This window comes from Polaribacter pectinis (genome assembly GCF_014352875.1).
Taxonomy (GTDB): Bacteria; Bacteroidota; Bacteroidia; order Flavobacteriales; family Flavobacteriaceae; genus Polaribacter; species Polaribacter pectinis.
This window is the reverse complement of record NZ_CP060695.1, coordinates 1,572,843-1,630,513: the sequence shown is the minus strand read 5'-3', so window position 1 is coordinate 1,630,513 and position 57,671 is coordinate 1,572,843. Positions and strand designations below refer to the sequence as shown.

The 57,671-nt window shown below is 28.8% G+C and carries 50 protein-coding genes (2 of these 50 cut by a window edge); 38 read left to right on the top strand and 12 right to left on the bottom strand.

The genetic code is table 11. From position 1 onward, the window contains the following. Window positions 1–1,621 carry the 3' portion of an endopeptidase La gene (lon, locus tag H9W90_RS07370; protein ID WP_187483792.1) on the top strand. Its footprint begins 851 nt before the window's first position, so only the last 1,621 of its 2,472 coding nucleotides appear in the window; its start codon lies beyond the left edge, outside the window; the stop codon is at window positions 1,619–1,621. 342 nt (window positions 1,622–1,963) lie between these two features. Here lon and H9W90_RS07365 read toward each other — a convergent pair whose 3' ends face one another. Further along, window positions 1,964–4,426: a T9SS type A sorting domain-containing protein gene (locus H9W90_RS07365; protein ID WP_187483791.1), complete on the bottom strand. Its 2,463-nt coding sequence runs from the start codon at window positions 4,424–4,426 to the stop codon at window positions 1,964–1,966. Between the two features lie 321 nt (window positions 4,427–4,747). Here H9W90_RS07365 and priA point away from each other — a divergent pair, with 321 nt between their 5' ends. From priA to ald, 6 genes are all read left to right on the top strand, one after another. Then, on the top strand, window positions 4,748–7,192 hold the full coding sequence (gene priA / locus H9W90_RS07360) for a replication restart helicase PriA (protein WP_187483954.1): 2,445 nt from the start codon (window positions 4,748–4,750) through the stop codon (window positions 7,190–7,192). A gap of 154 nt (window positions 7,193–7,346) precedes the next feature. Continuing rightward, entirely contained in the window at window positions 7,347–8,819 is a 1,473-nt protein-coding gene (gene mqo / locus H9W90_RS07355; protein ID WP_187483790.1) for a malate dehydrogenase (quinone), read from the top strand. Window positions 8,820–9,034: 215 nt separating this feature from the next. Beyond that, window positions 9,035–9,592, top strand: a complete 558-nt coding sequence (locus tag H9W90_RS07350; protein ID WP_187483789.1) for an RNA polymerase sigma factor — start codon at window positions 9,035–9,037, stop codon at window positions 9,590–9,592. Further along, on the top strand, window positions 9,579–10,379 hold the full coding sequence (locus H9W90_RS07345) for a hypothetical protein (RefSeq protein ID WP_187484015.1): 801 nt from the start codon (window positions 9,579–9,581) through the stop codon (window positions 10,377–10,379). Before H9W90_RS07350 ends, H9W90_RS07345 begins: the two co-directional genes overlap by 14 nt. Before the next feature lie 142 nt (window positions 10,380–10,521). After that, window positions 10,522–11,625, top strand: a complete 1,104-nt coding sequence (locus H9W90_RS07340) for a hypothetical protein (RefSeq protein ID WP_187483788.1) — start codon at window positions 10,522–10,524, stop codon at window positions 11,623–11,625. A gap of 218 nt (window positions 11,626–11,843) precedes the next feature. Beyond that, on the top strand, window positions 11,844–12,944 hold the full coding sequence (gene ald, locus H9W90_RS07335; protein WP_187483787.1) for an alanine dehydrogenase: 1,101 nt from the start codon (window positions 11,844–11,846) through the stop codon (window positions 12,942–12,944). Here the strand turns inward: ald and H9W90_RS07330 are convergent. Beyond that, on the bottom strand, window positions 12,941–13,828 hold the full coding sequence (locus tag H9W90_RS07330; RefSeq protein WP_187483786.1) for a sterol desaturase family protein: 888 nt from the start codon (window positions 13,826–13,828) through the stop codon (window positions 12,941–12,943). The genes ald and H9W90_RS07330 overlap by 4 nt on opposite strands. Window positions 13,829–13,953: 125 nt before the next feature. On the opposite strand from H9W90_RS07330, the gene rpsF reads away from it, so the two are divergent. The 12 genes from rpsF (at window position 13,954) to H9W90_RS07270 (ending at window position 23,686) form a co-directional block, all read left to right on the top strand. After that, window positions 13,954–14,295, top strand: coding sequence for a 30S ribosomal protein S6 (rpsF, locus tag H9W90_RS07325; protein WP_187483785.1), 342 nt, complete (start codon window positions 13,954–13,956; stop codon window positions 14,293–14,295). A 3-nt stretch (window positions 14,296–14,298) separates the two neighbouring features. Beyond that, window positions 14,299–14,595: a 30S ribosomal protein S18 gene (gene rpsR / locus H9W90_RS07320; protein ID WP_088353379.1), complete on the top strand. Its 297-nt coding sequence runs from the start codon at window positions 14,299–14,301 to the stop codon at window positions 14,593–14,595. Window positions 14,596–14,609: 14 nt separating this feature from the next. Next, window positions 14,610–15,056 (top strand): 50S ribosomal protein L9, encoded by a 447-nt coding sequence (rplI, locus tag H9W90_RS07315; protein WP_187483784.1) that lies wholly within the window; start codon window positions 14,610–14,612, stop codon window positions 15,054–15,056. Window positions 15,057–15,124: 68 nt separating this feature from the next. Further along, entirely contained in the window at window positions 15,125–15,592 is a 468-nt protein-coding gene (locus H9W90_RS07310; RefSeq protein ID WP_187483783.1) for a DUF6495 family protein, read from the top strand. Window positions 15,593–15,734: 142 nt separating this feature from the next. Continuing rightward, window positions 15,735–16,148: a response regulator gene (locus H9W90_RS07305; RefSeq protein WP_187483782.1), complete on the top strand. Its 414-nt coding sequence runs from the start codon at window positions 15,735–15,737 to the stop codon at window positions 16,146–16,148. Between the two features lies 1 nt (window position 16,149). Then, on the top strand, window positions 16,150–16,689 hold the full coding sequence (locus H9W90_RS07300; protein WP_187483781.1) for a heme NO-binding domain-containing protein: 540 nt from the start codon (window positions 16,150–16,152) through the stop codon (window positions 16,687–16,689). Beyond that, the gene (locus H9W90_RS07295; RefSeq protein ID WP_187483780.1) at window positions 16,689–17,903 is read left to right on the top strand and encodes a sensor histidine kinase; all 1,215 of its coding nucleotides are present in this window, start codon (window positions 16,689–16,691) and stop codon (window positions 17,901–17,903) included. The genes H9W90_RS07300 and H9W90_RS07295 overlap by 1 nt, the downstream gene beginning before the upstream one ends. 3 nt (window positions 17,904–17,906) lie before the next feature. Then, a complete protein-coding gene (locus tag H9W90_RS07290; RefSeq protein ID WP_187483779.1) occupies window positions 17,907–19,046 on the top strand; it encodes an FIST signal transduction protein in 1,140 nt (379 codons plus the stop codon). Next, window positions 19,046–20,095 carry a sensor histidine kinase gene (locus H9W90_RS07285; protein WP_187483778.1) on the top strand — a complete coding sequence of 350 codons (1,050 nt, stop codon included), beginning with the start codon at window positions 19,046–19,048 and terminating at the stop codon, window positions 20,093–20,095. The genes H9W90_RS07290 and H9W90_RS07285 overlap by 1 nt, the downstream gene beginning before the upstream one ends. 2 nt (window positions 20,096–20,097) lie before the next feature. Then, window positions 20,098–20,415 carry an Hpt domain-containing protein gene (locus H9W90_RS07280; RefSeq protein ID WP_187483777.1) on the top strand — a complete coding sequence of 106 codons (318 nt, stop codon included), beginning with the start codon at window positions 20,098–20,100 and terminating at the stop codon, window positions 20,413–20,415. Between the two features lie 5 nt (window positions 20,416–20,420). Beyond that, a complete protein-coding gene (locus tag H9W90_RS07275) occupies window positions 20,421–21,137 on the top strand; it encodes a LytR/AlgR family response regulator transcription factor (RefSeq protein WP_187483776.1) in 717 nt (238 codons plus the stop codon). 107 nt (window positions 21,138–21,244) lie between these two features. Continuing rightward, window positions 21,245–23,686, top strand: coding sequence for a DUF4114 domain-containing protein (locus H9W90_RS07270; protein WP_187483775.1), 2,442 nt, complete (start codon window positions 21,245–21,247; stop codon window positions 23,684–23,686). Between the two features lie 274 nt (window positions 23,687–23,960). Here the strand turns inward: H9W90_RS07270 and H9W90_RS07265 are convergent, their stop codons facing one another. Next, entirely contained in the window at window positions 23,961–26,030 is a 2,070-nt protein-coding gene (locus H9W90_RS07265) for a tetratricopeptide repeat protein (protein WP_187483774.1), read from the bottom strand. Window positions 26,031–26,217: 187 nt separating this feature from the next. Between H9W90_RS07265 and H9W90_RS07260 the strand changes: the two genes are divergently transcribed. The 3 genes from H9W90_RS07260 to H9W90_RS07250 all read left to right on the top strand — a co-directional run bounded on the left by H9W90_RS07260 (window position 26,218) and on the right by H9W90_RS07250 (window position 29,281). Then, the gene (locus H9W90_RS07260) at window positions 26,218–26,496 is read left to right on the top strand and encodes a hypothetical protein (RefSeq protein ID WP_187483773.1); all 279 of its coding nucleotides are present in this window, start codon (window positions 26,218–26,220) and stop codon (window positions 26,494–26,496) included. A 25-nt stretch (window positions 26,497–26,521) separates the two neighbouring features. Beyond that, on the top strand, window positions 26,522–27,778 hold the full coding sequence (locus H9W90_RS07255; RefSeq protein ID WP_187483772.1) for an oligosaccharide flippase family protein: 1,257 nt from the start codon (window positions 26,522–26,524) through the stop codon (window positions 27,776–27,778). Between the two features lie 285 nt (window positions 27,779–28,063). Next, window positions 28,064–29,281, top strand: a complete 1,218-nt coding sequence (locus tag H9W90_RS07250) for a glycosyltransferase (protein ID WP_187483771.1) — start codon at window positions 28,064–28,066, stop codon at window positions 29,279–29,281. 99 nt (window positions 29,282–29,380) lie between these two features. Here H9W90_RS07250 and H9W90_RS07245 read toward each other — a convergent pair whose 3' ends face one another. From H9W90_RS07245 to H9W90_RS07235, 3 genes are read right to left on the bottom strand one after another with little or no spacing between them, the layout of a single operon-like run. Continuing rightward, window positions 29,381–30,895 carry a cellulase family glycosylhydrolase gene (locus tag H9W90_RS07245; protein WP_187483770.1) on the bottom strand — a complete coding sequence of 505 codons (1,515 nt, stop codon included), beginning with the start codon at window positions 30,893–30,895 and terminating at the stop codon, window positions 29,381–29,383. Next, window positions 30,889–32,106 (bottom strand): hypothetical protein, encoded by a 1,218-nt coding sequence (locus tag H9W90_RS07240; protein WP_187483769.1) that lies wholly within the window; start codon window positions 32,104–32,106, stop codon window positions 30,889–30,891. Before H9W90_RS07240 ends, H9W90_RS07245 begins: the two co-directional genes overlap by 7 nt. Further along, a complete protein-coding gene (locus tag H9W90_RS07235; RefSeq protein WP_187483768.1) occupies window positions 32,106–35,195 on the bottom strand; it encodes a putative glycosyltransferase family protein in 3,090 nt (1,029 codons plus the stop codon). Before H9W90_RS07235 ends, H9W90_RS07240 begins: the two co-directional genes overlap by 1 nt. A gap of 182 nt (window positions 35,196–35,377) precedes the next feature. On the opposite strand from H9W90_RS07235, the gene H9W90_RS07230 reads away from it, so the two are divergent. From H9W90_RS07230 to manA, 3 genes are read left to right on the top strand one after another with little or no spacing between them, the layout of a single operon-like run. After that, a complete protein-coding gene (locus H9W90_RS07230; protein WP_187483767.1) occupies window positions 35,378–36,586 on the top strand; it encodes a response regulator in 1,209 nt (402 codons plus the stop codon). Window positions 36,587–36,595: 9 nt separating this feature from the next. Beyond that, complete coding sequence (locus H9W90_RS07225; RefSeq protein ID WP_187483766.1) at window positions 36,596–37,012, top strand: hypothetical protein; 417 nt, start codon at window positions 36,596–36,598, stop codon at window positions 37,010–37,012. Between the two features lie 7 nt (window positions 37,013–37,019). Then, window positions 37,020–38,243, top strand: coding sequence for a mannose-6-phosphate isomerase, class I (manA, locus tag H9W90_RS07220; protein WP_187483765.1), 1,224 nt, complete (start codon window positions 37,020–37,022; stop codon window positions 38,241–38,243). Here the strand turns inward: manA and H9W90_RS07215 are convergent. Beyond that, the gene (locus H9W90_RS07215) at window positions 38,240–38,929 is read right to left on the bottom strand and encodes an SIR2 family NAD-dependent protein deacylase (protein WP_187483764.1); all 690 of its coding nucleotides are present in this window, start codon (window positions 38,927–38,929) and stop codon (window positions 38,240–38,242) included. The genes manA and H9W90_RS07215 overlap by 4 nt on opposite strands. Before the next feature lie 60 nt (window positions 38,930–38,989). Here H9W90_RS07215 and H9W90_RS07210 point away from each other — a divergent pair, with 60 nt between their 5' ends. Together H9W90_RS07210 and H9W90_RS07205 are read left to right on the top strand one after the other, a co-directional pair. Continuing rightward, entirely contained in the window at window positions 38,990–39,661 is a 672-nt protein-coding gene (locus tag H9W90_RS07210) for a TrmH family RNA methyltransferase (RefSeq protein ID WP_187483763.1), read from the top strand. Further along, window positions 39,661–40,254, top strand: a complete 594-nt coding sequence (locus H9W90_RS07205; RefSeq protein WP_187483762.1) for a YdeI/OmpD-associated family protein — start codon at window positions 39,661–39,663, stop codon at window positions 40,252–40,254. The genes H9W90_RS07210 and H9W90_RS07205 overlap by 1 nt, the downstream gene beginning before the upstream one ends. Here the strand turns inward: H9W90_RS07205 and H9W90_RS07200 are convergent. The 4 genes from H9W90_RS07200 to porX all read right to left on the bottom strand — a co-directional run bounded on the left by H9W90_RS07200 (window position 40,251) and on the right by porX (window position 43,933). Continuing rightward, window positions 40,251–40,619, bottom strand: a complete 369-nt coding sequence (locus H9W90_RS07200) for a DUF4258 domain-containing protein (protein WP_187483761.1) — start codon at window positions 40,617–40,619, stop codon at window positions 40,251–40,253. The two genes, H9W90_RS07205 and H9W90_RS07200, sit on opposite strands and share 4 nt — an antisense overlap. A 48-nt stretch (window positions 40,620–40,667) precedes the next feature. Next, a complete protein-coding gene (locus tag H9W90_RS07195; RefSeq protein ID WP_187483760.1) occupies window positions 40,668–41,864 on the bottom strand; it encodes an alanine dehydrogenase in 1,197 nt (398 codons plus the stop codon). A 7-nt stretch (window positions 41,865–41,871) separates the two neighbouring features. Further along, complete coding sequence (gene tsaE / locus H9W90_RS07190) at window positions 41,872–42,279, bottom strand: tRNA (adenosine(37)-N6)-threonylcarbamoyltransferase complex ATPase subunit type 1 TsaE (RefSeq protein ID WP_187483759.1); 408 nt, start codon at window positions 42,277–42,279, stop codon at window positions 41,872–41,874. A 109-nt stretch (window positions 42,280–42,388) separates the two neighbouring features. Further along, window positions 42,389–43,933 (bottom strand): T9SS response regulator signal transducer PorX, encoded by a 1,545-nt coding sequence (gene porX / locus H9W90_RS07185; protein WP_187483758.1) that lies wholly within the window; start codon window positions 43,931–43,933, stop codon window positions 42,389–42,391. A gap of 146 nt (window positions 43,934–44,079) precedes the next feature. Here porX and H9W90_RS07180 point away from each other — a divergent pair, with 146 nt between their 5' ends. From H9W90_RS07180 to H9W90_RS07130, 11 genes are all read left to right on the top strand, one after another. Further along, window positions 44,080–45,354: an HD domain-containing protein gene (locus H9W90_RS07180; RefSeq protein ID WP_187483757.1), complete on the top strand. Its 1,275-nt coding sequence runs from the start codon at window positions 44,080–44,082 to the stop codon at window positions 45,352–45,354. A gap of 45 nt (window positions 45,355–45,399) precedes the next feature. Beyond that, entirely contained in the window at window positions 45,400–46,434 is a 1,035-nt protein-coding gene (gene lpxD / locus H9W90_RS07175) for a UDP-3-O-(3-hydroxymyristoyl)glucosamine N-acyltransferase (protein WP_187483756.1), read from the top strand. Next, window positions 46,435–47,826, top strand: coding sequence for a bifunctional UDP-3-O-[3-hydroxymyristoyl] N-acetylglucosamine deacetylase/3-hydroxyacyl-ACP dehydratase (locus tag H9W90_RS07170; protein ID WP_187483755.1), 1,392 nt, complete (start codon window positions 46,435–46,437; stop codon window positions 47,824–47,826). Window positions 47,827–47,829: 3 nt separating this feature from the next. Next, window positions 47,830–48,615, top strand: a complete 786-nt coding sequence (gene lpxA / locus H9W90_RS07165; protein ID WP_187483754.1) for an acyl-ACP--UDP-N-acetylglucosamine O-acyltransferase — start codon at window positions 47,830–47,832, stop codon at window positions 48,613–48,615. A gap of 31 nt (window positions 48,616–48,646) precedes the next feature. Further along, window positions 48,647–49,213: an elongation factor P gene (gene efp / locus H9W90_RS07160; protein WP_187483753.1), complete on the top strand. Its 567-nt coding sequence runs from the start codon at window positions 48,647–48,649 to the stop codon at window positions 49,211–49,213. 8 nt (window positions 49,214–49,221) lie between these two features. Continuing rightward, window positions 49,222–49,986, top strand: coding sequence for a class I SAM-dependent methyltransferase (locus tag H9W90_RS07155; RefSeq protein ID WP_187483752.1), 765 nt, complete (start codon window positions 49,222–49,224; stop codon window positions 49,984–49,986). A 6-nt stretch (window positions 49,987–49,992) separates the two neighbouring features. Continuing rightward, on the top strand, window positions 49,993–50,919 hold the full coding sequence (locus tag H9W90_RS07150) for a UDP-3-O-(3-hydroxymyristoyl)glucosamine N-acyltransferase (RefSeq protein ID WP_187483751.1): 927 nt from the start codon (window positions 49,993–49,995) through the stop codon (window positions 50,917–50,919). A gap of 61 nt (window positions 50,920–50,980) precedes the next feature. Continuing rightward, the gene (sucD, locus tag H9W90_RS07145) at window positions 50,981–51,853 is read left to right on the top strand and encodes a succinate--CoA ligase subunit alpha (RefSeq protein WP_187483750.1); all 873 of its coding nucleotides are present in this window, start codon (window positions 50,981–50,983) and stop codon (window positions 51,851–51,853) included. A 108-nt stretch (window positions 51,854–51,961) separates the two neighbouring features. Then, a complete protein-coding gene (fabG, locus tag H9W90_RS07140) occupies window positions 51,962–52,702 on the top strand; it encodes a 3-oxoacyl-[acyl-carrier-protein] reductase (protein WP_187483749.1) in 741 nt (246 codons plus the stop codon). A 115-nt stretch (window positions 52,703–52,817) separates the two neighbouring features. Beyond that, entirely contained in the window at window positions 52,818–54,845 is a 2,028-nt protein-coding gene (locus H9W90_RS07135; protein WP_254712540.1) for a VWA domain-containing protein, read from the top strand. Between the two features lie 85 nt (window positions 54,846–54,930). After that, window positions 54,931–55,761 carry a prohibitin family protein gene (locus H9W90_RS07130; protein ID WP_187483748.1) on the top strand — a complete coding sequence of 277 codons (831 nt, stop codon included), beginning with the start codon at window positions 54,931–54,933 and terminating at the stop codon, window positions 55,759–55,761. A gap of 85 nt (window positions 55,762–55,846) precedes the next feature. Here H9W90_RS07130 and H9W90_RS07125 read toward each other — a convergent pair whose 3' ends face one another. Further along, a protein-coding gene (locus H9W90_RS07125; protein WP_187483747.1) for an LTA synthase family protein crosses the window boundary here: on the bottom strand, window positions 55,847–57,671 show its 3' portion. The gene runs 32 nt beyond the window's last position; the window shows 1,825 of its 1,857 coding nt (coding positions 33–1,857); its start codon lies beyond the right edge, outside the window; it ends in the stop codon at window positions 55,847–55,849.

Here is a 57,671-nt window from a genome sequence, read left to right as displayed (position 1 = left end):
TGGTGTTTCTAACGACCAAGAATTAGAGGAAATGCGCAAGCAAGCAAAATCTAAAAAATGGACGAAAGAAGTAGCTACAACTTTCGAAAAAGAGTTGAATCGTTTAAAAAGAATGAACCCACAAGCTGCAGAATATGGTGTGCAAAGAAGTTATTTAGAATTGTTGCTAGAATTGCCTTGGGGAGAATATACAGTAGATAAATTCGACCTAAAGAGAGCAACAAAAATTTTAGATAGAGACCATTTTGGTTTAGAAAAAGTAAAAGAAAGAATTATTGAACACTTGGCAGTTTTAAAGTTGAGAAACGATATGAAATCGCCAATAATCTGTTTATACGGACCTCCAGGAGTTGGTAAAACTTCTCTAGGAAAATCGGTTGCAGAAGCATTAGGACGTAAATACGTTAGAATGTCTTTAGGTGGTTTAAGAGACGAAGCAGAAATTCGCGGACACAGAAAAACATACATTGGTGCAATGCCAGGACGTTTAATTCAGAATTTGAAAAAAGCGGGAAGTTCAAACCCAGTTTTTGTTTTAGATGAAATAGATAAGTTAGGGCAAAGTCATCAAGGAGATCCATCTTCTGCAATGTTAGAAGTGTTAGATCCAGAACAAAACGAAGCTTTTTATGACAATTATTTAGAAGTTGGGTACGATTTATCTAAAATCCTTTTCATTGCCACAGCAAATAATTTAGGACAAATTCCTTGGGCTTTGCGCGATAGAATGGAAATTATAAATGTTACTGGGTATACAATTGAAGAAAAAATTGAAATCGCAAAAAGACATTTATTACCAAAACAATTAAAAGAACACGGTTTAACAACCGAACATTTAAAGTTAGGTAAAAAACAAATCGAGCAAATTGTAGAAGGTTATACACGTGAATCTGGTGTTAGAGGTTTAGAAAAGAAAATAGCAAAAGTTGTGCGTTTTGCCGCAAAATCTATTGCTATGGAAGAAGAATATGACATTTCTTTATCATCAGAAAAAGTAGAAGAAGTTCTTGGAACACCAAGAAACAGAGACAAATACGAAAATAATGGCGTTGCAGGAGTTGTAACAGGATTGGCTTGGACACAAGTTGGTGGCGATATTTTATTTATAGAATCTATTTTATCAAAAGGAAAAGGAAACCTTTCTATAACTGGTAATTTAGGAACTGTAATGAAAGAATCTGCAACTATTGCTTTGCAATATATCAAGTCAAACGCAGAAGAATTTGGTATTAAACCAGAAATTATGGAGAAATACAACGTCCATATTCACGTTCCAGAAGGTGCAACACCAAAAGACGGCCCAAGTGCTGGTATTACCATGTTAACCTCTTTAGTTTCTTCGTATACACAACGCAAAGTAAAAAACAAATTAGCAATGACTGGCGAAATCACTTTACGTGGAAAAGTATTACCAGTTGGCGGAATTAAAGAAAAAATATTAGCTGCAAAAAGAGCCAATATTAAAGAAATAATTCTGTGTGAAGACAACAGAAAAGACATTTTAGAAATAAAAGAAAGTTACTTAAAAGGACTAACATTCCATTATGTTTCTGATATGAAACAAGTAATAGAAATCGCACTCACAAATCAAAAAGTGAAGAAAGCTAAAAAATTAGTCTAACAAATAAGCCTCCAATATATTTAATTGGAGGCTTATTTTTTTGAAGCTATTTCGCGCTTTCACTACTCGCTTTTTTTCTGAAAAAGAAAAAAGAGCTCAAACAAACCGTTCAATCACGGCTAAACTTGTTTGCTAGCTTTGTAGAGAATTTAAAATTCTAATTGCTTTTTAATTATGTGCTAAAAAGAGTTTTTTTAAATAATTCGCTAACGTTATTGTGTATGGTTTGTTGCTTGTTTTAAACACAAAATTTAGCAAACACAAACCAAAGAGAAAGCTTGCAAATATTTTCTTAAGTAAGCTTATACTATCAATTAATTTTATACGGTGTTGCCAATAGATTTATTTAATTATTAACTTTGTTGTGTATATAGATTGGTCTGATTTCGCAACAATAAAATACAATCCTTTTGGAATGAAACTCACATTTAATTTATCAATAGTAATCTTTTTATCATTGCGATACATTAATTTCCCTATTGAATTAAAAATTGATATGTTAGAAATATTTAAATTTTTATTCCAATAAATAAACTCAATACTTGGGTTTGGATATATTTTAAAATTTCTAGAATTTGTAAGATTAATATCTTCTAAAGATAAGGTAGATGAATTCATAAAGTATTTAACAGAATTTATAAAATAATAACTGGAAACAATATCTAGTTTGTTATCATTATTTAAATCACCTAAAACTGCATCCTTTGTTAAACTAAGAGCATCACCAAGACTTTCAATAGTCATTTGACTTTCAAATGAACCGTCTTTAAATAAATAATAAAGAATCCTTTCATCGTAAGGAGAATAATACTCATAAGAAGTCCCAACAATATCGAGAAAACCATCGTTGTCAATATCGCCTAATGTTATTGATTTTAAGCTTTGAGTATCAATTTTCGTAGGAGACGAAAAACCTTCAGAGTTGTTTTCTAACCAATTTAAATCTGAGTTTCCATAGCTATAGTTACCAGCTGCTATAATATCTATGTTTCCATCATTATCTAGGTCGCCAATATCGATTTTATTACATGCAATAGAAGATACAATATATTGATATGTGAAATTTCCATTTCCATCATTTTTTAACCAATGAATTTCAGAAACGTCACTTGCGCCAACAACAATATCTATATATCCATCTTTGTCTACATCTCCGCATTTGAAATTATAAGCTTTATATCCAGTTCCTCCAAAAGTGTAGATAGGTGTTATACTTTGAAAGTCAAAATTTCCATTATTTATAACTTTACTTATTGGTGTTTCACCATTTCTATGCGAAATTAAAATATCAAAATATCCATCATTATTTACATCACTAATTTCTATATCCTCTCCTTCTTCATCTATTACTTGGGTATGAATTGGAATGAAATTTTCGCCATTCATGTTTTTATAAATTTCTAAATTGCCACCAGTTATTCCAATTATATCTAACCATCCATCATTATTTAAATCTTTAACTTCAACATCTAATGTAAATAAATTGTTTATGTTTTGAGAAATTAAATATTGAGAAGAAAAAACATCGTTTCCATGATTTTTGTTCCATACAATAGATTTGAATGCAGATATAATATCATTATTTCCATCATTATCTAAATCTGCTATTTGAACTGCATTTGCAGCACTAAAATGAAAATTTATTATGTTTTCCTCATAAGAACTTGATGTGGGGCTTTTTTTGAAAACTGAAAGTTTTTGACCCCCGGATTCATTAGACTGATATGACGAAGTAATTATTTCTAATGAGTTATCATTATCGAGATCTTCAATTAAAAAATATTTAGGATTATTAACATTATTAGTAATCTGAATTATAGAAGAAAACGAACCGTTATTGTTTTTATACCAACCTATTTTATCATCTGAAGTAGTAGATACAATAATATCTTTTAGACCATCATGATCAAAATCTTTCACTAATAGATTGTATGGGTCTGATAAAGAACTGTCTATTATAGATTCAGAAGAAAAAGAATTTCCGTTTATGTTTAACAAATATTTTAAGTTATCATCATAATTAGATGAAAAAATGATATCATCATAAGAATCTCCGTTTACATCTAAAAAGTCAAAACCATAACCGTCATCTGCAGCTCCTGTTATAAACTGGGCAGAAGAGAAATTAACGCCATCTATATTTTTAGACCAATATATATTTCCATTTTCCTGTCCACCAATAACATCTAAATAACCGTTTTTATCTAAATCATATAGCTTAACTTTGTTAACTGCATAATTTGTATTTGAGATTATTACCTGTTCATTAAATACGGCTAAACTATTATTTAATAACAACGTTATTTTATCAACATCTTCAGATCCAACAATGAAATCATTATCACCATCATTATCTATATCTCCGACAACTAAACTTTTGGGTTTATTAATAACTGCAATAGCTCTTTCTCCATCAAAGTTATAATCACCTAAGTTTTTATACCATGAAATTTTACCTGAATTAGAATGTGTAACAGCAATATCAATTAAACCATCACTATCAACATCTTCACAATATATATCGAAATCAGAGTAGTAATTTGTATTTGGGTTTTGAATTAAAAGTTGCCTTTGAAAGTATTGAATATCACCATTAATATTTTTGTAAAACATTATAGTATTATCGTAATAGGATCCAACTATTATTTCTTTATATCCATCGTTATTTAGATCTGCTGCAGCTAATGCTGATATGTCTGAAGAATAATGTGTTAAATCTAAAAGTGTTTCTCCATTAGTAAAGTTAACTTGTGAGTAAAGATTACTAAAGATGAAAAATATTAGATAGCATGTTTTTTTTATCATAATTTTTTAATTTATTGCAAACGTTAACACGAATATGACGTCATTTTAATGACTTATATTCATAGTTAGCGAAGTTCGATTTTTTAAAGGAGAAAATCAAGAGGAAAACACCTGTCTTTTAAAATTTAAATTTATTCTTCCAAAACCAAAGAAACCCATTTTTTAGGTTGTTCTAACATAGGAAAATACCCACAATTTTCAATTCAATAAAAAAATATAATTTCCCTTTACTTTTCGAATGATTAGAAGTCATATTGTTTATAAATTTCTAATGAAAATGTAGTGAATTTTGCGTAGTTTTGGTTTCATACAAATACAACAATTATCCACTTTATAAACGTCATATTACCAATTCCATTACAGAAAACATTTACGTACTCTGTTACAGAAGAAGAAGCTAATTTCTTGCAAAAAGGAATGCGTGTTGCTGTTTCTTTTGGAAAAACGAAAATGTATACAGCATTGGTTTATGAAATTCATCAAACTGCACCAACTTTGTATGAAGCAAAGGAAATAAACCAGATTTTAGATGAAAAACCTTTGGTAAATGAGCAACAATTAAAACATTGGAGCTGGATTGCTAAATATTATATGTGTTCTTTAGGCGATGTTTACAGAGCATCTTTGCCATCTGCTTTTTTGTTAGAAAGTGAAACTATTGTTTATAAAAACGAAGCTTTTACAGACGAAACTATTTTAGAAGATGACGAGTTTCTCATTTTTGAAGCATTGCAACATCAATCGCAATTAACAATACACCAAGTTGCAGATATTTTAGGTAAGAAAAAAGTAATGCCCATTGTAAATGAATTGATTAAAAAATCAGCCATTTACATTAAAGAAGAAATTTACGAACAGTACAAACCAAAATTGGTAAAATATGTTCGTTTGCATGCAGATTATAGTTCAGATGAATCTTTAAATTCCTTGTTAGAAGAATTATCAAGAGCAAAAAAGCAAAGAGATGCTGTTTTAACTTTTTTTCAATTATCAACAACTAAAAAGCCGATAAAAGCAAAGGATTTAGAAGAGAAGGCAAATGTTTCTACATCAATCTTAAAATCATTGGTTGATAAAAATATCTTCGAATTTTATCACATTAAAACCGATAGAATTAGTTTTAAAGGAGATACAAACGATTTAAAAAAGCTAAACGAATTTCAAGAAATTGCGCTAAAAGAAATCAAAGAAACTTTTAAAGAAAAAGACGTTACACTTTTACACGGAATTACAAGTTCTGGTAAAACAGAAGTCTATACAAAATTGATGCAAGAAGTTTTAGACGAAGGAAAACAAGTTTTATTCTTATTGCCAGAAATTGCATTAACCACACAAATAATTACTCGTTTACAGGTTTATTTTGGGAATCAGATTTCTGTATTTCACTCCAAATATTCCATGAACGAAAGAGTAGAAGTGTGGAATAATGTATTGGAAAATAAATCGAAAGCACAAATTATTTTAGGCGCTCGTTCTTCAATTTTTTTGCCTTTTTCTAATTTAGGTTTAATAGTTGTAGATGAAGAACACGAAACTTCCTACAAACAATTCGAGCCTTCACCAAGATATAATGCACGTGATTCTGCCATTGTTTTATCAAACATTCACAAAGCGAAAATTTTATTAGGTTCTGCAACTCCGTCTTTGGAAAGCTATTTTAATGCAGAACAAAAAAAGTACGGTTTTGTGGAGTTAAACAGACGTCATGGAAATGTGCAATTACCAAAAATAGAATTGATTGACGTAAAAGATAAGCACAAGAAGAAGGAAATGAAAGGTCATTTTTCGGACAGAATGCTCAAATTAATTCAGGAAGCTTTAGATGAAAAAGAACAAGTAATTTTATTTCAAAATAGAAGAGGATTTTCGCCTGTTGTAGAATGTAAAACATGTGGGATTTCACCTCAATGCCCAAATTGTGATGTTTCTCTAACGTATCATAAATACAGAAACGAATTGCGTTGTCATTATTGCAATTACCAACGTGCAATGCCAAATTCTTGTGGTTCCTGTGGAAGCAATACTTTAGATACCAAAGGTTTTGGAACCGAACAAATAGAGTTAGAATTAAAAGAATTATTTCCCGATTTTAAAATCGGTAGAATGGATTTAGACACAACTCGTGGAAAATTCGGTTATCAGAAAATAATTGGCGCATTTGAAGCCAGAGAAATCGATATTTTGGTGGGAACACAAATGTTATCGAAAGGTTTAGATTTCGATAATGTTACTTTGGTGGGAATTCTAAATGCAGATTCTATGCTGAATTTCCCAGATTTTAGAGCACATGAAAGAGCGTATCAATTAATGGTGCAAGTTTCTGGAAGAGCAGGAAGAAGTAAAAAACAAGGAAATGTCGCCATTCAAACTTACAATCCTTACCATCAAATATTGCAACAAGTTTCTACGACAAATTATATGGAAATGTATAAAGAGCAGTTGCAAGAACGTTGGCAATATAAATATCCACCTTATTACAGATTGATAAAAATCACTTTAAAACATAAAGATTATAACAAAGTTGATACTGGAATCAATTGGCTTTTTAAAGCATTATATAATTCTTTTGGCGAACATGTTTTGGGCCCAACTGCACCTGCAGTTTCTAGAATTCGGAATCAATATATTAAGAATTTAGTAATTAAAATTCCGCCAAAACAAAATTTAGCAAATACAAAAGCGCAAGTAACCAAGATTAGAAATACGTTTGAAGCTGTAAAAGATTTTAGACCAATTCGTTTTATTGTAGATGTGGATGCGTATTAAGAAGCCCATCTTAATCTTCCTAAAGGGAAGAAACACTCTTGGGTAAGTTTAGTTGCGAACTCTATTTTATTTTTATCGGTGAAACTTTGTATTTTCTCTGTGAAACTCTGTAGAATAATTTTTTATAATATATTTATCAAATTAAAATTCATTTATGAAATTCAAAAAAGAATACGATTTAATCTGCGTTGGTGGTGGAATTATGAGCGCAACTTTGGCGTTAATTACCAAATTATTAGAACCAAAAACCAATATTTTAATTTTAGAAAGATTAGATAAAGTTGCTCAAGAAAGTTCTGCTGCTTGGAATAACGCAGGAACAGGTCATTCAGCTTTATGTGAATTGAATTATTGCCCAGAAAAAGATGGCGAAGTTTCTATTAAAAAAGCAGTTGATATTTGTACACAATATGAAGTTTCAAAACAATTTTGGTCTTATTTAACGGATAAAGGTTTGATTGAAAACCCGAATGAATTTATTGCTTCTGTAAAGCATCATAGTTGGGTTTTAGGAAAAGAAAATGCCGATTATTTAGAGGATAGATTCAATGAAATGAAAGACCATTTTATGTTCGATTCTATTGAGTTTACTAAAGAAATCAGTAAAATGAAAGAATGGTTTCCACTAATTGCAAACGATAGAACAGAAGATGAAATTATGGCTGCTTCCAGAATTAATCGTGGAACAGAAATGAATTATGGTGTCTTAACTGAAAAGTTATTCCATATTTTAAAAACAGAATTCGATACGCCAGTTCATTGTAATATGGAGGTAGAAGATATTGATCCAGATACAGATTTAGACTGGACTGTTGAAGTAACCAATTTAAAAACTAAAGAGAAACATCAATTAGAAGCAGAACATGTTTTTATTGGAGCAGGAGGAGGAAGTTTGTTGTTGTTACAGAAAGTAGAAATTGACGAAAAAGAAGGTTATGGAGGTTTTCCTGTAAGTGGAGAATGGTTGGTTTGCACGAATGAAGAAATTATAAAACAACACAATGCAAAAGTGTATTCGAAAGCAGGAATTGGAGATCCACCAATGTCTACACCACATTTAGACACACGTTATATAGATGGAAAAAGACAATTAATGTTTGGTCCTTTTGCAGGTTTTAGTCCGAAATTCTTAAAAGAAGGTTCTAATTTAGACTTGTTTAAATCGATTAAATATGACAATATCCCTTCTATGTTAGGTGCGTTTTGGCACAATTTACCGCTCACAAAATATTTGGTAGAACAAGTAATGATGGATAAAGAAGACAGAATGAATTCTCTACGAAAGTTCGTAAAAAATGCAAAAAGTGAAGACTGGGAAGTTATGTTGGCAGGACAAAGAGTTCAAATTATTAAAAAAGATGAATTTGAGGGAGGGAAATTACAATTCGGAACAGAAGTGATTTCTAGTAAAGACGGAAGTATAACTTGTTTGTTAGGTGCTTCTCCTGGTGCTTCCACAGCAACTTCAATAATGTTAAATGTTGTTGAAAAAGCATTTCCAGAATTGATGAATTCTAAAAAAGGAAAAGAGAAGTTAAAAGAAATTGTTCCTTTTTACAAAACAGAAGTTAACAAAGAATTGTTTGAGGTAGAGTTGGAGAAGAGTAGAAAAATCTTGAATTTATAAAAGCCCATCTTAATCTTCCCAAAGGGAAGAAACACTCTTGTGTTTAGCTTTGTGAAACTTTGTGTTTCCTTTGTTTAACTCTGTGGATTATTTTTTATTCACTTAGTTTGTCTTGCTGAAAGCATCTCCAAAAAAAACTTTTTTCCACAAAGCAACCTTTTTTAAAGTTTGGTAGTCTATATATTTGTAAGGCAATAAAAACGCAACCAAGAGGCTTGAAAATTATTAAACTGCATAACGAAAAGTCGCTCATTAAAAAAGCGACAGACAACAACAGAGAAGCGCAAAAACAATTGTTTGAGCAGCATTCGCCTAAAATGTTGGGAGTTTGCAGGCAATATGTAAAAGATTTACATCATGCAGAAGATTTAATGTTACAAGGTTTCTTAAAGGTTTTTACCAACTTACACAAGTTCAAACACGAAGGTAGTTTCGAAGGTTGGATTCGCAGAATAATGGTGAATACTTGCATTTCTTACCTCCGTAAAAAGAATATAGTCGATTTATCTGATGAAGATTATGTTTTTAATGATGCAGCTACAGAAAATTTAGAAAATACTTCTGTAGAAGACATTCAAAAACTGATAGATAAATTGCCAGAAGGTTACAAAATGGTATTTAATTTATACGCCATAGAAGGTTATAAACATCAGGAAATTGCAGCCAAATTAGGCATTTCTGAAAGTACATCGAAATCGCAATTATTTAAAGCACGTAAATTATTGCAACAAAATTATAAGATAATGAATAAAACAATTCATGAAAACAAATAAGTTAGACAATAACATAAAAAATAAGTTCGATAATAGAACTATAGAGCCATCAGCTTCTGCTTGGGAGCGTTTGTCTGTTCAATTAGACGAGCAACCAAAGCAAAAAAAGAAAGGTTGGTTTTTTTATATAGGAGCTGCAGCAAGTATTTTGTTATTGGTTTCAATAGGAATTCAATTATTTTCTGATAATTCTGAAGAAATCACTCCAAAAAATGAAGTTGTAATAGAGCAAATTGATAAGGTTTTAATTGATGAAAAATTAGATAAATTAAAAAATGAAATTCCTGTTGAAGAAGCCATTGTAAAAACGAATAAAGTAGAGGAGAAGCAAGAGGTTAAAAAAAATATTATTCCTAATAATATAAAGTCTAAAAGAGAAAATAGTATTAAAGAAATCATCAAAAAAAACAATACAATTATTGTTGCTAAAGTTGAAGAAAAGGATACAAATGTAATTTTAACAAAAGAAGAATTAGAATTTAAAAATACTTTAAAAAAAGACCCAAACAGTAGAATTAAAATAAATAGTGACGATTTGTTATTCGCGGTAACACATTCGCCACAAGAAGTAAAAAACTATTATGCAAAGTATAATATTAATAGAGATGACGTTTTAAAAACGATTCAGAATCAGCTGAAAGAATCGAATTTAAAAGTGAATCCCGAAACTATTCTTGCAGAAGTAGAAAGAACAATAGATGATGATGATTTTCAGAATAATTTTTTGAAATCTTTGAAAAGAAAAGTATCAGATATTGCCACAGCAATTGCCAGTAGAAATGATTAAAAACTTCAATAATTATTTGTCATTTTAAGTGGAATGTAATGGAGTCTAAAAATCTCAACAAAAAATTTTAATAGAGATTTCTCCGTAAAGTCGAAATGACAATAATTAAAACAATTTAAACAAAATTTTAAAAACATATAAAATGAAAAGAATACTACTAATATTAGTTTTGTTCAGTACAACTATTGTCCTATCTCAAGAAAAAACATTTGAGAAAGAAGTAAATAAAATTTCTAAAAGAATTGAGCGAATAACCAAGAATCAAAAAGATTCATTAAAGGTTAAAGTTATAGAAATTGATAAACGATTAGCTAAAGGAGAAATTTCAAAAACCACAGCAACAACTCTGAAAAAAGAAGTTGCTGCATATCATGCAAGAAGAATAGAAATATTAGTAGGAGAGCAAGAACGTTTGTTGCAATTATTAGTACAAGATAAAACGAACGGGAAAATAGCAAGTTCAGAAGAATTTGAAACTGATGATGATACCAACACATTTACAATTGGTAATAAAACTTTTCGTTTTAAAGTTGATGAAGAAAAGGAAAATGAAAGAGAACAAAAAAGAAAAGAAAGATGGAAAACTAAAAATAAAAAGAGTAGAAGTACAACATCTCAATTTGTATTTGCAATGGGAGTTAACAATGTTTTAAATGATAACGATTTAAGTTCATTAGATAATTCTGAATATCAATTCTGGCGATCTCGTTTTTACGAATTAGGTTTTACATGGAAAACTCGTTTTAGCAAAGAACCTTCTCAATTGTATTTTAAATACGGAGTTTCTTTTCTTTGGAATAATTTACGACTAGAAGACAATAGGATTCATGTTAAAAACGGAGATATAACAGAGATTCAGACTTTTAATAATCAATTGTCAGAAAGTAGATTACGTCATGTACAAATGAATTTTCCTCTGCATTTAGAGTGGGATTTATCTAAAAATAAAACCTACAAAGATGGATTTAAAAGAGATAGAACAAACGAATCTGTACGTTTAGGAGTTGGTGGTTTTGTTGGTTTTAAATTAGGAACAAGGCAGTATTTAGAATACAAAGACGCAAATAATGTAGATGTAAAAGAAGTTCAAAAAGACAACTTTAATATGAACACTATAAATTACGGAGTTAGTGCATATTTAGGATATAGATCTACAAGTTTTTATGTAAAATATGATTTGAATCCTTTGTTTCAAAATACAGAAACTAGAAATATTTCTATGGGAATTCGTCTAGATTTAGATTAATTTTAATCATAAAAGAACTTAATTTATAATAAAAGTCAGTCTTTAACGGCTGACTTTTATTAATTATACATTTTTTTATTTTTTTTGATAACAATAGTTCATTTTTTTAAGAAGAATTTATAAAGAATCCTAAAAATTAGATTTTCAATTTTTAGATGGTTTTTAGAATAAAAAAGGCTTTAAATTTACTTGCTTAAAATATCTAAATTTAAGCAAAAATGAAAGTAGGAATTCCTAAAGAAATTAAGAATAACGAAAGTAGAGTTGGTATGACACCTGCAGGTGTTTTCGAATTGACTAAAAAAAATCATACTGTTTTTGTGCAATCAACAGCAGGAGAAGGAAGTGGTTTTTTTGATAAAGATTATCAAGAAGTAGGCGCAACTATTTTACCAACAATAGAAGACGTATACAATCAAAGTGATATGATTGTAAAAGTAAAAGAACCAATTGCTTTAGAATATCCTCTTATTAGAGAAAATCAAATTGTATTTACGTATTTTCATTTTGCTTCAAGCGAACCTTTAACCAAAGCAATGATAGAAAGTAAATCTGTTTGTATCGCTTACGAAACAGTAGAAGATGCAGATGGTACTTTACCATTATTAACACCAATGTCAGAAGTTGCAGGAAGAATGGCAATTCAGCAAGGAGCTAAATATTTAGAGAAACCAATTAAAGGACGCGGAATTTTATTAGGTGGAGTTCCAGGAGTTGCTCCCGGAAAAGTTTTAGTTTTAGGAGCAGGAGTTGTTGGCGTACAAGCAGCAAAAATGGCTGCAGGTTTAGGAGCACATGTAACTATTATGGATATTAATATGAAACGTTTACGTTATGTAAATGATGTTTTACCAAACCATGTTACTACTGCTTTTTCTAGTGAATACAGTATAAGGCAATTAATAAAATCACACGATTTAATTATTGGTGGAGTTTTAGTAAAAGGAGGAAAAGCGCCAAAATTAATTAGAAAAGATATGCTTAAGGATATGCGTCCAGGAACTGTAATAGTTGATGTAGCCGTAGATCAAGGAGGATGTTTTGAAACCACAAAAGCAACAACGCACGAAGACCCAACTTACATTATAGATGATGTAGTTCACTACTGTGTAGCAAATATGCCAGGCGCAGTACCTTATACTTCTACCATAGCATTAACAAATGTAACTTTACCTTATATTTTAAATATTGCAAATAAAGGTTGGGAAGAAGCTTGTACTAAAGATGTAGCTCTGGCAAAAGGATTAAATATTATTAAAGGAAAAATAGTTTATAAAGAAATTAGCGAAGCATTTCAATTAGAGGCTTTTGAAGCTTAATTTTTATTTTCCCATATTTTTCTTAAATCTTTTGATGAAACTCCAGTGTTGTCATGTTTCCAACCTGGAGGTTTTATCAAGTATAAAAATCTGTTTTTTAAAGAAATTTTAGGAGTTAAAAAATCTTTAAACATAGCAAACCATTCAATAAATGCAATTTTTATAGGATTGTAAGTTTCTATATTTGCTACTAAACCATAGACTGGTTTTTCATTCTCTGGTTCAAAAGTGCCAAAAAGACGATCCCAAATAATAAAAATTCCTGCATGATTTCTGTCTAAATATTGCGGGTTTGTAGCATGATGTACTCTATGATGACTTGGTGTGTTAAAAATTGATTCGAACCATTTGGGCATTTTATCTATCATTTCTGTATGAATCCAATATTGATAAATTAAACTAATAGACATTTGTACCAAAACCATAACTGGGTGAAACCCTATTAAAATTAGAGGAAACCAAAAGATAAATGTATAAAAACTGCCAGACCAAGTTTGTCTTAAAGCAGTACTTAAATTGTACTTTTTAGAAGAATGATGTACTACATGGCTTGCCCAAAACAATCTACTTTCATGACTAATTCTATGAAACCAATAATAGCAAAAATCTTCAGCAAATAAAAGCAGTAACCAAGACCACCAAACAAAAGAAATTTCAAATACATGATAGAAATTATAGATTAAATAGAAAATACTTAAAATAACACCTTTTGTAAATAAACCTATAGCTACATTCCCTAAACCCATTAAAATGGAAGTTCCAGCATCTTTAAATTCATAATCTTCTAATTTAACTTTTACTGTTAAAATTACCTCAAGAATAACAGTTACAACAAAAAATGGAATTGCATAATGAATCAAGTTTGGTATTTCAGGTATTTGCATATCAATATATTAGTGATTTATTGTTAATCTAAAAGTAGATGAATTTTAATGTACAAAAGATGCTTCTAAATATAAAAAAGTTACTATATTTGCACCCTTAAAAATAAACAATAAATATTTAATTTATGAATCATTACGAAACTGTTTTCATTTTGAATCCCGTTTTATCTGATACTCAGATAAAGGAGACAGTACAAAAGTTCGAAGATTATTTAGTTTCCAAAGGAGCTGAAATGATCTCAAAAGAAGATTGGGGCTTAAAGAAATTAGCTTATCCAATTCAAAAGAAAAAAAGTGGTTTTTATCACTTATTAGAGTACAAAGTTGCTGGAGAAGAAATCTCTGCGTTTGAGTTAGAATTTAGAAGAGATGATAGCGTTATGCGTTACCTAACTGTTAAATTAGACAAACATGCTGCAGCTTGGGCTAAAGTTAGAACTGAACGTGTTAAATCTACAAAAAAATAAGAAATGGCTACAATAGAACAACAAGCAAAAGGTGGTAAATCTGCTGACGTTAGATATTTAACGCCTTTAGATATAGACACTAAAAAAGAAGCAAAATACTGTAGATTTAAGAAGAAAGGTATCAAGTATATCGATTATAAAGATGCAGATTTCTTAATGTATTTAGTAAACGAACAAGGTAAAATTTTACCAAGACGTTTAACAGGAACATCATTAAAATATCAACGTAAAGTAGCGCAGGCAATCAAAAGATGTCGTCATTTAGCGTTAATGCCTTATGTTGGAGATTTACTAAAATAATAAAGAGGTAGACAATGGAATTGATATTAAGACAAGACGTAGAAAATTTAGGATTTAAAGATGATATCGTAGACGTTAAAAACGGTTATGGAAGAAATTTTTTAATCCCTACAGGACAAGCAGTTTTAGCTACTTCATCTGCAAAGAAAGTTTTAGCAGAGAATTTAAAACAAAGAGCTTATAAAGAAGCTAAATTAATTGAAGATGCTAATGCAATAGCAGAAACAATTAAAGGATATGAAATTAAAATTGCATCTAAAACTGGTTCAGGAGACAAATTATTTGGTTCTGTAAACAACATAGATTTAGCTGCAGCATTAGCAAAAGCAGGAACAGACTTAGATAAGAAATTTATTAAAGTTGTTGGTGGTTCTGTTAAAAGATTAGGTAAATACGAAGCTTCTGTAAGATTACACAGAGCAGTAGTTGCAGATATTACTTTTGAAGTTATTGCTGAATAGTAAATAACTTTAAATAATTTTATAAAAAGCTCGTTAGAAATAACGAGCTTTTTTATTTTTGCAGACTTATGAAATATAGACAACTTACCAAAGAACAATTCGAAAGTTTACATGAAGATTTTGCGCGTTTTTTAGCTTCGCAAAGTATAGATGTAAAAGAATGGAACCAAATTAAAGCAGAAAAACCAGAAGTAGCAGAAGAAGAAATGAATGTTTTTTCTGATGTTGTTTGGGACGATGTTTTAACCAAAACAAAATATATAGAACACTTTTCGGAAACTTCTGCAAATCTTTTTAAATGCGAAGATGAAGAAATTCATAGAATCGCTATCAAAATAAATTGGGATATCAATTTGTTAGAACAAAAAGGATTTGAATGGTTAATGCAAAACCCTATGGATAATTCTGTGGAGATATTTAAAGGATCAAAACCTTATAATAACGAGAGAAATTCAGAGATTTTCGATTTAATAGAAAAAGGGAGTTCTATTTCTAAAGGAGAAATTTTCGAGTATTTTAGTCAGTTAGTCTCGTAATGCCTAATTTATACGAAACAAATTGCATTTCGTCTATACTTTAAAGTGATTCATCTATACTTTATTTTTCTTCAACCCCATGTAAATAATAATTTAATCTTAAAATGTATTTTTACATTATATAATTCCCATAATTTTAATGATGGAAAAGAAGTTAAATATTTTATTGATAGAGGATAATTTAATCGAAATTATGAAAATGAAAAGAACAATTTCATTTTTAGAATTAGATCACAATCTTATTGAAGCAAAAAATGCAGATGAAGCCCTTGAAATTTTAGAAGATAAAACCAAAATTCCTGATATTATTTTGTTAGATTTAAACATGCCTAAAATAAGTGGTATTGAGTTTTTATCAATTTTAAAGAAAAACGAATCTTTAAAACATATACCAACTATTATTTTAACAACTTCAGATAATCATAAAGATTTAGAAGAATGTTATCGTATTGGTGTTTCTGGCTATATTTTAAAGCCTCTAAAATACGAGGAGTATATAAAAAAAATTGAATTAACTTTGGCTTATTGGAGCACAAATGAATTAAAAAGAGTTTAAAATGAAAGGTATTGTTTTTACAGAGTTTTTAGATTTAGTAGAAGAAAAGTTTGGTTTAGAAACTGTTGATGAAATAATTTCAAAATCAGAATTGCCTTCAGAAGGAATATATACATCAATTGGTACCTATAGTTTTTCTGAAATGTTACAGTTATTACAACATTTGAGTTTTAGAACAGAAATTTCTATCGATAATTTATTGTTAGTCTATGGTGAACATTTTTTTACAGTTATTGAAAAAAGCTACCCAGGTTTATTAGCAACTTATAAAGATCCAATAGATATGCTTTCTTCTATTGAAAATCATATTCATGTAGAGGTTCGTAAAATTTATCCAGATGCAGAATTACCTACATTTATTGTTGAAGAAAAAACAACAGATTCTATAGTAATGATATATAAATCGAGCAGAGCAATGCATCATTTCGGTTTAGGTTTAATGAACAAGACCTTTGAACATTTTAAATCTACAGCATCTATTGTTTTAGAAAAATTAAAAGAAGACGGAACAGAGGTGAAGTTTATCATTAATAAAAATTAATGAGTCAAGATAAAATAGACATACTGCAGCGTGCATTAATGAGAGAAAAATCTGCAAGAAAAATTGCAGAAAAAATATTGGAAGATAAATCGAGAGATTTATATTTTGTTACCCAAGAATTAAAAAAATCTAATATTAAATTAGAAAAATTATTAGACGAAAAATCTTCTCAATTAAAAGGTGTTTTTGAAAACATAATAGATTCTTACATCGTAATGGAATTATCTGGAAATGTTCTTAAAATGAACGATGCTGCTATAGAACTTTTTGGTTATGATAATAAAATAGAAAAAGTAAATGTTAATGATTTTATTTATGAAGAAGATATAGAATATGCTTTTGATTCTTTTAATAAATTAAATGAAAAAGGACATTTTTCAAATTATACTACTAGGATAATAACTAAAGAAAAAAAAATTAAATGGGTACAAGTAAATGGTAGTTTAATTTTTGATAAAAATAAGAACCCCATAGCTGCTCAAGGAATTATTAGAGATATAAGTACGTTAAAATCTTTAGAAAGTCAAAAAGAAAAAATTCTTATAGAATTAGAAAAAAGTAACAAGGAACTACAAGAATATGCACATATGGTTTCTCATGACCTAAAAACACCTTTAAGAAGTATAGATGCTCTAGTTTCTTGGGTTAAAATGGATAATCAAGGAAAATTAGATGAAGTTACTCTTCAAAATTTAGATTTAATAGGAAAAACATTGGAAACAATGGAAAATTTAATTTCTAATATTTTAGAATACTCGAGTGCTGGCGTAGTTGTTGAAAACGTAAAAGATGTTGATTTAAATTTAATGTTTGAGGATGTAAAAAGATTATTATTTATTCCAGAAAACATCACATTAAAAGTACTTAAAAATTTACCAATTATTAAAGGAGATACTACTAAATTTCAACAAATATTTCAGAATTTAGTAAGTAATGCCATAAAATTCACCAATAAAGAAGCAGGAATTGTTGAAATAGATTTTTTAGAGAAACCTTCTTTTTATCAATTTTCAGTAAAAGATAACGGAATTGGAATCGAGAAAAAATATCACGATAAAATCTTTAAAATTTTCCATTCTTTAAATAAAAATAAAGAATCTACTGGGATAGGATTATCAATAGTAAAAAAAGTAGTAGAATTTTATGAAGGAAATATTTGGTTAGAAAGCGAAGAAGGTAAAGGAACTACTTTTTACTTCACTATTAAAAAATAAAAAATGAAAACGGTACAACTAAAGAAAGTAAAAAATAAAGATTGGCAATACTTAAGTAAAAAATTATCCTTAAAAAATCCTTTGATATTGGTTTTTGGGAACAGATTAATGTTAGAAGATCCTAATTTGTTTACAGAAATTAGAAATATGTTTAAAGATGGGCACATAGTATTCGGTTCTTCTTGTGGAGATATTTCATCAGAATCTATAGATGAAAATAGTATAACTATTACAGCCATAGAATTTGAAAAAAGTAATTTTTTAATAAAAACTACCAATGTATTAGATGCTTCAACAGATTTAAATAGTTTTGAAAAAGGTAATAATTTAATTAGCCAGTTTCCACAAGAAGGTTTAAAATACGTTTTTGTTGTTTCTGAAGGAAGTTTTGTAAATGGAAGCCAATTAGCAAAAGGAATGAATGCTGCAACAGATGATAATTTGTTGATTACTGGAGCTTTATGTGGTGACGATGCCCGATTTGAAAAAACTATTTCTTCCTATAATGAAAGCCCAAAACCTGGAGAATTAGTGGCAATTGGTTTGTATGGAGAAACGTTGGAAGTTTCATTTTCTATAAATGGAGGTTGGACTCCTTTTGGTCCAGAAAGAATTGTAACCAAATCTAAAGGAAACGTTTTATATGAATTAGATGGAAAGCCAGCGTTAGATTTATACAAGACCTATTTAGGTAATAAATCTAAAGAATTACCTGGAGCTGCTTTATTGTATCCTTTAAAAGTAAAATCTACAAACGAAAAACAATCAATTGTAAGAACTATTTTAAATATTAATGAAGAAGATAATTCTATGATTTTAGCTGGAGATATTTTTGAGAATTCAAAAGTTCAGCTAATGATGACAAATGTAGATAATATAGTAAATGCAGCAGAAAAAGCAGCTATAAATGCAGCAGAATTTAGAAAGAAGAAATCAGAATTAGCCATTTTAGTGAGTTGTATTGGTAGAAAATTAGTTTTAGATCAAAGAGTAGAAGAAGAAGTAGAAGAGGTAATAGAGGTCTTAGGAAAAGACACTACAATTACAGGTTTATATTCTTACGGAGAAATTGCTCCTTTTATTGGAGAAAGTAGTTGTCAACTACATAACCAAACCATGACAGTTACATTAATTAGCGAATAATGAACTCTCTTTTAAAAAGACAAATAAGAAAATATTTACCAAAAGAACTACAATCTAATACAGATTTAAATCTTTTTTTAGATGCTATTAATAGGTCTTATGATACTTCTGATGAACAATTTGCCATGTTACAAAGAGCAACAGCAATTAGTTCTGAAGAACTTTTTCATGCTAACCAAAAACTTGAAAAAGATTCTAACTCTCAAAAAGAAGTAATCGTTAAATTAAAAGAAGTTATCAATACTTTAAAATCATATGATTTAGAAACTAAAAATACGATTGAAAATACAGATTTAGATTCTTTAGAATTAGTCGATTTTATTGACAGACAGTCAAAGAAAATCATTAAAATAAATAAACAGAGAGATATACTTTTACAAAATTTAGAACGTCAGAACCAAGAATTGAATGATTATACGCATATGGTTTCTCATGATTTAAAATCGCCTTTGCAAAGTATAGATGCATTAACAACTTGGATAAAAGAAGATTATTCGAGTGTTTTAGATGATACAGGAAAAGAGAATTTAGAATTAATTAAAGATAATGTAGAAAAAATGGATACCTTGGTAAAAGGTATTTTAGAATATTCTACAATTGGTAATGCTGTGAAAGATTTATATCAAATTGATTTAAATGAATTGGTTAAAAATACACTTCTTGAATTGAAAATCCCTAATCGTATTGAAGTTATCTTTAATAATAAATTGCCAACAATAGAAGGAGATCAATTTCGATTAAAAAAACTATTTTCCAACTTGATAAGCAATGCAGTTAAGTTTAATGATAAGAGTATAGGCTTTATAGAAATTGGTTTTGAAGATAAAAACGAATTCTGGCAATTTTATGTAAAAGATAATGGTAAAGGTATTGATAATCAGTATTTAGAGAAAATATTTATTGCTTTTCAAAAATTAGAAAACGATTATAAATCCGTAGGAATTGGATTGTCAATAGCAAAGAAAATTGTAGAGGTATATCAAGGAGAAATATGGATTGAATCCGAAGTAGATAAGGGATCTATATTCTATTTTACTATAAAAAAATAAGCATGGAAAAGCCAAATTTAAGTTATGTTGATGAGTTAGCAAGAGGAGATGAATCTGTAAGAAAAATACTCATTGATGTTATAAAAAGTGAGTTCCCAGAAGAAAAAGAAGATTACTATAAAAGTTTAAAAGAAAAAAAATATAAAAAAATTGAAGAGAATGTTCATCGACTTAAGCATAAAATTAGTATTTTAGGACTTGAGAAAAGTTATGAAAAGGCTAATAAGTTTGAACATAATCTTCGAGAAAAAAGTTTAGTTGGTTTCGAAGATTTTGAAGAAATTTTAATAGCAATTTCAAGATACATAGAAACTATTTAAGCACTATGAATTGTATTATTGTTGATGATGAAAAAATGGCTAGGGTTATTCTTAAAACCCTTTGTGATCAAGTAAAATCTTTAAATATTGTAGATGAGTTTTCAAATGCAATGCAAGCAATTAAATTCTTGAATTCTAATGAGATAGATCTTATTTTTTTAGATATTCATATGCCAGATTTTAATGGTTTAGATTTTATTAAAACCTTAAAAAACCCACCCAAAATAATACTTACAACTTCAGATCCTAAATTTGCAATTGAAGCTTTTGAATATGATTTTATTGTAGATTATTTACTAAAACCAGTTGAATTATCGAGATTTGAAAAAGCAATTCTAAAAGCAGAAAGACATCAGTCTACAGTAATTTCTAATGATAATTTAAGTACAGATAATAATGCCATAGAAACTATTAATGACTTTTATGTTAATATAGATAGACGTTTAATAAAAATTGACTTGCCAAGTATTTATTTGATAGAAGCAAAAGGCGATTATATTCATATTAAAACTGAAGACAAAAACTACGTTGTACATTCTACGCTTAAAAAAATAGAAGAGAAATTACCAGATTCAATATTCCTTAAAGTGCATCGTTCTTACATTATAAATGTCAAAAAAATAATTGATATTGAGGATAATAGCATTTTAATAAAGAAAGATGTTATTCCTGTTAGTCGTTCTAAAAGACCAGAATTAATGAAACGTTTAGATTTACTATAGTTTCGTCTACACAAGTAATACATTTCGACTATACTAAACTTGTAAATACCGAATTTTAGAAATTAAAATTCAATAAGTACATAGTTTTGTGGTATAAATTATATATCATGAAAAAATTATTACTTATTTTAATGGCAACAGTTGTTACTAACTTAACAGCCCAGAACTACCAATATTTAGGAGACTTTACTTCAAATGGTACTCCACTATACCTAGAAAATCCAGGAGATTATGTTTCAGTTGAAACACAAGAAATGATTAGCAATTCTTTACCAGAAAGTTACCCAGTGCCAGATTATAATCCACAATACATAACTTCTGGTTACGATACTGATATCAAATTAACGGACAATGCAGATGTGTGGGTAACCTTTGTAAGTGAAGGAGCAGGGTATAGAAATGTTTTAGGCTATTATACTTATGATTTAGATAATCCTTTAACTACTGCACCATCTACAGAAGATATCACTATTATTTTTCCAAATGTTTCTGCATTAGGAAGTGGTGGTGGATTACAAGTTGGCGATAAAGTTAAAATAGGAACATTTGAAGCCGGTACAGGAATTGGCTGGGTTCTATTAGCAAATGCTTGGAGTTCAAGCGCACAAACTGTTGGAAATGGATTATGGAAATTATATTCAAACCCAGATTTTAATCCAGAATCGCAAGAAAATTTAAGACACCATAATGTGTTACTGGCAGACCCGGAAAATGAGAGAGTTATTTTAGGCTTTGAAGATATTAGAAGAGATAGAAGCACTTGCGATAACGATTTTAATGATGCAATTTTTTATGTAACAGCAAACCCTTATTCAGCAATTAATACCAATAATTATGCAGATGTAAATGAATCAAATAATGTTACTTCAGCTTATGATGGTGGCTTAGAGAGTAATGGAGATTTAGCAAATTTAATAGCAAAAAGAAACTTTAATAGAAAAAAAGCAGGTAATAACCTCAATAAAAAAGAGCAACAAACAGAATTTCAAAAAAGCCAATTTAGTAGAACAACAACTACAAATTCTCTAATAGATTATTTACCAGAAACAGGAATGTATCAAACAGAAACAGCAAATATTTCAAGTCCAGATGATCTTTTAGGAATTACAAATGCCACAGAAATTTTTTCGGTAGATTATTACCAAGGAACAAATAGAGTTTCTGCTGTTTTGGCTACCTCTACACAAGGTACAATATACGACCATTCTAAAGTAATCTGCGACCGTTTAAACAACTCAAGTTTAGAAGATGTACGAACAGTAATTACAAGAGAACATAAAATAATTAGTTCAAAGATTAAAAGACCTGGAGGTGAGATTGAATATACCTTAAGTTTTTCTATTAAAATTGATAGTACAGAAAAAGAACTGTTTAGCTTTTGGAATATAGATCAGTATCCAGCTGGAGATTACCAAAATTTTCAAATTTGGGGAAGCTCATTTTCTCAAGTGTTTTCAATTGCTAATTATATAATAGACAAACATACAGAAGAAAATGGGTTGATAAGCTATCCAGTAGAAAATGTAGTTCCAAATGTATTTGTAAAATCTGGTAAATATTCTAATGGAGTTATCAATTTAGACATTATCAATAAAACAGAAGAAACATCTATAAATTTTGTCGGAAATTTTGCAGAAACAGAGGTTTCAAATAGAAGTGATATATCTAACACATTTTCTTTAACAGGAAATTATAATGATCAAATATCTATTGAAACAGGTATTTTATTCGATATTGGTTTTTCTTTACAGACTAACAATGAAGAACAGAAAGATGCATTATATTTGGCAGACGGGCCATGGGGGTTAGATTATTTAGAAGAATTTGCAACTGTAAATAATTTTAATGTTGAAGTTTCTGATAGAGAATTTTTAGACGATGTATACGAAGTTGACAGAAATGCGAATGCCTCTGGTGAAGTAAAAGGGAATATCAATTTATTTAGACATATTTTACCTGGAGATCAAACATTAGATATAACAGATTACTCTTTTTTAAATTTTAAAATAACCAATAATGAACAAGTAGAAATTGTTATTATGCAAGATGATGATAGAACTTGGGAAAATAGAATTCGTTATACAATACCTGCTAATGAAGATCAAACATCATTTGATATTGCTTTTAATGATTTTAAAGATGCAGAAGGAAATTCAGTAGAAATAACAAATATTAAAACAATTGTATATTCTATTATTGGTGACTACACAAATTACAAACCTTTTAATATTTCTATTAACCAATTATCTTTTAGTAAAAAAACTGTTTTAGCTGTTGACAATTTTTCATCTATAGAAAATAATAAAATAATTAATTATCCAAACCCATTTACCAATAAAACAACTATAAAATTACCAATAAATTCAGAATATATACAAATTCAAGTGTATGATTTATTGGGTAGAATAGTAGATTTTAAAAGAGTAAATACAGATAATTCTCAAAATAAAGTAACATATAATGCACCTAACTTAAAAAAGGGAATTTATAAATACATTTTAAAAGACGATAATAACAAATCGTATTCTGGTACTTTTATTATCAAATAGTTCCCTAATAATTTAGTTTGTAAATGAGGCAAAAGTGAAAACTTTTGCCTTTCTTTTTGTTTAAAATATTCACTTATAAAAGACTATAAATTTAATTAATTTCAATAAAATGAATAGAATTGTAAGATTAAATAGAGTTTACTTTGTTATTAGCAATGTTATAAAGTAAATCCATTCCGTAAGAGAAAAGATTGAAAGAATCAATTAGTTAAATTACAGGATTACTTTTTGTCTTTCTATGACATATTGAATGTCTTTTTTGAAAGAGGAATGACTAATCTTGTTTTTTATATAAAGGCTGCTTAAAGATATACCATTTAAAACGCAATCCTATTTCTGTAAATGTAAAACCGGCTGCTGTTGCAGAGGCAATATTACTTTGTACGCCATAAAAATTTAAAACACTTCTTTCAGAAAAACGATAACCTAATTTACCTTGTATTCTGTATGTGCTTTGTTTTTTATCATTTTCTATGTATTGAAAACCAGTTGCAGCAGTTAACTCATAAAACCATTCGTTATTTTTCGTAACGTTTTCATCTTTTATAATATTAAAAAATACTTCTACAGCATTAAATTTACTTGGGCTAAAATAAATTGTAGGTACTTGATTTTTAAATGATATATTTTGATAATTAATACCAGCTTTTAAAGAAGGCTTTTCTAAAATAGTATAATACAATGATGTGAATAATAAATTTCGTTCATTATTATCATTTTGAGTTGTATAATAATATTGTGTAAACCAACCTAATTTAAAATTTGTGTTTAAGCTATAATTTAACAAGTAATTATTCTGAACAATTTCTCTATCTAACAATTCAGCATTAAAATTCTGTATTTCTCGTTTATAACCTATTGCTAAATTCTGAAGTTTAAAAGGCTTAATATCAAAAGAAAAATCTGCTAATAATTGATTGTAATTTGTGGTTTCTGCTTGTGACGAAGTAACTCCTATATTTCCTTTAAAAGTTAAGTTGTTTAAAAGTTGATAAGAAATTCCGGCTAAAAAATTATTTGAATTTGCATTAATATCATTCACTGAATTTGCTGTTGTTCTATAATTATAACTCGCTAAAACTTTAAATTTAGTGGTAAATGGAACTTCAATATTTGCTGAATACGAATAAGCCTCATTATTTCCGTTGTCAAAAGAATATGAAGCTTTGGTCTCTAAATATGGTGTAAAAGATAGGTCTAATTGTTTGATAAAATTAGTTGCATCTTTTTGTTTTTTATAAAAACCTAAAGTGTTTTCTGCACTTTTATAGGCATCATTAAAATAACCTGAAGCCTTTAAAGCATTCGCTTTCCCTAAATTCCCATCAAAAGAAGCGCTATCTTTTTTTAAGATAAGATTATAATCTGCAATACTCTTTTTAAAATCACTTTTATAGATGTTTAGTGTAGCTCTCAAGGATAAGATCCAATTATCAGGAGTTATATTCTTGATGACTAATTTATTAATTTCTTCTTTAGCTAAACGATATTTTTTATTCCAAATTAAGGCTTGTATATATCTTTCTGTAGTTAGTTGTTTTAAAGTTTCATCTGTATTTTTATTAATTAAATCAAAAGCACTCTTACTAACTTTTAAAGCTTCTTTATCATTACCATTTAGATGATAAGACAAAGAAATACCATTTAAAGAAGTTAATTTATCCACTGGATTTTTACCAATAATTTCATAAGTTTCTTTTGCTTTTTCTGTTTGATTAGAAATTAAATATAAGTTTGCTAAATTCAGCAAAGTGTCTTTGTCATTCTTAAAATCAGTAAAATTTTCTTTCAATATTTGTTCTGCTTCCAAATAATTTTGACTATTCACTTTATCATTTGCCAAACCCAAACGCATATACTTTTTAGAAACTAACGCATTAGCATTTCCTGGTATAACTTCTAAAGCTTTATCTACATAAATGATTGCATTTTCAAATTTCTTTAAATTAGATAAAGTATTTGCATAACCTAACAGAGCAGGAAAACTTTGGTCATTCTCTTTCAGTAATTTTTCATAAAACACTTTTGCGACAGCGTAATTTTTATCCCAAAGTAAAGATTCTGCATAATTTAGTTTTACCTCAAAATCTGTTGGATAATCAGCTAAAAGATCAGTGAATAAAATAACCGCTTTTTTAGATTTACCATTTAAACCAATAGCTCTACCATAACATAATCTTGCTGTTTTGTTGGTTGGGTATTCTTTTAAAATTTCTTTAAAAAAAATTTCAGCTTGTTTGTATTTACCTGTTTCTAAATATGTAAACCCATCTTGCATATTTTGCGAAAAGCCAATAATACTTGTAAAAAAAAGAAGTAAAAATGGAATAAACTTTATTTTCATAATAACTATTTAACGTCTGCAAGTTAAGCAATCGCATTTAATCATTCGACTAAAAATAGTTGTTTTTAGCTAAACAAAAGAGACTAAGTTTTGGTCTAAAGTAAATTGCTTTTCAACGACAGTAGTCAATTTAATTCTTATTACAATCTGATATTTGTACCATCAATAACAAATAAATATAAGAATTATGGCATTACAAATTTCAGAAAACAACGGAACATTTTATTTAAACGGAAACTTAAATTCATCAACTTTAAAGTCTTTTACAAATTATTTTACTTCAAATTTATCAGTATCAAACAGCGTAGTAATCAATATTGATGAAGTAGTAGAAATTGATAAAAGTGCTTTAGAAGCAATGAGAGTATTTACTAAAGTTGCAATATCGAAACAAAAAGTATTTTCAATAGTTGGTTTTGGTTGTAAAGAAATTTACGATGATTTTAATCAAACAAACGTAGCATAATTTACAATTTATAAAAACTTAAACAATGTCTGCAATTACACTCCCTTTAAAAAATAAAATTTCTCCAGAACAACTATTTATGATTAGTGGTTTGCTTGTAAATGGCGGAAATTATCTGTACAATTTAGTTTTAGGTAGAATTTTAGGACCAGAGAAATTTGCAGATGCGGCCATTCTAATCACGTTTTTATTAGTCTTGTCTTTTGTGGCTATGACGTTTCAATTAGTTACTGCAAAATTTTCAGTAATTTTCGAAGGCACGGTTTTTGAAACTTTTATTTCAAATACCTATAAAAAAGCTTCTATTGTTGGCGTTGTTTTAGGAATTATAGTTATACTATTTTCATCAGAATTACAAGATTTTTTTAAAACAATATCCTCTAATATGTTTGTGGTATTCGGAATTGGAGTTCCGTTTTACTTTTTAATGAGCGTAAATAGGGGCATTTTTCAAGGAAAAAAAGAATTGAATTCTTTGTCTGTAACCTATCAATTAGAAATGATGAGTCGTTTGTTAATTACATTCGGGTTATTATTTTTCTTCCAGATAGATTCTTCTTTATTAATTTCTTTCGGAATTTTAGGTTCGTTCTTATTCGGTTTATTTCCTTTTAAATTAAAGAAATTCTCTTTTTCTAAGTTGATTAAGCTAGAAAGTACAAAATCTAAAATGGTACGTAATTTTTTTATAATTACCGCCTTTTATGAACTTACCCAAATTATCATTAATAATAGTGACATACTTTTGGTAAAACATTACTTTAACTCTTACGAGGCTGGTTTATATGCTTCTTTAGCATTAATTGGTAGAGTTGTTTATTTTGTTGCTTGGATGTTTGTAATGTTATTATTACCAGCAGTAGTTCAATTGAAAAAAGAAGGAAAATCAACAGTACCAATTTTACTAAAATATGTAAGTTATATTGCAGCAATAGCTATAGCAATTGTTTTAGGATGTGCTCTTTTTCCAAATTTGATTATTCAAATGTTATTTGGTGACGGATATTTAGAAATTGCTCCATTACTATGGAAATATGCTTTAGCAACTGGTATTTTTGCTGTTTCAAATATCTTTGCATATTATTATTTATCATTAGACAATTACGTTCCAGTAGTATTTTCTGGTATTTTTGGAATGTTACAAATTTTATTAGTTGTCCTTTTTCATAATTCATTAGAACAAGTGGTACATGTGCAAATTATAGCAATGTGTATTTTATTGTTTGTGCAACTATTTTTCTTCTCTTTAAAAAACTTAAAAGGCTTTAATTTTATTTCCTAACTTTTTTAAAACCTATTTAAATCTATTTTTTATATAAAAGTCTACAGCTGCATTTGCAGCTGTAGACTTTTATATATATGCCAAAATTCATTCTTTGATTTATAATCATAACATATAGACTATTTTTTAATCTTAAATAAATTTTTAGTGTCGATAAAATGAAGTCAAAAAATGATTGTCTAAACCTTTTTTCCGCTAGACTATAGTTAAATGTATCTCGACTGCTTTGCCCTATTTAACCTCTTATTTAGAGCGAAATTTGTAGTGTAATTAAAAACAAACAACATGAAATTAGCAATCGTAACTGCATATCCACCAAGTAAAGTAACTTTAAATGAATATGCATATCATTTAGTAAAAAGCTTTAGACAAAGCGAAAAAGTAACAGAATTAATCTTATTAACGGATGTAACACCAGAAGGTAAAGACATCCATTTTACAGAAAATGGTTGTAAAATTACTGTAAAAGAATCTTGGAAGTTTAATAGTTATAGCAACATTATTAATGTTACAAAAGCCATCAATCAAATAAATCCAGACGCTGTTTTGTTCAATTTACAGTTTATGAAGTTTGGAGATAAAAAAGTGGCAGCAGCTTTAGGTTTAGCTTTACCATTAATATGCAAAATAAAACAAATTCCTACCATTGTTTTATTGCATAATATTTTAGAGCAGACAGATTTAGCTTCTGCTGGTTTTACTTCTAATAAATTCTTACAAAAAGCATATAATTTTATAGGAACCACTTTAACAAAACTAATTTTAAAAGCAGATTTAGTTACTGTTACTATGGATAAATACGTAACTACTTTAGAAGAAAAATATAAAGTTAATAATGTAAAAATGATCCCACACGGAACTTTCGAAATTCCAGAAAAACCTTCTCATCAATTACCAAAAGGACCTTTAAAAGTGATGACTTTTGGAAAATTCGGAACCTACAAGAAAGTAGAAGCAATGATAGAAGCGGTTGAAAAAGTAAGAGTAACTTCTGGTTTAGATTTAGAAATTGTAATTGCAGGAACAGATAACCCAAACGTTCCAGGATATTTAAAAAATGTTCAAGAAAAATATAAAAATGTACCACAAATAACATTTACTGGTTATGTAGAGGAATGTGAAGTAGCCCCTTTATTTAAAGAAAGTGCAGTAGTTGTTTTTCCTTATACTTCTACTACTGGGAGTTCCGGAGTTCTGCATCAAGCAGGTAGTTATGGTAAAGCAGTTGTAATGCCAAATTTAGGAGATTTAGCAACTTTAGTTGAAGATGAAGGTTATAGAGGAGAGTTTTTTCAACCAGAAAGCACAGACAGTTTAGCGGTTGCAATTGAAGCAATTGTTACTAATGATGCATATAGAGTTCAATTAGAAAAAGCAAATTATAAAGCAGCAACGGCATTTCCTATGGAAAGAATAACAAATATGTATTTAAATGAATTTGAAAACATTATTTATAACAAACAAACATCTGAAAGTATATTTACAGAGCCAGCAACTATTTAAAAATAACTAAACCTCACATAAAAATCTACAAGTAAAACAACTGTTTTATTTGTGGATTTTTTTATTTGTAAACCTTTAATTTATAAATATTAAGTTCAACTAATTAGATATAAACTCAAAAGCTGGTTTTTTCTCTCCTTTAGTGTTTATAAAACCGAATTCTTTTTGTGGGTTTACACGCCAAGGTAGTTTACCAACAACACTATTTGGTACTTCATCAAAATCATATAAAGTCCAAGACAAGTAAGGAATTTTATTTTTAGTAAGTACTTTTTGAATTTCTTTATAGTACATAGCTTGTTTTTCTTCAGAACTACCTAAAGGTTTCCAAAAACCGTCATAAGAAGTAACGCCAAATTCTCCTAAAAAGATAGGTTTATCATTAATTTTTTTCTTCAAAGAAAGATATGCAGTTTCCAGTTTTTCGACATCTTCATAATAATGAAATGAAACAAAATCGATCTTATCTTTCAAAATCTCTGCACTTTCAACATTAGACCATCCAATGGTTATGGCGTGTTTTGTATCAATTTTTTTTATATAAAAAATTAAATGTTCTAACCAAGCAAGCACAGTTTCTTTTCCTCTGGAAGCGAAATCTAAATTGGGTTCGTTTTTAAGATCCCAAGCTAAAATAGCATTATGGTTTTTGAATTTAGAAACAATTGTTTCTGCGTGCTTTTGATTTAACGTCCAATCTAAAACATCGTAGTTTCCATAAAAGTCGAATAAAGTAACAATAACTTTTAAATTGCTCTTTTCTGCTAAATCTAAAACTTGTTGTAATTTTTGTAGTTTCTCTTCTTTTACATTTGCCTTTCCAAAATCTTCATATTGAATAAAAATACGAATCGTGTTTAAATTAGCATTTTTTATAATTTTAAAATCTTTTGCAATTACTTGTTCATCAAAACTATCACCAAACATATCCCATGGTGTTTTCTGCGGATAATAATTAATTCCTTTAATATTCTTATCAGAAATAGGAGTGAAGTTCACTGTTTTGTCAAAATCGGATGTTGATTCTTTAACAAGATGTCTAATGCGCCAAAAGCCATCTTCCAATAATAAAATAACTTTATAAGTCGATTTTTCTGTTGTTTCTAAAACAAGTACACCGTTTTTAAACATCTTCTTGTATTCAACAACATTTTCGTCTTCTAAAACGATTAATTGTCCGTCTTCGCTAAAAAATAATATATTAGGATTGTGATATAATGTGGTAGATTCAAAAGAAATATTGGTAGTTTTATTAAAAGCAATTGTGTTGTATATATTTTTTCTAGCGCTATCTGTATAGTAATCTTTTATGCCTGTTTTTTGATTCGTTTTATAAGCAACTTGCTTAACGTACCAAGCATCTACATAATCATTTTCGATTTCATTTAAAGTCTGTTTGTCTAAAAAACGACCTTTATTTCCATCTTCCTTCCAAGTGATTTTTGGCAAATATTGTGCTTCTTTCTTTATCTCTGTGTGCAACATTTTACTTCTGTCTGCACCAGTATTTAAGTAGTTTAAAAGAGAACTAACTAAAAATAAAATGACAGAAATAATAAAGACATACGTTAACATTAAAACGCCACGAATAATAGCTTTATTTTTTTTTACCATAGCTTTTTAGCATTAAAAGATTTGTTAATTTCTGCTGTAGAAATTACTATTTCATAGGTTTCATTCGGATAAATATTAGCATTTAATTCAAAATTAACAAATCCTTCGATGGATTTTTTCTTGATTGAATCTATTAATTTTCCATTTTTATAAATTGATAAAGTAACTTTTAGTCCATCAGGAATCATCTGATTCATAAAACTTTGTAGTGGACCAACTTTTACATTTCTATTATTTTTAGAAAATACAATTGTAAAATCTTTAATTACCTGTTTATAAGTTAATTTAATTTCATCACTTTCGGAAATTCCATTGATATATGCCTTTATAGCCCATTCATCTTCATTTTCTGGATGAATAATTTTTGCAAAAGCAACGCCGTTTATCGTTTTTCCACTTGTTTTTAAAATGTTTCCTTTTTTATTTTTGATAAAAAAATCTACAAAACTTCCATCGCTAATGATATTATTATTGCTGTCTTTAATAACAGATGTAGAAAATGTAGTAATTTGGTTTCCGTCTGCATAATTATGATTTCTATCTGCGGTAATCTTAAAATTAGTACCAATAGCTGGCATAATATTCACCGTATATTCTTTTGAATTTAAATTTGAAGATGCTGATGACAATAAAATTCTTCCGCTTTTTAATGGCGAGTAAATGTTTTTATATGCAATTAAATTATTAGTGCGTATTTCTTCTTTATTTTCTTTTGATAGAAATTGTTGCTGAATTGCAACCGCTGTATTTTGTGGTAAAGGGTTGTCTAGATTATCTGTAGGAATTACCACAAACATCGTGTAATCTTTTCCTCCTGCAACAATACTTGGTGGGCCAATATAGGTTTCTAAGGAAACAGGTTTTGTATTTGGTTTAATTTTAATAATGCCAGAAAGTGCCTTTTCATCTGTAATTAATTTCCAATTTAAAACACCTCTTTTTGAACTAAAATGAGGTGGAATTGTAAAAGATAACTTATTGTTATTTAATATTGAAGTTACTAATGTTGTGCCATAACTATTAGAACAATACAATTGAACTGTTTTTTTTTGAGTTGTTCTAAATTCTAAAATAATTGTTTCTCCTGCTATAAATTCCTTTTTTGTGGTGATTAACTCAATAGAATTATCTTGATTTATTTCAGCATTCATAACATTTCCAAAAAACAGAAAACAACTTACAAAGAAGAGATATGTGTATTTTATATTCATTAATTCGGATTTCCTATATAAGCGTTCATTTCAATTTTTACGAAACTGAAACCTGTATATTTTATTTTTTGTAATTCTTTATTTGTGTGATTTTCGATTCGATTTGGTATAACTTTAGTCGCAATATTTTTATTTGGCAAGCCATTTACAAAACATGCAGACATATCTTCATTTATGATTTTAAGCGAATTGATTTGTGGAAACTCATAATCGAAATACTGTTTTCTTTGTTGCCTAATACCTTCTTTTAAAAAGTAATGATCTACCCAAACTAAATTTTTATCAGCATCATAATAAGTTAAAATTAACTGCGGCACTGTAATTTCTTGCAAGCCACTGTTAAATAATGTTCCGTATATTTTTTTGTCATCAATAGAAATATCACTTAAAACAATGTCTTTGTATAAGTCTGATTTAGATACGTTTCCTGCAACTTGCAAATTAAATTTTGTGGGTTGCTCTTCTAATTCAATTGGAGTAAATTCATCTGGATTGAATGTCTTAGGAATAGAATCTTGAATTTTTGACCAAGCTATTCCTTCAAAATTAATTCTGAAAGAACTTACTTCCTTTGGCATCAATTTATGTTTTACGTGATATTTTGCATTGTAAGTTGCTAAATGTTTATTTTCATCATTATATAAAGTTCCTTTTAAAACAATGTCTGCAGGTACATTATCTATATTTTGGACTTCGCCAATTATTGCATAATGTTTATTAAACTGTACTAATTTTGCAGAAATAATTTCTAAAACTGGTTGCTTTAAAACATCTTCGTGATGCGTTTGTTCTGTGGTAACTTTTCTTCTACCTTGGTTAAAATACCCTGTTACATTGTTTGAATATAGCTGGTCTGGTGGTAAATCTGAATCTATTTTAGTAGGTTTTAAATACCATTTTCCATCTCTATTTACAGCCGTTTTATAATCGATTTTACTAATTTTTTCCAAAGGTGTAATCCAATCTGTAAATACTTTTAAGGTAACCAAACTATCTGTTTTTGTTCTCTTTTCTGTGGTAATTGCATCTAATTTTGCATATGAACTTAACAAACCATCAGTTACAGAAACCTCTAACATATATTGAGAAATTGGCAATTTACTCTTTGGGTCTATTAATTGATAACCTTTCTCGAATTCCTTAAAATCTACTGCATCATAATACGCCATAACTACATTTTCTGGAGAAATTTGAGAATCGTTTTTGACATAAAAAACGTATGCTCCATAAGACAAAATAATACAAAGAACAATAGCCCAAATATGTAATGATCTTAAAACTATGCTTGAAAACTTGGTGTAATTATTTTGAAATTTAAAATATGCAGGTACAGCTTTTATTTTTGTCTTCAAACTATTTATAAACAAGGGCTGAATGTTTAAAATAAACGCCAATAAAAGGGTTAGAAAAGGAACTGTTCCCCATAATATTTTTTGCCAAGTGCCAACATCGTCTTTTGGCAAAATAGAAGAAATTGGTGGTACATTTAAACGTTCCCAAACCATGATTCCGTTTTCTAATTGTGGCAAACGTTGCCATCCACAGAAATATAAAATTGGATCATAAAATTTATCGTTGGAAAAAATATACTTTAAATTATATTTTTCTGGAGTTGTTAAAAACTGCTGAAGGGAACCAATTCCTGCAACACCTTTAAATTTAGAATTCTCTAAACGCTCTATTGGTCTTGTAGTTAATTCAGGTAAACGCCTTGCAGAATGGTAGTTTCCGTCAACTGTCATTGCATTTGTTTGTGCAGATAGCCATGCCATTTGATCTCCAAAACCTAATGTTAAATAACGCCATTGATCATGATCATCTTGGTTTAAGAAATTTACGATTGGCAACATTTTAATTTTTTGCGGTTGCGATGGTCTAAAATATCCTAGACTCATAGTAAAAACAACCATTCCTAAAAATAAACTGGCTAACAAACCCCCAATAATTCTGTGATAAACTGCACCAAATTTTTCTTGAATTAATTCTTTTAAATCGCCTTCTACAAACCTATAAATAAACTCTCCAAATAAAGGCAAAGCCATAATTGAAGCCCACAATGTAAACCTGTCTAACGTTAAAATATTAAATGCATTTTCACCTAAAATTATTCTTGGAATTGCTGTGGTCCCACCAGTTCCTAAAATAACACACATTGTAAAAGAGATCCCGAAAAACAAATAACGTTTGCTAAAATAGCGATAGAAAAAGTAAGGTAGAAGGAATAATAAAATTCCCCAAGGAATCATAAAAAACACCAAACCAGAAGATGTTATTTCTAAAAAATTATCTCTAGATCCGTGTGGAATTGGTACTTGTGTAATTGGATTGTTTTTAGAATTAATCCAATAAGGCAACAAACAGCCAATTATTAATACCAAAGAAAGCAAACCAAAACTTAAATTTCGTTTGAATTGTTTTTTGAAGTTTTTAATAAATATACTTAATGTTATTTTTTTGTATGAACCAATTTCATCAAAACTTAAATCCATAATTACCATTCCAATTAACGGAAAAATGAAGAAAATCATTCCGAAAATTGGAGTTACGTGATGAGATGTTACTGTTACTGCTATTAAAGAAAGAGAAGTTATAAGAAATTTATATTTACCAGTTTTTAGCCATAAATATATTTCAGGCAAAGAATGCATCAAAACAGAAATTCCAACAATGCTTGGTAATTGCCCGAAAATATGAAGTGTTTCTAAAAATGAACTCGAAAATACAGCTAAAATTGAGGCATAACCAGCAACAGTTCTGTTAGAAGTCATCATTAAAGAAAAACGATAAACTCCCGTAATAAATAGCATAATACTAATAATTGCAACAGAAAAAAGACCAAATTTTAAACCACCAATTAAAGATAAAGCTCCAATAGATTGATGTACCAAAGGTGGGTAACTCATTACTGTAAAACCTGTATACCATTTAAAGTTCCATGGTTCAAACCAACTATGTGCATAATGATCTGCGAAAAACAAGTGAATTAAAGCATCATAAGTTGTTTCTAAGGTGAAAAAAATAGAAGTACCATGAAAAGCAAGACCCAATATAAGGGCAATAATTAAATGCTTATTCGTGGTTTCTTTCATAATTATATAGAGTTATTTTCTACAAAGTAAAGATAAATGAATTATATGATGGTTAAAATTTTATTTAACATAAGTAAACTTCCATTCGTCTAAACAAAACTCCCTTTTAGTTGTAATTGGAAATTTAAGAATTAAAACAAAACTACTTTTGAACTGTAATTAAACAATAAAAAACATTAAAAATGAAAATATTAGCTATTGACGATCAGAAATTAGTTTTAATTCCTTTAAAAAATAGATTAGAAGAATTAGGTTATGAAGTTATCACAGAAATATCAGCATTAAAAGGAATAGAAACCTATAATTCTTTTCAACCAGATTTGGTAATTGTAGATTTAAACATGCCAGAAGTTTCTGGAATTGAAGTTGTAAATCATATTAGAGTTCATCAAAAAGAACAAACACCAATTATGATTTTATCTGGTAATACAGATGATGAAATGATTACAAAAAGTTTTGATTTAGGTGTAAATGATTATATGAAAAAACCATTAAGTTTAACGGAAGTTTGTGCTAGAGTTAAGCGCTTAATAGGGGTTACTATTACTAATACAGAAGCTAAAAAATATAACAACGTTATGATTCAGCAGAGATGTGTTGGTGTAGTAATTCCTTGTTATAATGAAGAAAGAAGATTGTTAAGTAAAGAATTTACTGATTTTATTGAGAAAAATTCAGGCTATCATTTATGTTTTGTAAACGATGGAAGTAAAGATAAAACCTTGGACGTTTTAAATGATTTAAGAAAAGGTAGAGAAGATTTTATTACAGTTTACGACTGTGAGAAAAACGGAGGAAAAGCAGAAGCTGTAAGACAAGGAATGTTGTTTATGTCTAAAAAAGAAGATTTAGATTATATAGGTTTTTTAGATGCAGATTTATCTACCGATTTAACAGATTTTGATGATTTAGTATCAACTATAGAAAATTCTGATTATAAGATTGTAAGTGGATCAAGAATTAGTAGAATGGGTGCAGATATTACTAAGGAATCTGCAAGAAAAGTTATTAGTTTAACGATTAACTTTATTATCAGAAAGATTTTAAAAATGGATTTTAAAGACACACAATGTGGAGCAAAAATATTTCATAAGGATGTAATTAAAATTTCTTTTGCTAAAAAGTTTGTTACACAATGGATTTTTGATGTAGAAATTTTCCGAAGAATAACATTGCATTTCGGATTAAAAAAAGCAAAACAAATGTTATGTGAACAACCTTTAAAAAGATGGATTCACGCTGATGGATCTAAATTATCAATGAAAGATTCTGTAAAGATTGTTGGACAATTGGGACAAATTGCTTGGCACTATAGAAGTAATAAAACATCAATTAATAAAGAAACTACATTTAATTTAAATACTGAATTGGTTTTATCTAAATCATCTTAAAACTTAGAGATGAAAACAGGTGTTATATTATTATTTTCCGATAACGAGAAAGATATTGGAGAAAATCAATTTCAGAAACTTTCACAAAATTCAGCTATTACATATTGTTTTATCAATAATGCAAGTAAAGATAAAACGCTGGAAACACTAATAAATATTAAGAATAAAACGCAAAAGAATATCTCTATTCTTGATATTAGAAAGAAAAAAGGACTTTTGGCATCAGTAAAAGCAGGTGTAAGATATTTAACTAGTAAACAAGATTTAAACTCAATTATATATTTTGAATTTAAAAAGTATAATGAGTTTTTAAAATTAGAATCAAAATTTAAAATACCAACTTCAAATAACCTTTTTAAAAAGATTTACGAAAGAAGTATTCTCAATAATGTGTTCTCATTAGAACAAATTATCAATCATAATTAGAAAAAAAATGAATTCAATAAAACTTTCATCAAAATTACTTCCATTAACAGGAGAAATTCAAAACTACGCTTGGGGTGGTAAAAGTTATATTTCTCAATTATTAGAGAAAGAAAATAATCAACAAAAATGTGCAGAATATTGGTTGGGAGCGCACAGAAGTGCGCCATCTTATATTGCTACAGCAAATGGAAATATCCCTTTAGATAATTATTTAAAAATAAATTCACAAGAAAGTTTAGGAGAAGAAACATTGAATAAATTTGGGAAACTACCTTTTTTATTCAAAGTTTTAGACGTAAAAGAAATGTTGTCTATACAAGTTCATCCAACAAAAATAGAAGCAGAAAAAGGTTTTAAATATGAAAATGATTTAGGAATTCCTTTAAATGCAATTCATAGAAATTATAAAGACGATAATCATAAACCAGAGGTTATGGTCGCTTTAAGTGAGTTTTGGTTATTGCACGGTTTTTTAGCTAAAAAGAAATTAGTATGCAGACTAAACGAAATTAAAGAGTTTGCATCTTTGGCATCTATTTTTAAAAATGAAGGTTATTTAGGTTTGTACAAAACTGTAATGCAATTTTCTGTTGAAGAGAGTAATCATTTATTACGTCCTTTAATTAACAGAATTATGCCTTTATATTTAAACGGAAAATTACAAAAAAACTCTCCAGATTATTGGGCTGCAAAAGCGGTTGCAACCTCAGTTGATGTAAATATTTTAGACAAAGGAATCTATTCAATTTACTTTTTTAATCTTGTTCAATTGAATAGAGGAGAAGCCATTTTTCAAGATGCAGGAATTCCTCATGCTTATTTAGAAGGGCAGAATATAGAGTTAATGGCAAATTCAGACAATGTTTTAAGAGGCGGACTAACAAAGAAACATATTGATGTTGCTGAATTAATTAAACATATTTCTTTTACAGAAACTATTCCTAATATTTTAAAAGGAGATTTACAAAATGATAAATTAGAAAGAATTTTTTCTACATCAGCGCCAGATTTTGAGTTAAGTGAAATTAAGATCCCTATTTCTAAATTCTATAACTCTGTATCAAAAACACCTCAAATTTTACTATTACTTGATGGTGAAGTAGAAATTAAAGCAGGAAAAAACTCTTTAAAACTAATGAAAGGAAAATCTGTGTTTCTAAAGGCTAATTGTACTTATAAAATTACATCATTAAAAAAAGCAACTATTTATAAGGCTAAAGTTGGGAATTAGAAATTTTTATTTAAAATCTTTAATAATTCATCTGTTCCAGAACTAGCAACATTTTTAATAATTTTTAAATTGTTAAAATCATTTTTAGAAACTGAAGGTTTAGGATCAATAAAATAAATAGGAGTATTGGGTTTTACATAGTTCACTAAACTTGCTGCAGGATACACTTGCATAGAAGTGCCAATAATTACCAAAATATCAGCAGTTTGAGTAATTTCTATAGCTTTATCTAACATTGGCACCATTTCTCCGAACCAAACTATATGTGGTCTTAATTGACTTTTATTTTTACATAAATCTCCTAAAACCAAATCTTTTTTCCATTCTAAAATAGCATTTTCATTTTTAGAACTTCTTACTTTTAGTAATTCCCCATGCAAATGCGTAACATTTTTGCTTCCAGCTCTTTCGTGTAAATCATCTACATTTTGAGTTATGATTTCAACATGAAATTCCTTTTCTAATCTCTGTAAATTAAAATGTGCCTTATTGGGAAAAACTTCTAATAATTGTCTTCTTCTTTGATTATAGAAATCCAAAACCAATTCAGGATTTTTGGCAAAACCTTCTGGAGTTGCAACTTCCATAACATCATGCCCTTCCCACAAACCATCAGCATCTCTAAAAGTATTAATGCCACTTTCTGCAGAAATTCCTGCACCAGTTAAAACAACTATTTTTTCCATCAATTAAAATGTTTAGTAAAATGTATTCAGAGTAAAAATAATAGTTTTAAGTTTGTTTTTATGATTGATGAAAAATTATTAACCTATTTCGAAGGTTTTTTAACAGATAAAAGAAAATCGCTCTTCAAAAGAATTTTAGAGGATAGAACAAGACATTTTACGGTTGTTTTAGAAGATATTTATCAGGCACATAATGCAAGTGCAGTAGTTAGAACTTGCGATATTTTTGGAGTGCAAGATGTACATGCAATAGAGAATAAATACACAAATAAAGTATCAAGACATGTTGCAAAAGGTTCTCAAAAATGGTTAAGTCAGTTTAATTATAGAGAAGATGGAGATAATACTAAAGATTGTTTAAATAAATTAAAATCTGAAGGTTATCAAATTATAGCAACAACTCCTCATAATGATTCTTGCATGTTACAAGATTTTGATGTTTCTAAAAAATCAGCTTTTGTATTTGGAGTAGAAAAAGAAGGAGTTTCTAATTATGTAAAAGAACAAGCAGATGGTTTTTTAAAAATACCTATGGTTGGTTTTACAGAAAGCTTAAATATTTCTGTAGCAGCAGCAATTATTTTACAAGATGTAACCACAAAACTTCGAAATTCTGATGTGAATTGGCAACTTTCGGAAAAAGAAAAAGAAATTTTGTATTTTGATTGGGTAAAAAAGACCATTAAAAATGTCGATAAAATTGAAGAAAGATATCTCCAAAATTTAAGATAATGAACCCGAAAATTGAAGAATATATCAGTAAAAAAGAAAAATGGCGAAAAGAATTAGAAACTTTACGTGCTGTTTTTACTGATTTACCAGTGGAGGAAACTATAAAATGGGGAGCTCCAACCTATGTTTATCAAGGTAAAAACATTGTTGGTTTGGCTGCTTTTAGAAGTTATTGTGGTTTGTGGTTTTTTCAAGGAGCATTATTAAAAGACAAGAAGAAAGTATTTATAAACGCACAAGAAGGAAAAACAAAAGCAATGTTGCAATGGCGTTTTTCTTCATTAGAAGAAATTGATAAAGATTTAATAAAAGAATACGTTTTAGAAGCAATTGAAAACGTAAAGTTAGGCAAAGAAATAAAGCCAGACAGAGCTAAAAAAGAGTTGGTAATTCCAGCTGAATTACAACAAGAATTAGATTCTAATAATAATTTCAAAGAAAAATTCGAAACATTTTCTAATAGTTGTAAAAGAGAATACGCTAATTATATTTCTGAAGCTAAAAGAGAAGAAACACGTTTAAGAAGATTACAGAAAATTATTCCAATGATTTTAAAAGGAACAGGATTACATGATAAATATAAGAATTGTTAATCTACAATTACTTTTTCTATAGTTGATGTAGAATCACAACGTTTAATGTATAAATGCACGTTTTTTAAGCTGTCTCTTCCTGTAACATAATATTCACCACAAGGTTTTTGTCTTGGTTTTCCTTTACCAAAATCTACATCTCCTAAACGCAAAATAGTAGAAATTTTTGCAGTATCTATTTCATTTTTTTGCATAGAATATTTTGCAACATCAGAAAAAATACGATGTTTAATTCTAATAGTTTTTAATGTTCTTGCATCCATTCCATAATCGAAAGTAGCATTTTTCTTTTGCCAGAAAAAATAAACACCTATGGAACCTAGAGCTAAACCTATTAAATAATAAAAAATTCTTTTTACGAGCATTGTGGAATTTTGAACTGCAAAGTTAGTTTTTTAATGATAAATAACCACTTATAAAATCAACAAATTAATATCTCTAAATGGCAAATCGAACCAATCTGCAACCGTTTTATTTGTAAGAATTCCATGATAAAAATACATTCCGTTTCGTAGACTTTTATCAAATCGAGCCGTGTTTTCGAAGCCGCCTTCTTCGGCGATGTTTAGTAAATATGGAGTAAAAATATTACTAATAGATACAGAAGCTGTTCTTGCATAACGCGCAGGAATATTTGGCACACAATAGTGAATTACACCGTGTTTTACAAAAGTTGGCGTTTTATGTGTAGTAACATTTGAAGATTCAAAGCAACCACCTCTATCAATACTAACATCAACAACAACAGCGCCTTCTTTCATTTTTTCAATCATTTCTTCTGTGGCACAAATTGGAGATCTATTTTTTCCTCTAATCGCTCCAATGGCAACGTCACAACGCATTAATGCTTTTAAAACCGATTTGGGCTGAATAGTAGAAGTGTAAATAGGTGCGTGTAAACAATCTTGTAACTTTCTTAATTTACTAATTGAATTGTCAAAAACCTTAACTCTTGCACCCAAGCCAATAGCTGTTCTTGCAGCATATTCTCCCACAGTTCCTGCTCCAAAAATAACAACACTTGTTGGTGGAACACCACCAATATTTCCAAATAATAACCCATTTCCTTTATTAACACCACTCATTAATTCGCCAGCAATTAAAATGGATGCAGTTCCTGCAATTTCACTTAACGATTTTACAATTGGGTAAGAATCATGTTCATCTTTAATATAATCGAAAGCAATTGCAGTAATTTTTTTCTTAGATAAACATTCGAAATATTTTTTTGACTGTGTTTTTAGTTGCAAAGAAGAAATTAAAATGGCATTCGGGTTTATAAACTCGATTTCATTTTCAGTAGGAGGAGCCACTTTTAAGACAATATTGCACTTAAAAGCTTCTTCTACATTGTAAGATATTTTTGCACCAGCTTCAGAATATTCTTTATCGGTAAAGTTTGCGCCATCACCAGCACCAGTTTCAATAACAATTCTATGACCATTAGCAGTTAAAGCGCCAACGGCATCTGGCGTTAAACAAACTCTTTTTTCACTTAATTGTGTTTCTTTTGGTAACCCAATAAACAATTCTCCTTTTTGCTTTTTAATCTCTAACATCTCTTCCTGAGGAATTAGCTCTTCTTTACTAAATGGAGAAAATGAACTCATATTTTGGTTATTTAAGTTGAATGTTACGTTGTCCGTTTTCTAATGTAGATAAATGAATTGCAACAGATTCTAAAGGTAATAAATTTTCGACATTTTCTGGCCATTCAATTAAACACCAATCATTATTGTATAGATAATCTTCAATTCCCATATCTAATGCTTCATTTTCATCTTCAATTCTATAAAAATCGAAATGAAAAACTTTGTTATTTTCTGAAGTTTGGTATTCATTTACCAAAGAAAAAGTAGGTGAGGAGATATTGTCTAAAACACCTAATTCTCTGCAGATTTCTTTAATAAGCGTTGTTTTACCAACACCCATTTGTCCGTAAAACAATAATGTTTTATTTTTTACAGATGCAATAATTTCTTTTGCAACTTCCTGTAAATTTTCTAAAGAATAGTTTTTATTCATAATACAAAAATAACAAACCTCACAAGTTTTTAATACTAGTAAGGTTTAATTTTATTAGATTTTTATTGTTTTTCGATTTCTATTATGGAAAACACTAAAATATTAAAAACTATTTAGGACTATAAACAGCACAGGGAATGATAACTTCTTCCAAAGAAACACCACCATGTTGATATGTATTTTTAAAATACTTTACAAAGTGATTAAAGTTATTTGGGTATGCAAAAAATAAATCTTCTTTTGCGAAAATAAACGGACTGTTCATAGCTACAGTTGGTAAGAAAATATCTTTCGGGTTTCTTACTGCATATACATCCTTCTCTTCGTAAGATAGACTTCTACCTGTTTTGTAACGTAAATTAGAACTGATATTTTTATCGCCAATTACTTTTGTTGGATGTTTACAATTAATGGTTCCGTGGTCGGTTGTAATAATTAATTTTTGACCTAAACTTTGTGCTTTTTGAATGATTTCAAAAAGTGGCGAATTTTTAAACCAACTTAAGGTTAAACTTCTATATGCTTTGTCATCTCCAGCCAATTCTTTAATAACCTCCATTTCTGTTTTAGAATGAGAAAGAATATCTACAAAATTATAAACGACTGCAGTTAAATCGTTTTGTTTTGTTCCGTTGTAATTATCGGCTAATTCTTTTCCGTCTTTTAAAGAAGAAATTTTATAATATTCATGTTTAATATCTAAGCCCAAACGTTTTATTTGAGCCGTTAAAAACTCGTTTTCAAACAAATTCATTCCACCTTCATCGGTGTCATTTTTCCAATAATTAGGATGTCTTTTTTCCATTTCTGAAGGCATTAATCCAGAAAAAATGGCATTTCTAGCATATTGAGTTGCAGTTGGCAGAATAGAAAAATACGTGTATTCTTCGTCCTTTTTATAATGATTGTTAATTAACGGCTCTAATATTCTGTATTGGTCGTAACGTAAATTATCAATCACAACCCATAAAACACCTTGGTCTTTTTTTAATTCTGGAACGACATAATCTTTAAATAAAGTATGCGAAAATGTAGGTTTGTCATGAGCAGTTAAAAAATCTTCATAATTTTTCTTGATGAATTTAAAAAATTGCGAATTTGCTTCTTGTTTCTGACTTTCAAGAATACCCAACATTCCAGGATCGCTTATGTTTTCAAGCTCCAATTCCCAATGAATTAGTTTTTTATACAATTCAATCCAATCTTCATAAGAATTTACCATACCTAAATCCATAGAAATTTTTCTAAATTCTTGTTGGTAATTAGAAGTTGTTTTTTCGGAAACCAAACGAGAGTGGTCTAAATTTTTCTTTAAACTCAACAAAATCTGATTCGGATTTACTGGCTTAATTAAATAATCTGCAATTTTCGAACCAATTGCTTCCTCCATAATATATTCCTCTTCACTCTTGGTAATCATAACCACGGGCAAGTTGGCTTGTTTTTGTTTAATTTCAGAAAGTGTTTCTAAACCAGTTAAACCTGGCATGTTTTCATCTAAAAAAACAATATCAAAATTTGTTTCATCAACTAAATTAATGGCATCTGCACCATTTGTACAAGTTGTAACTTTGTAATCTTTACGTTCTAAAAATAAAATATGTGGTTTTAATAATTCAATTTCATCATCAACCCATAGAATTTGTATACTCATATTTATTTTGTTTTATTTCTTAACGTTAAAATTAGGGTTTTGTTATTTTTTTAATGATTTTAAAATGATAAAATATTGCCAATTTTATAACAAATTCATTAATTATTATTTTAAGGCATAAATTTCTATTTTAATTTTACGATTTCATGTCTAGAAATATTGTACTTTGCAGTTATAGATTGAAAAAATTTAACCTTTTGAATAAAAAAACACCCAACAAACTTAAAATATTAAACGATCCTATTTATGGATTTATACAGATACCAAATTCGTTAATTTTTGATATTATAGAACATCCTTATTTTCAGCGTTTAAGAAGAATAACACAAATGGGATTTTCTAACTTGGTGTATCCTGGGGCAAATCATACTCGTTTTCATCATGCTATTGGTTGTATGCATTTAATGCAAAAAGCTATAGGTGTATTGCGTTTTAAACAAGTAGCTATATCTAAAGAAGAAGAAAACGCTTTGTGTATTGCAATTTTGTTACACGATATTGGACATGGTGCATTTTCACATGCATTAGAAAATAGTATAGTTAGTGGTATTTCTCATGAAGAAATTTCTTTAAAGTTTATGAAGAAATTAAATGAAGAATTTAATGGAGAATTAACGTTAGCAATCGAAATTTTTGAAGGAAAAAATTCACGAAAATTTTTATATCAGCTAATTTCTAGTCAGTTAGATATTGATAGGTTAGACTATTTAAAAAGAGATAGTTTTTATACAGGAGTAACAGAAGGTAATATTTCATCAGACAGATTAATTGCTATGATGAATGTTAAAGATGATGAGTTAGTTATTGAGCAAAAAGGAATTTACTCTGTAGAAAAGTTTTTAATTGCCAGAAGATTAATGTATTGGCAAGTGTATTTACATAAAACTGGTTTAGTTGCAGAAAACATTTTGGTTAATGTTTTAAGAAGAGCAAAAGAGTTAGCAGAAAAAGGAGTTGAGCTTTATGCAAGTTCTGCTTTGCATTATTTTTTATACAATCAAATTAATAAACAGAATTTTACAGAGAAAACTTTAGAAATGTTTTCTAAATTAGATGATTATGATGTTTTGTCTGCAATTAAGGAATGGGTGTATCATAAAGATGAAGTATTATCACTTTTATCTAAAATGATTGTGGATAGAAACTTATTGCGTATAGAAATTCAACAAGAAAACTTTACAGAAAGTTATATTCAGAAAAAAAGAGAAAAGGCAATTAAAAAGTTAAACATTAAAGAAACAGAAGTAGATTATTTTGTTTTTCATCAAGAAATAAAAAATCAGGCATATAATTTAAAAGCACCTATTTATATTTTAAATAAAAAAGGAAAGTTAAAAGATATTTCTAAAGCATCAGATCAATTAAATCTACAGGCACTAACCAATCCTGTTATAAAACATTTTATTTGTTACCCAAAGTAAGATGATATTAGCCAAATCCCTATAATTTTTATATTTTTGCGATTAATGAAATTTACAGCACAACAAATAGCAGACATTTTAGAAGGAGATGTTGTAGGAAACCCAGAAGAAGAAGTTTCTAAACTTTCTAAAATTGAAGAAGGAGAAAAAGGTTCATTAACTTTTTTATCCAATCCAAAATACAATTCATTTTTATATACTACAAATGCTTCTGTAGCTATTGTTAATAAGAGTTTTAAGCTAGAGAAAGAAATTAGCACTACACTTATTAAGGTAGAAAATGCATACAAATCTTTTTCTAAGTTATTAGAAGTTTACAACGAAGTTAAGAACAATAAACAAGGAAGAGAAGCACCTCATTTTATTTCAGATACTGCAAAAATTGGAGAAAATGAATATATTGGAGCGTTTGCATATATTGGAGAAAATGTAAAAATTGGAGAAAATGTAAAAGTTTATCCTAATTCTTATATTGGTGATAATTCGGTAATTGGAGATGATAGTATTATTTTTTCTGGTGTTAAGATTTATTCAGAAACAATAATTGGGAAAAACTGCAAAATCCATTCTGGTACTGTAATCGGTGCAGATGGTTTTGGTTTTGCACCTAATGAAAAAGGAGAATATAAAGCAATTCCGCAGATAGGAAATGTTATTATTGAAGATAATGTAGATATAGGTTCTGCATCTACAATAGATAGAGCCACAATGGGGTCTACTATTATAAGAAAAGGTGTTAAATTAGACAATCAAATACAAATTGCGCATAATGTAGAAATTGGCGAAAACACCGTTATTGCTGCGCAAACAGGAATTGCAGGGTCTACTAAAATTGGTAAAAACTGTATGATTGGTGGGCAAGTAGGTTTTGCTGGTCATCTAACAATTGGTAATAATGTTAAGATTTTGGCACAATCTGGTATCTCAAAAAACATAAAAGAAAACGAAATAGTAAGTGGTACACCTGCTTTTAAAGTTTTAGACTATAATAGAAGTTCAGTTTACTTTAGAAATTTACCAAAAATAGTTTCAAAAATAAATAATTTAGAAAAAGAGTTGAATACTCAAAAAGAATTATAAATGAGTAAAAAGCAAAAAACAATACAAAAAGAAGTTAGTTTATCTGGTGTAGGTTTACACACAGGTAAAACAGTAACTATGACATTAAAACCTGCACCAGAAAATCATGGTTTTGCTTTTAGTAGAGTAGATTTAGAAGGGGCTCCTACAATTGAAGCCAAGGCAGAATATGTTGTAAACACTCAAAGAGGAACAAATCTTGAGAAAAATGGAGTGCAAATTCAAACTTCAGAGCATGTTTTGGCAGCAGCAGTAGGTTTAGATATAGATAATCTATTAATAGAAATTGATTCTTCAGAACCACCAATTATGGACGGTTCTTCTAAATATTTTGTTGAAGCATTAGAAAAAGCAGGAATAAAAGAACAAGAAGCAGAAATAGAAGAGTATGTTGTAAAGGAAATAATTTCCTATAAAGATGAAGTAACAGGCAGTGAAATTATTTTAATGCCATCAGACTCTTACCAAGTTACAACAATGGTAGATTTTGGAACTAAAATTTTAGGAACTCAAAATGCCACTTTAGATAAAATATCTGATTTTAAAGAAGAAATAGCAGATGCAAGAACTTTCAGTTTTTTACATGAAATTGAAATGCTTTTAGAAAACGATTTAATTAAAGGAGGAGATTTAAATAATGCTATTGTGTATGTAGATAAAGAGTTATCTGAAAATACAATGGAAAAGTTAAAGAAAGCCTTTAATAAAGATAATATAACAGTGAAATCTAACGGAATTTTAGATAATCTAGAATTGCATTGGGCAAATGAAGCTGCAAGACATAAACTATTAGATGTTATTGGAGACTTAGCCTTAACAGGAATAAGAATTAAAGGAAAAGTTATAGCAAACAAACCAGGGCATTTAATAAATACACAATTTGCTAAAAAATTATCTAAAATTATAAAGCTAGAAAAAAGAAATAATGTTCCTAAATATGATTTGCATGCAACTCCTTTAATGGATATTCATCAAATTATGGATATTTTGCCTCATAGGCCACCTTTTTTGTTGGTTGATAGAATTTTAGAACTTTCAGACAAACATGTTGTTGGATTGAAAAATGTAACAATGAACGAAAATTTCTTTGTAGGTCATTTTCCAGGAGCACCTGTAATGCCAGGAGTTTTACAAGTAGAAGCTATGGCGCAATGTGGTGGAATATTGGTGTTAAGTACAGTTCCAGACCCAGAAAATTATTTAACTTTTTTCATGAAAATGGACAATGTTAAGTTTAAGCAGAAAGTGTTACCAGGAGATACTTTAATTTTTAAATGTGAATTGATAACTCCAATAAGAAGAGGAATATGTCATATGCAAGCATACGCTTACGCAAACGGAAAATTAGTTGCAGAAGCAGAATTAATGGCACAAATTGCAAGAAAAAAATAGAATATGAATCAACCATTAGCATACGTTCATCCGCAAGCAAAAATTGCTAGAAATGTAGTAATAGAGCCTTTTACAACCATTCATAATAATGTAACAATTGGTTCTGGTACTTGGATCGGATCAAATGTAACAATTATGGAAGGTGCTAAAATTGGAAAAAATTGTAGAATTTTTCCAGGTGCTGTAATTTCTGCAATTCCTCAAGATTTAAAATTCGATGATGAAGAAACCACTGTAGAAATTGGAGACAACGTTACAATACGTGAATGTGTTACAATTAACAGAGGAACCTCAGATAGAATGAAAACCAAAATTGGAGATAATTGTTTAATAATGGCTTATTGTCATATTGCACATGATTCATTTGTAGGAAACAACTGTATTTTTTCAAACAATACTACACTTGCAGGTCATGTTACTATTGGAGATAATGTAGTTTTGGCAGGTATGGTTGCAATACATCAATTTGCTTCTGTAGGTAAACATGCTTTTGTTACTGGTGGTTCTTTAGTTAGAAAAGATGTTCCACCATATGTAAAAGCTGCACGTGAACCTTTGTCTTATGTTGGTATAAATTCAGTAGGCTTAAGAAGAAGAGGTTATACTACCGAAAAAATTAGAGAGATTCAGAATATATACAGAATTTTATTTCAGAAAAACTATAATTATACCCAAGCAATTGATATAATTGAAGCAGAAATGGAAGCAACTCCAGAGAGAGATGAAATTATTCAATTTATAAAAGATTCACATAGAGGAATCATGAAAGGGTATTTTAATTCAAATTAATTATTATAATTAGTACAAACAGAAACTATAAATGGCAACAACATCAGATATTAGAAACGGATTGTGTATTAGATACAATAACGATATATATAAAATAGTAGAATTTTTACATGTAAAACCTGGAAAAGGACCTGCATTTGTAAGAACAAAATTAAAAAGTGTTACTAACGGAAAAGTAATTGATAATACATTCCCTGCAGGAAGAAAAATTGAAGATGTTCGTGTGGAAACTCACAAATTTCAATTTTTATATCATGATGGAGAATTCTATCATTTTATGAACGAGGCAGATTATACTCAAATTCGTTTGTTAGAAGCTGCTTTAGATACTCCAGGTTTAATGAAAGAAGGAGAAATAGTTACTATTATCATTAATTCTGAAGATAATATGCCACTTTCTGTAGAAATGCCAGCGAGTGTAATTTTAGAAGTTACTGCAACAGAACCTGGTGTTAAAGGAAATACAGCAACAAATGCAACAAAACCAGCAATAGTAGAAACTGGTGCGTCTGTAAATGTACCTTTATTTATTAATGAAGGAGATAAAATTAAGGTAGAGACTACCAAAGGTACTTACCAAGAAAGAATTAAGGAATAAGTTTTCTGATGTCTAAAACTAGAGAAGAAATTAATCAAACTGAAAAAGATTACTGGAATGAAGGTAAGCTTGACAGAACAAAGATTAAAAAATTAAGAAGACACGCTTTTTTTTATTCTTACAAAAGAGAAAAGAAAATTCTTGATAAACTTTTAGAAGATTTTAATGGTCAAGATGTTTTAGAAATTGGATCATACACATGGGCGGTTTGGTTTAATAAAAATACAAAACCAAAAAGTTTAACCTGTATTAATATTTCTGAATCGGAGTTAGAAAATGGTAAAAAACATGCTTCTGAACAATCTTTTCCAGTAAACCATCATTTAATGGATGCGAACGATTTAACATTCGAAGATAACTCTTTCGATATTGTTTTTGGTGGAGCAATTTTACATCATTTAGATATAGAAAAATCAATAGGACATATACACAGAGTTTTAAAACCTGGTGGAAAAGTTGTTTTTTTAGAACCATTAAATATGAATCCTTTATATAAGATTTATAGAAAAATGAATCCTCAAGAAAGAACACCAGACGAACATGCTTTGGTTTCTAAAGATTTTAAAATAATTAGAGAAAAATTTACGTTCGATCATTATTTCTTTGACTTTTTTACAGTTGCTTTTGGTTTTATTGCACTTAAAATTTATGGTGATAAAAATTACGATAATTGGATAAATAAGTTTGGTTACAATTTAGATGTATTCTTTTCTAAAATTCCTTTTTTACACTCTCTTTTTGCAAGAGTTATTATTTATGGTAGCAAAAAATAAGGTTTTATGAAATTCAAAAATCCACAAACTTTACAACAAATTGCATCATTATTAAATGTTGATTTTGTTGGTGATGCTAGTTTTGAAATTTTAGGAATTAATGAAATTCATGTTGTAGAAAAAGGAGATATTGTTTTTGTAGACCATCCAAAATATTACGATAAAGCATTACAGTCAGCTGCAACAACTGTTTTAATCAACAAAAAAGTTGCTTGTCCAGAAGGAAAATCATTATTAATTTCTGATGACCCTTTTCGAGACTTTAATAAAATAACAAAACATTTTAATCCTTTTATTGCTTCAAAAGTAAGTATTTCTGAAAGCTCAGTTATTGGAGAAGGAACAATAATTCAGCCAAATGTATTTATTGGAAACAATGTTTCTATTGGAAAAGATTGTGTGATTCACCCAAATGTTACAATTTATGACAATTCAGTAATTGGAAATAATGTAACGATTCACGCAAATACAGTTTTAGGAGCAGATGCTTTTTATTACAAAAACAGATCAACAGGTTTCGATAAACTAATTTCAGGAGGAAGAGTTGTACTAAAAGATAATGTAGATTTAGGAGCTTCTTGCACTATAGATAAAGGAGTTACAGGAGATACAACTATTGGAGAAGGAACAAAAATAGACAACCAAGTGCATGTTGGACATGATACTGTAATTGGTAAGAAATGCCTAATAGCATCGCAAACAGGTATTGCTGGTTGCGTAATTATTGAAGACGAAGTAACAATTTGGGGACAAGTTGGTACAAACAGCGGAATTACAATAGGAAAAGGAGCTGTAATTCTAGGGCAAACAGGAGTTACAAAATCTGTACCTGGAGGAAAAAGTTATTTTGGAACTCCAATATCCGAATCAAGAGAAAAATTAAAAGAAATGGCAGAAATTAAACGCTTTTTAAAAGACAGAAAGAATTCCTAAATTCCTTTTTTAGAAACAAGCAATAAACTATTTTTGCATAACAAAATAAAATTAGAAACGAATGAGTGTTTTAGTAAATAAAAATTCAAAAATTATTGTTCAAGGTTTTACAGGTAGTGAAGGTACTTTTCACGCTGGCCAAATGATTGATTATGGAACTAACGTTGTTGGTGGTGTAACTCCAGGAAAAGGAGGTCAAGAACATTTAGGTAAACCAGTTTTTAATACAGTTGCAGAATCTGTAGAAAAAGTAGGAGCAGATACTTCAATTATATTTGTACCACCAGCTTTTGCTGCTGATGCAATTATGGAATCTGCAGATGCTGGAATTAAAGTAATTATTTGTATTACAGAAGGTATTCCTACTGCTGATATGGTAAAAGTGAAAGCTTATATTGCTGATAAAGATTGTAGATTGGTTGGACCTAACTGTCCAGGTGTAATTACACCAGATGAAGCTAAAGTTGGTATTATGCCAGGTTTTATCTTCAAAAAAGGTAGAGTTGGTATTGTTTCTAAATCAGGAACTTTAACTTACGAAGCTGCTGACCAAGTTGTAAAACAAGGTTTTGGAATTACTACTGCAATTGGTATTGGTGGAGATCCAATTATTGGAACTACAACAAAAGAAGCTGTAGAATTGTTAATGAATGACCCAGAAACTGAAGCAATTGTTATGATTGGTGAAATTGGTGGAAATTTAGAAGCTGAAGCTGCACAATGGATTAAAGCTGATGGAAATAGAAAGCCAGTTGTTGGTTTTATTGCAGGACAAACTGCACCAGCAGGAAGAACAATGGGACATGCAGGAGCAATTGTGGGTGGTGCTGATGATACAGCACAAGCAAAAATGAAAATTTTAGCAGAAAATGGAGTTCACGTTGTGAGTTCGCCAGCTAAAATTGGAGAAATGGTAGCAAAAGTTTTAAAATAAACCATTATTTTAAAACATTAAAATATATAAATTCCCGTTTGTATTGGATTAATTTCAATATCTCGGGAATTTCTTTTTTATATTTGATAATCAACTAAATAAAACATTATGAAATTATTAGAAAATAAATCAGCTATAATTACTGGTGCAACAAGAGGAATTGGTAGAAGTATTGCAGTTGAGTTTGCAAAACAAGGTGCAAATGTTGCTTTTACTTATAGCTCTTCTGTAGATGCTGCAAATGCATTAGAAGAAGAATTAAAATCTTATGGAGTTTCTGCAAAAGGATATCAATCGAATGCAGCAGATTTTGATGCGGCACAAGAATTAGCAAAAGACGTTCAAAAAGAATTTGGTACTATTGATATTTTAGTAAATAACGCAGGTATTACAAAAGATAATTTGTTAATGCGTATTTCTGAAGATGATTTCGATAAAGTAATTGAAGTAAACTTAAAATCTGTTTTCAACTTAACAAAAGCAGTTATTCGTCCAATGATGAAACAAAGAAGTGGTTCTATTATTAACATGAGCTCTATTGTTGGTTTAAACGGTAATGCAGGTCAAGCTAATTATGCAGCTTCTAAAGCTGGTATTATTGGTTTTTCTAAATCTGTGGCTTTAGAGTTAGGTTCTAGAAACATTAGAAGTAATGTAATTGCTCCTGGATTTATAGAAACTGAAATGACAGATAAATTAGATGAAAAAGTAGTGCAAAGCTGGAGAGATGGAATTCCTTTAAAAAGAGGAGGACAGCCAATAGATGTAGCAAATGCTTGCGTGTTTTTAGCATCAGATATGAGTGCGTACATTACAGGACAAACATTGTCTGTAGATGGTGGAATGTAGATTCAATAATGGATTTTAATCCATGGAATAAATTATAAAAACCTGTAACAATTTAACGTTGCAGGTTTTCTTTTTTTAGATAGTTATTTATATCTTTCACAATAAATTTATACTGTTGCAAACAACTACAATTTTATACATCATACTTGCTTTGTTATTGAGTCTTTCAGTAGCATTTTTTCAATATTTTTATAAAGCAAAAAACACATCAAAAAATACAATTTTACTTTTTGTTTTAAAAACATTAAGTCTTTTTTTATTGATTTTATTGCTGATAAATCCCACAATTAAAAAAACAGAATTACAAAATAATAAACCCATTTTGTCTGTTTTGGTAGATAATTCTAAATCAATTCCTTTCTTTAAAGAAGATAAAAGTGTAAGTGAATTCATTTCTAATATTCAGAACAATAAAGAGTTAGGTGATAAGTTTGAAGTTAAGAAATTCACTTTCGGAAATTCTTTACAAGTTTTAGATTCACTTTCATTTAAAGAAAATGAAACCAATATTTCTGATGCAATTTCATCAATAAACGAATTGCATAAAGGTAAAATTGCGCCAATTATTCTTTTATCCGATGGAAACCAAACCATTGGAAATGATTATGAATTTATCAATTCTAAACAAAAAATATATCCTGTAGTTTTTGGAGACACTATAAAGTATAAAGATTTAAAAATAAGTCAGTTAAACGTAAATAAATACAGTTATATAAAAAATAAGTTTCCTGTAGAAGTTTTGTTAAACTATGATGGAAATGAAACTGTAAACTCTCAATTTTCAATTTTTAGCAAAGGAAAAACCGTTTTTTCGCAAAAAGTACAGTTTTCTCCAACAGAAAATTCAAAAACGATAACTGCTAATTTAACATCAACAAAAGAAGGATTGCAATTTTATACAGCCACTATAAGAAAAATTGAAGGCGAAAAAAATACCAAAAACAATACTAAAAGTTTTTCGGTAGAGGTTATAGATGAACAAACAAAAGTGTTGATTTTAACGTCTGTTTTACACCCAGATATTGGCGCACTAAAAAAAGCGATAGAAAGTAATAAACAACGTTCTGTAGAAGTGTTATTAATTGATAAATATAAAAATCAATTAAATGATTTTCAGCTGGTAATTTTGTATCAACCAACAGCTCAATTCAATACTGTTATTGGAGAATTGAAACAAAAAAACAGCAATTATTTTTTAGTTTCTGGTGCAAATACAGATTGGAATTTTATAAATAAACAACAGCTAGGTTTTACTAAAAAGGCAATCAATCAAACAGAAAATTACGGAGCAATTTATAATGATGGTTTTCTAACTTTTTTACAAAAAGATATTGGTTTTAATCAATTTCCTCCATTAAAAGACAAGTTTGGTGAAGTTATATTTACTAAAGAACAACAATTATTATTGTCGCAAAATATTAACGGTGTGCAAACGCAACAACCTTTATTGGCAACTTTCGAACAGAATAATCAAAAATCGGCAATTTTATTAGGCGAAGGAATTTGGAAATGGAGAGCTGCTAGTTTTTTAAACACTAATTCTTTTCAAGAATTTGATGAATTTACAGGGAATTTAATTCAGTATTTAGCATCAAACAAGAAAAGAAATCGATTAGAAATTAATGCTAAAAACATATATCCTGCAAACTCAACAATTATTATTTCTTCTTATTATACAGATAAAAATTACAAATTTGATGATAGAGCAACTTTAGAAATTACAGTTACCAACACAGATACAAAAGAAGTTGTTAAATTTCCTTTTTCTTTAGTTAGCAATTCTTATCAGGTTGAAATAGAAAATTTATCACCTGGAAATTACGCATACAAAGTTGCTGTAAATGGACAAAATATTCATAAATACGGACAATTTAAAATTACGGAATATCAAGTAGAAGAACAATTTACAAATGCAAATCACCAAAAATTAGATGTTTTGGCAACAAAAGCTAATGGAAAATTGTTTTACAAGAATCAATTTGATTATTTATCAAAATTACTTTTAGAAAATAAGGAATTTTATACTACACAAAAATCAACAATTAAAGAACAAAATCTAATCGATTGGAAATGGATTTTATTCTTTGTAATTAGCTTATTTACAATAGAATGGTTTATCAGAAAATATTACGGAAAAATTTAATTTTAAAGATTCAAAAAAAGTAGAGAAGCTTGCTTCCTTGTAAATCTTTAATTGTAAATTTGAGTTCAATTTTAAAATATAGAAAATGGCAACAAGACAACCCGAATTTAATTTTCCAAAAGGCGGATTATTTTTTATCATATTAGGAGTAGCAGCAATTATTTTATTTACAAAAGCGACAGTAACAATTGGTCCTGGAGAAGGAGGTGTAATTTTCGAATCTTTAGGTGATGGTATAGATACTGAAAAAACATACGGAGAAGGTTTTCATTTTATGATGCCTTGGAACAAGATGATTGTTAGAAAAGTGCGTCAGCAATCTATTTCAGATGAAATGAATGTACTTTCTGTAAACGGATTAGAAGTAAAAGTAAATGGAACAATATGGTATGAGCCAGAATTTGAAAATTTAGGAAAGCTAATTAAAACCAAAGGGCAAGATTACGAGCGTGAATTGCTAGATCCTGCAATTAACGCAGCAGCAAGAAGTGTAGTAGGACGTTATACCCCTGAGCAATTATATTCAAGTAAAAGAGATGTAATTGAGCAAGAAATTTTAGAAGAAGTACAAGGTGTTTTAAAAGATCAATATTTATCTGTAACGCGTGTTTTGGTAGAAGATGTTAAATTACCATCTACCATTAGAATTGCAATTGAAACAAAATTAAAGCAAGAACAAGAGTCTTTAGAATATGAATTTAGAATTTCTAAAGCGAAGAAGGAAGCAGAAAGACAAAAAATTGATGCAGAAGGTAAAGCTATAGCAAATAAAATTTTAAGTGCTTCTTTAACTGATAAAATTTTACAAGAAAAAGGAATTGACGCTACTTTAGAGCTATCTAAATCTCCTAACAGTAAAGTAATTGTTATTGGTTCTGGAAAAGATGGGTTACCAATTATTTTAGGAAATCAATAAGAAAAAAACACTTTTTTATAAATTAAAAATCCAGCTTTTGCTGGATTTTTTTTGTAAATCAACCTATTTATAATTGTAGAATAAGTTATTTTCTTTCTAAAAAGTCTTGGTAAGCATTTTGAGTAATAGACTTTCCAAAAGAATCTAATTTAGAAGTGTTTTTACCAATTTCTAAAATTGGTTTTTTACTTACATAATCGTACATAAAAACACCATTTTTGTTAAGAGTTCCAAATCCTTTGTTAAAAATATAATGCGCATATTGTTCACTAGAAGTATTAAAAATATTTTTACTGAAAGTAAAACTAGAATTATCTGTTTTTAATAAGTCTAAAAGTGTGTAAGGAAAATCTACCTGACTAGAAATAGTACTAATTTCTATGCCTGTTTTGTGCAAAGCTCCTCCCAACCAAAGCATAGGTATTCTAAATCTTTTTGGTGAGTTAAAAGGGCCTAAATGTTTGGGAGAACTATGTCCATGATCTGCCATTATAACAATTAAGGTGTTTTTATACCAAGTTTGTTTTTTTGCAAATTCTATGAATTTACCAATACTTTTATCTGTGTAAGTATGAGAACTTCTAAACAGGTTATCTTCAGAATCTTTTCCAAATTTATAATCATCAGGAAACTGATAAGGTTCATGGCTGCTTAAAGTTAGTGCAATTTTAAAGAAAGGTTCTTCTTGTTCTGTTGCTAAATCTTTGACAAATCGTTCCATTAAAATATGGTCATGAGCACCCCATTTAGAGTTCCAATCTTTTTTATCGAAATCACTTCCATCCACAAAATTTGTAATTCCGGCATTTCTTAGGTAAGTATTCATATTCCCGAAATTTAGATCTCCACCATAATAAAAAGATGTTTTATAACCCAAATCAATCATTTTTTGAGGTAACATTGGCAAGCTTCTAGTTTTGTTTGGCATTCTCATGATTCGCTTTACTGGTGCTGGATAATAACCACTTAAAATAGCGGGAATTCCTTTGTCAGTTCTGTCTCCATTTGCATAGAAATTTGTGAACAAAATTCCTTCTTTAGAAATTTTATTTAAATTTTCTGTTACTGTTGGTTCTCCACCTAAAGAACCTACAACTTTAGCTGTTAAACCTTCCCAAATAATTAAAATTACATTGGGTCTAGTTGTATTTAAAATACTGTCCGTGTCAGAAATTAAAAGTTTATTTTTTGTTTTATTAATTATGTTTTTAGCTACTTTTTCATCAAAATATTTATAAGGGTTTTTACCATCGGTTTTATGGGTAAGTGTGTTAGAGAAGTTCCATATAAAGTTAATTGCAGCATGGTTGGCAAACATTTTATCAGAAAAATAAACATTACTTTGGTTTACAGGAATAGTTTGTAAACCACCTCTAACAGGAATAATTAAAGCAGCAGTTATTATTAAAAATATAGGTGCTTGAATCCAATTTGCAGTGTTTACATTATTTAATTTTTTTGTAATTATTTTAGAAAATAATTTTATGAAAACATAAGAAATGAACCCCCAAAAAATAATTCCAGAAATCATTTGAAAGGTAGAAACTGAAGCTACCATTAATTCAGGAGTATTTAAATAAGGTAGTAAGCTTGTGTCTAAACGAACTCCCCAAGATTGGTATAAACTTGCATCAATAATTAATAATAAGGTGATAAAAATTAATAGAATGTAAGAATACCATTTTATAACATGTTCAATTTTTTTTGATTTTACAAATACCGAAAATATCATTAATAAAAACGGAATAAAACTTAAATAAGCAGCAAAAGATAAGTCTAAACGAATACCATAAGCAAACGTTTTTAAAGCAGTTGTAAAGCCTAGTTCTTGTGTTTTATCAAAATAAAAAAGGAGAAAAAAGAATCGTGCAAAAATAAAATAACCCACCCATAATAGAAAGTAGGAAACA

Coding starts and splice junctions, on each gene's coding strand:
- H9W90_RS07365 (WP_187483791.1), bottom strand. CDS start 4,426: ATGATAAAAAAAACATGCTATCTAATATTTTTCATCTTTAGTAATCTT.
- mqo (WP_187483790.1), top strand. CDS start 7,347: ATGAAATTCAAAAAAGAATACGATTTAATCTGCGTTGGTGGTGGAATT.
- H9W90_RS07345 (WP_187484015.1), top strand. CDS start 9,579: ATGAAAACAAATAAGTTAGACAATAACATAAAAAATAAGTTCGATAAT.
- H9W90_RS07340 (WP_187483788.1), top strand. CDS start 10,522: ATGAAAAGAATACTACTAATATTAGTTTTGTTCAGTACAACTATTGTC.
- ald (WP_187483787.1), top strand. CDS start 11,844: ATGAAAGTAGGAATTCCTAAAGAAATTAAGAATAACGAAAGTAGAGTT.
- H9W90_RS07330 (WP_187483786.1), bottom strand. CDS start 13,828: ATGCAAATACCTGAAATACCAAACTTGATTCATTATGCAATTCCATTT.
- rpsF (WP_187483785.1), top strand. CDS start 13,954: ATGAATCATTACGAAACTGTTTTCATTTTGAATCCCGTTTTATCTGAT.
- rpsR (WP_088353379.1), top strand. CDS start 14,299: ATGGCTACAATAGAACAACAAGCAAAAGGTGGTAAATCTGCTGACGTT.
- rplI (WP_187483784.1), top strand. CDS start 14,610: ATGGAATTGATATTAAGACAAGACGTAGAAAATTTAGGATTTAAAGAT.
- H9W90_RS07310 (WP_187483783.1), top strand. CDS start 15,125: ATGAAATATAGACAACTTACCAAAGAACAATTCGAAAGTTTACATGAA.
- H9W90_RS07305 (WP_187483782.1), top strand. CDS start 15,735: ATGGAAAAGAAGTTAAATATTTTATTGATAGAGGATAATTTAATCGAA.
- H9W90_RS07300 (WP_187483781.1), top strand. CDS start 16,150: ATGAAAGGTATTGTTTTTACAGAGTTTTTAGATTTAGTAGAAGAAAAG.
- H9W90_RS07295 (WP_187483780.1), top strand. CDS start 16,689: ATGAGTCAAGATAAAATAGACATACTGCAGCGTGCATTAATGAGAGAA.
- H9W90_RS07290 (WP_187483779.1), top strand. CDS start 17,907: ATGAAAACGGTACAACTAAAGAAAGTAAAAAATAAAGATTGGCAATAC.
- H9W90_RS07285 (WP_187483778.1), top strand. CDS start 19,046: ATGAACTCTCTTTTAAAAAGACAAATAAGAAAATATTTACCAAAAGAA.
- H9W90_RS07280 (WP_187483777.1), top strand. CDS start 20,098: ATGGAAAAGCCAAATTTAAGTTATGTTGATGAGTTAGCAAGAGGAGAT.
- H9W90_RS07275 (WP_187483776.1), top strand. CDS start 20,421: ATGAATTGTATTATTGTTGATGATGAAAAAATGGCTAGGGTTATTCTT.
- H9W90_RS07270 (WP_187483775.1), top strand. CDS start 21,245: ATGAAAAAATTATTACTTATTTTAATGGCAACAGTTGTTACTAACTTA.
- H9W90_RS07265 (WP_187483774.1), bottom strand. CDS start 26,030: ATGAAAATAAAGTTTATTCCATTTTTACTTCTTTTTTTTACAAGTATT.
- H9W90_RS07260 (WP_187483773.1), top strand. CDS start 26,218: ATGGCATTACAAATTTCAGAAAACAACGGAACATTTTATTTAAACGGA.
- H9W90_RS07255 (WP_187483772.1), top strand. CDS start 26,522: ATGTCTGCAATTACACTCCCTTTAAAAAATAAAATTTCTCCAGAACAA.
- H9W90_RS07250 (WP_187483771.1), top strand. CDS start 28,064: ATGAAATTAGCAATCGTAACTGCATATCCACCAAGTAAAGTAACTTTA.
- H9W90_RS07245 (WP_187483770.1), bottom strand. CDS start 30,895: ATGGTAAAAAAAAATAAAGCTATTATTCGTGGCGTTTTAATGTTAACG.
- H9W90_RS07240 (WP_187483769.1), bottom strand. CDS start 32,106: ATGAATATAAAATACACATATCTCTTCTTTGTAAGTTGTTTTCTGTTT.
- H9W90_RS07235 (WP_187483768.1), bottom strand. CDS start 35,195: ATGAAAGAAACCACGAATAAGCATTTAATTATTGCCCTTATATTGGGT.
- H9W90_RS07230 (WP_187483767.1), top strand. CDS start 35,378: ATGAAAATATTAGCTATTGACGATCAGAAATTAGTTTTAATTCCTTTA.
- H9W90_RS07225 (WP_187483766.1), top strand. CDS start 36,596: ATGAAAACAGGTGTTATATTATTATTTTCCGATAACGAGAAAGATATT.
- manA (WP_187483765.1), top strand. CDS start 37,020: ATGAATTCAATAAAACTTTCATCAAAATTACTTCCATTAACAGGAGAA.
- H9W90_RS07215 (WP_187483764.1), bottom strand. CDS start 38,929: ATGGAAAAAATAGTTGTTTTAACTGGTGCAGGAATTTCTGCAGAAAGT.
- H9W90_RS07210 (WP_187483763.1), top strand. CDS start 38,990: ATGATTGATGAAAAATTATTAACCTATTTCGAAGGTTTTTTAACAGAT.
- H9W90_RS07205 (WP_187483762.1), top strand. CDS start 39,661: ATGAACCCGAAAATTGAAGAATATATCAGTAAAAAAGAAAAATGGCGA.
- H9W90_RS07200 (WP_187483761.1), bottom strand. CDS start 40,619: ATGCTCGTAAAAAGAATTTTTTATTATTTAATAGGTTTAGCTCTAGGT.
- H9W90_RS07195 (WP_187483760.1), bottom strand. CDS start 41,864: ATGAGTTCATTTTCTCCATTTAGTAAAGAAGAGCTAATTCCTCAGGAA.
- tsaE (WP_187483759.1), bottom strand. CDS start 42,279: ATGAATAAAAACTATTCTTTAGAAAATTTACAGGAAGTTGCAAAAGAA.
- porX (WP_187483758.1), bottom strand. CDS start 43,933: ATGAGTATACAAATTCTATGGGTTGATGATGAAATTGAATTATTAAAA.
- H9W90_RS07180 (WP_187483757.1), top strand. CDS start 44,080: ATGTCTAGAAATATTGTACTTTGCAGTTATAGATTGAAAAAATTTAAC.
- lpxD (WP_187483756.1), top strand. CDS start 45,400: ATGAAATTTACAGCACAACAAATAGCAGACATTTTAGAAGGAGATGTT.
- H9W90_RS07170 (WP_187483755.1), top strand. CDS start 46,435: ATGAGTAAAAAGCAAAAAACAATACAAAAAGAAGTTAGTTTATCTGGT.
- lpxA (WP_187483754.1), top strand. CDS start 47,830: ATGAATCAACCATTAGCATACGTTCATCCGCAAGCAAAAATTGCTAGA.
- efp (WP_187483753.1), top strand. CDS start 48,647: ATGGCAACAACATCAGATATTAGAAACGGATTGTGTATTAGATACAAT.
- H9W90_RS07155 (WP_187483752.1), top strand. CDS start 49,222: ATGTCTAAAACTAGAGAAGAAATTAATCAAACTGAAAAAGATTACTGG.
- H9W90_RS07150 (WP_187483751.1), top strand. CDS start 49,993: ATGAAATTCAAAAATCCACAAACTTTACAACAAATTGCATCATTATTA.
- sucD (WP_187483750.1), top strand. CDS start 50,981: ATGAGTGTTTTAGTAAATAAAAATTCAAAAATTATTGTTCAAGGTTTT.
- fabG (WP_187483749.1), top strand. CDS start 51,962: ATGAAATTATTAGAAAATAAATCAGCTATAATTACTGGTGCAACAAGA.
- H9W90_RS07130 (WP_187483748.1), top strand. CDS start 54,931: ATGGCAACAAGACAACCCGAATTTAATTTTCCAAAAGGCGGATTATTT.